Annotated in this window: 54 protein-coding genes and 1 pseudogene (1 of these 55 running past the window's edge); 34 read left to right on the plus strand and 21 right to left on the minus strand. The window is 67.6% G+C overall.

Going from position 1 to position 56,858, the window contains the following annotated elements:
* Positions 1–306: pseudogene (locus tag AB0L70_RS34470) on the minus strand (fasciclin domain-containing protein); the annotation flags it as partial.
* Positions 307–433: 127 nt separating this feature from the next.
* On the opposite strand from AB0L70_RS34470, the gene pcaH reads away from it, so the two are divergent.
* From pcaH to AB0L70_RS34500, 6 genes are read left to right on the plus strand one after another with little or no spacing between them, the layout of a single operon-like run.
* Positions 434–1,192 (plus strand): protocatechuate 3,4-dioxygenase subunit beta, encoded by a 759-nt coding sequence (gene pcaH / locus AB0L70_RS34475; RefSeq protein ID WP_363690995.1) that lies wholly within the window; start codon positions 434–436, stop codon positions 1,190–1,192.
* On the plus strand, positions 1,185–1,724 hold the full coding sequence (gene pcaG, locus AB0L70_RS34480; RefSeq protein WP_363690996.1) for a protocatechuate 3,4-dioxygenase subunit alpha: 540 nt from the start codon (positions 1,185–1,187) through the stop codon (positions 1,722–1,724). Before pcaH ends, pcaG begins: the two co-directional genes overlap by 8 nt.
* Positions 1,724–2,827: a lyase family protein gene (locus AB0L70_RS34485; RefSeq protein ID WP_363690997.1), complete on the plus strand. Its 1,104-nt coding sequence runs from the start codon at positions 1,724–1,726 to the stop codon at positions 2,825–2,827. The genes pcaG and AB0L70_RS34485 overlap by 1 nt, the downstream gene beginning before the upstream one ends.
* Entirely contained in the window at positions 2,824–3,180 is a 357-nt protein-coding gene (gene pcaC, locus AB0L70_RS34490; protein ID WP_363690998.1) for a 4-carboxymuconolactone decarboxylase, read from the plus strand. The genes AB0L70_RS34485 and pcaC overlap by 4 nt, the downstream gene beginning before the upstream one ends.
* Positions 3,177–4,358 carry a 4-hydroxybenzoate 3-monooxygenase gene (locus tag AB0L70_RS34495; protein WP_363690999.1) on the plus strand — a complete coding sequence of 394 codons (1,182 nt, stop codon included), beginning with the start codon at positions 3,177–3,179 and terminating at the stop codon, positions 4,356–4,358. Before pcaC ends, AB0L70_RS34495 begins: the two co-directional genes overlap by 4 nt.
* Before the next feature lie 60 nt (positions 4,359–4,418).
* The gene (locus tag AB0L70_RS34500) at positions 4,419–5,126 is read left to right on the plus strand and encodes a CDP-alcohol phosphatidyltransferase family protein (RefSeq protein WP_363691000.1); all 708 of its coding nucleotides are present in this window, start codon (positions 4,419–4,421) and stop codon (positions 5,124–5,126) included.
* Here the strand turns inward: AB0L70_RS34500 and AB0L70_RS34505 are convergent.
* Together AB0L70_RS34505 and AB0L70_RS34510 are read right to left on the minus strand one after the other, a co-directional pair.
* Positions 5,110–7,020 (minus strand): putative Ig domain-containing protein, encoded by a 1,911-nt coding sequence (locus AB0L70_RS34505; RefSeq protein WP_363691001.1) that lies wholly within the window; start codon positions 7,018–7,020, stop codon positions 5,110–5,112. The two genes, AB0L70_RS34500 and AB0L70_RS34505, sit on opposite strands and share 17 nt — an antisense overlap.
* 177 nt (positions 7,021–7,197) lie before the next feature.
* Positions 7,198–8,325: a hypothetical protein gene (locus AB0L70_RS34510; RefSeq protein WP_363691002.1), complete on the minus strand. Its 1,128-nt coding sequence runs from the start codon at positions 8,323–8,325 to the stop codon at positions 7,198–7,200.
* Between the two features lie 108 nt (positions 8,326–8,433).
* Between AB0L70_RS34510 and AB0L70_RS34515 the strand changes: the two genes are divergently transcribed.
* Positions 8,434–9,405 (plus strand): LuxR C-terminal-related transcriptional regulator, encoded by a 972-nt coding sequence (locus tag AB0L70_RS34515; protein WP_363691003.1) that lies wholly within the window; start codon positions 8,434–8,436, stop codon positions 9,403–9,405.
* Here the strand turns inward: AB0L70_RS34515 and AB0L70_RS34520 are convergent.
* Positions 9,400–10,614, minus strand: coding sequence for an MFS transporter (locus tag AB0L70_RS34520; protein ID WP_363691004.1), 1,215 nt, complete (start codon positions 10,612–10,614; stop codon positions 9,400–9,402). The genes AB0L70_RS34515 and AB0L70_RS34520 overlap by 6 nt on opposite strands.
* A 105-nt stretch (positions 10,615–10,719) precedes the next feature.
* Entirely contained in the window at positions 10,720–12,522 is a 1,803-nt protein-coding gene (locus AB0L70_RS34525) for a GAF domain-containing protein (RefSeq protein ID WP_363691005.1), read from the minus strand.
* A 157-nt stretch (positions 12,523–12,679) separates the two neighbouring features.
* On the opposite strand from AB0L70_RS34525, the gene AB0L70_RS34530 reads away from it, so the two are divergent.
* The 9 genes from AB0L70_RS34530 to groL all read left to right on the plus strand — a co-directional run bounded on the left by AB0L70_RS34530 (position 12,680) and on the right by groL (position 21,935).
* Positions 12,680–12,952 (plus strand): hypothetical protein, encoded by a 273-nt coding sequence (locus AB0L70_RS34530; protein ID WP_363691006.1) that lies wholly within the window; start codon positions 12,680–12,682, stop codon positions 12,950–12,952.
* 99 nt (positions 12,953–13,051) lie between these two features.
* Positions 13,052–14,704, plus strand: a complete 1,653-nt coding sequence (locus tag AB0L70_RS34535; RefSeq protein ID WP_363691007.1) for a hypothetical protein — start codon at positions 13,052–13,054, stop codon at positions 14,702–14,704.
* Positions 14,705–14,711: 7 nt separating this feature from the next.
* A complete protein-coding gene (locus tag AB0L70_RS34540; protein ID WP_363691008.1) occupies positions 14,712–15,773 on the plus strand; it encodes a 2Fe-2S iron-sulfur cluster binding domain-containing protein in 1,062 nt (353 codons plus the stop codon).
* Positions 15,770–16,966 (plus strand): hypothetical protein, encoded by a 1,197-nt coding sequence (locus tag AB0L70_RS34545; RefSeq protein WP_363691009.1) that lies wholly within the window; start codon positions 15,770–15,772, stop codon positions 16,964–16,966. Before AB0L70_RS34540 ends, AB0L70_RS34545 begins: the two co-directional genes overlap by 4 nt.
* Positions 16,963–17,337 carry a propane 2-monooxygenase effector subunit MimD gene (mimD, locus tag AB0L70_RS34550; RefSeq protein WP_363691011.1) on the plus strand — a complete coding sequence of 125 codons (375 nt, stop codon included), beginning with the start codon at positions 16,963–16,965 and terminating at the stop codon, positions 17,335–17,337. The genes AB0L70_RS34545 and mimD overlap by 4 nt, the downstream gene beginning before the upstream one ends.
* Before the next feature lie 16 nt (positions 17,338–17,353).
* Positions 17,354–18,397 carry an amidohydrolase family protein gene (locus AB0L70_RS34555; RefSeq protein ID WP_363691012.1) on the plus strand — a complete coding sequence of 348 codons (1,044 nt, stop codon included), beginning with the start codon at positions 17,354–17,356 and terminating at the stop codon, positions 18,395–18,397.
* Entirely contained in the window at positions 18,397–19,143 is a 747-nt protein-coding gene (locus AB0L70_RS34560) for an iron-sulfur cluster assembly protein (protein ID WP_363691013.1), read from the plus strand. Before AB0L70_RS34555 ends, AB0L70_RS34560 begins: the two co-directional genes overlap by 1 nt.
* The gene (locus AB0L70_RS34565) at positions 19,140–20,165 is read left to right on the plus strand and encodes an NAD(P)-dependent alcohol dehydrogenase (RefSeq protein ID WP_363691014.1); all 1,026 of its coding nucleotides are present in this window, start codon (positions 19,140–19,142) and stop codon (positions 20,163–20,165) included. The genes AB0L70_RS34560 and AB0L70_RS34565 overlap by 4 nt, the downstream gene beginning before the upstream one ends.
* Positions 20,166–20,240: 75 nt before the next feature.
* A complete protein-coding gene (groL, locus tag AB0L70_RS34570; protein ID WP_363691081.1) occupies positions 20,241–21,935 on the plus strand; it encodes a chaperonin GroEL in 1,695 nt (564 codons plus the stop codon).
* A 25-nt stretch (positions 21,936–21,960) separates the two neighbouring features.
* On the opposite strand, the gene AB0L70_RS34575 is transcribed toward groL, so the two are convergent.
* Both AB0L70_RS34575 and AB0L70_RS34580 read right to left on the minus strand, forming a co-directional pair.
* Entirely contained in the window at positions 21,961–22,458 is a 498-nt protein-coding gene (locus AB0L70_RS34575) for a DUF6328 family protein (RefSeq protein ID WP_363691015.1), read from the minus strand.
* Positions 22,459–22,472: 14 nt separating this feature from the next.
* On the minus strand, positions 22,473–23,456 hold the full coding sequence (locus AB0L70_RS34580; protein WP_363691016.1) for a YafY family protein: 984 nt from the start codon (positions 23,454–23,456) through the stop codon (positions 22,473–22,475).
* Between the two features lie 62 nt (positions 23,457–23,518).
* Here AB0L70_RS34580 and AB0L70_RS34585 point away from each other — a divergent pair, with 62 nt between their 5' ends.
* From AB0L70_RS34585 to aroQ, 3 genes are all read left to right on the plus strand, one after another.
* On the plus strand, positions 23,519–24,685 hold the full coding sequence (locus AB0L70_RS34585) for an epoxide hydrolase family protein (protein ID WP_363691017.1): 1,167 nt from the start codon (positions 23,519–23,521) through the stop codon (positions 24,683–24,685).
* A complete protein-coding gene (locus AB0L70_RS34590) occupies positions 24,682–25,764 on the plus strand; it encodes a winged helix DNA-binding domain-containing protein (RefSeq protein ID WP_363691018.1) in 1,083 nt (360 codons plus the stop codon). Before AB0L70_RS34585 ends, AB0L70_RS34590 begins: the two co-directional genes overlap by 4 nt.
* A gap of 61 nt (positions 25,765–25,825) precedes the next feature.
* Entirely contained in the window at positions 25,826–26,422 is a 597-nt protein-coding gene (aroQ, locus tag AB0L70_RS34595; RefSeq protein WP_363691019.1) for a gamma subclass chorismate mutase AroQ, read from the plus strand.
* Position 26,423: 1 nt separating this feature from the next.
* On the opposite strand, the gene AB0L70_RS34600 is transcribed toward aroQ, so the two are convergent.
* From AB0L70_RS34600 to AB0L70_RS34610, 3 genes are read right to left on the minus strand one after another with little or no spacing between them, the layout of a single operon-like run.
* Positions 26,424–27,722 (minus strand): glycoside hydrolase family 32 protein, encoded by a 1,299-nt coding sequence (locus AB0L70_RS34600; protein ID WP_363691020.1) that lies wholly within the window; start codon positions 27,720–27,722, stop codon positions 26,424–26,426.
* Positions 27,723–27,730: 8 nt separating this feature from the next.
* Positions 27,731–28,831, minus strand: coding sequence for a glycoside hydrolase family 172 protein (locus AB0L70_RS34605; protein WP_363691021.1), 1,101 nt, complete (start codon positions 28,829–28,831; stop codon positions 27,731–27,733).
* 43 nt (positions 28,832–28,874) lie between these two features.
* Complete coding sequence (locus tag AB0L70_RS34610) at positions 28,875–29,126, minus strand: hypothetical protein (protein WP_363691022.1); 252 nt, start codon at positions 29,124–29,126, stop codon at positions 28,875–28,877.
* A gap of 170 nt (positions 29,127–29,296) precedes the next feature.
* Between AB0L70_RS34610 and AB0L70_RS34615 the strand changes: the two genes are divergently transcribed.
* A complete protein-coding gene (locus AB0L70_RS34615; RefSeq protein ID WP_363691023.1) occupies positions 29,297–30,448 on the plus strand; it encodes a histidine kinase in 1,152 nt (383 codons plus the stop codon).
* A gap of 12 nt (positions 30,449–30,460) precedes the next feature.
* Entirely contained in the window at positions 30,461–31,099 is a 639-nt protein-coding gene (locus AB0L70_RS34620) for a response regulator transcription factor (RefSeq protein ID WP_363691024.1), read from the plus strand.
* A gap of 1 nt (position 31,100) precedes the next feature.
* On the opposite strand, the gene AB0L70_RS34625 is transcribed toward AB0L70_RS34620, so the two are convergent.
* A complete protein-coding gene (locus tag AB0L70_RS34625; RefSeq protein ID WP_363691025.1) occupies positions 31,101–32,018 on the minus strand; it encodes a hypothetical protein in 918 nt (305 codons plus the stop codon).
* Positions 32,015–32,638 carry a sigma-70 family RNA polymerase sigma factor gene (locus tag AB0L70_RS34630; RefSeq protein ID WP_363691026.1) on the minus strand — a complete coding sequence of 208 codons (624 nt, stop codon included), beginning with the start codon at positions 32,636–32,638 and terminating at the stop codon, positions 32,015–32,017. Before AB0L70_RS34630 ends, AB0L70_RS34625 begins: the two co-directional genes overlap by 4 nt.
* A gap of 270 nt (positions 32,639–32,908) precedes the next feature.
* Here AB0L70_RS34630 and rox point away from each other — a divergent pair, with 270 nt between their 5' ends.
* From rox to AB0L70_RS34645, 3 genes are all read left to right on the plus strand, one after another.
* A complete protein-coding gene (gene rox, locus AB0L70_RS34635; RefSeq protein WP_363691027.1) occupies positions 32,909–34,339 on the plus strand; it encodes a rifampin monooxygenase in 1,431 nt (476 codons plus the stop codon).
* Positions 34,340–34,469: 130 nt separating this feature from the next.
* Entirely contained in the window at positions 34,470–37,019 is a 2,550-nt protein-coding gene (locus AB0L70_RS34640; protein ID WP_363691028.1) for a X2-like carbohydrate binding domain-containing protein, read from the plus strand.
* A gap of 117 nt (positions 37,020–37,136) precedes the next feature.
* Positions 37,137–37,859, plus strand: a complete 723-nt coding sequence (locus tag AB0L70_RS34645; protein ID WP_363691029.1) for an SDR family oxidoreductase — start codon at positions 37,137–37,139, stop codon at positions 37,857–37,859.
* Between the two features lie 12 nt (positions 37,860–37,871).
* Here the strand turns inward: AB0L70_RS34645 and AB0L70_RS34650 are convergent, their stop codons facing one another.
* The 3 genes from AB0L70_RS34650 to AB0L70_RS34660 all read right to left on the minus strand — a co-directional run bounded on the left by AB0L70_RS34650 (position 37,872) and on the right by AB0L70_RS34660 (position 40,465).
* Positions 37,872–38,816, minus strand: coding sequence for a hypothetical protein (locus AB0L70_RS34650; RefSeq protein WP_363691030.1), 945 nt, complete (start codon positions 38,814–38,816; stop codon positions 37,872–37,874).
* 105 nt (positions 38,817–38,921) lie between these two features.
* A complete protein-coding gene (locus AB0L70_RS34655) occupies positions 38,922–40,145 on the minus strand; it encodes an RNA polymerase sigma factor (RefSeq protein ID WP_363691031.1) in 1,224 nt (407 codons plus the stop codon).
* Positions 40,142–40,465, minus strand: a complete 324-nt coding sequence (locus tag AB0L70_RS34660; protein ID WP_363691033.1) for a YciI family protein — start codon at positions 40,463–40,465, stop codon at positions 40,142–40,144. The genes AB0L70_RS34655 and AB0L70_RS34660 overlap by 4 nt, the downstream gene beginning before the upstream one ends.
* A gap of 148 nt (positions 40,466–40,613) precedes the next feature.
* Here AB0L70_RS34660 and AB0L70_RS34665 point away from each other — a divergent pair, with 148 nt between their 5' ends.
* The 3 genes from AB0L70_RS34665 to AB0L70_RS34675 are packed head-to-tail and all read left to right on the plus strand — an operon-like array spanning position 40,614 to position 46,069.
* Entirely contained in the window at positions 40,614–41,522 is a 909-nt protein-coding gene (locus AB0L70_RS34665) for an alpha/beta hydrolase (protein WP_363691034.1), read from the plus strand.
* Positions 41,523–41,539: 17 nt separating this feature from the next.
* Positions 41,540–44,443 (plus strand): tetratricopeptide repeat protein, encoded by a 2,904-nt coding sequence (locus AB0L70_RS34670; protein WP_363691035.1) that lies wholly within the window; start codon positions 41,540–41,542, stop codon positions 44,441–44,443.
* Between the two features lie 57 nt (positions 44,444–44,500).
* Positions 44,501–46,069: an alpha/beta fold hydrolase gene (locus AB0L70_RS34675; RefSeq protein WP_363691036.1), complete on the plus strand. Its 1,569-nt coding sequence runs from the start codon at positions 44,501–44,503 to the stop codon at positions 46,067–46,069.
* Here AB0L70_RS34675 and AB0L70_RS34680 read toward each other — a convergent pair.
* A complete protein-coding gene (locus tag AB0L70_RS34680; protein ID WP_363691037.1) occupies positions 46,000–46,344 on the minus strand; it encodes a cupin domain-containing protein in 345 nt (114 codons plus the stop codon). The genes AB0L70_RS34675 and AB0L70_RS34680 overlap by 70 nt on opposite strands.
* A gap of 111 nt (positions 46,345–46,455) precedes the next feature.
* On the opposite strand from AB0L70_RS34680, the gene AB0L70_RS34685 reads away from it, so the two are divergent.
* Genes AB0L70_RS34685 through AB0L70_RS34695 form a run of 3 tightly spaced genes read left to right on the plus strand, consistent with a single transcriptional unit; the run spans position 46,456 to position 48,963 of the window.
* Positions 46,456–46,920 carry a MarR family transcriptional regulator gene (locus AB0L70_RS34685; RefSeq protein ID WP_363691038.1) on the plus strand — a complete coding sequence of 155 codons (465 nt, stop codon included), beginning with the start codon at positions 46,456–46,458 and terminating at the stop codon, positions 46,918–46,920.
* A 30-nt stretch (positions 46,921–46,950) separates the two neighbouring features.
* Positions 46,951–47,757, plus strand: a complete 807-nt coding sequence (locus AB0L70_RS34690) for an aldo/keto reductase (protein ID WP_363691039.1) — start codon at positions 46,951–46,953, stop codon at positions 47,755–47,757.
* Between the two features lie 57 nt (positions 47,758–47,814).
* Positions 47,815–48,963 carry a Gfo/Idh/MocA family oxidoreductase gene (locus AB0L70_RS34695; protein WP_363691040.1) on the plus strand — a complete coding sequence of 383 codons (1,149 nt, stop codon included), beginning with the start codon at positions 47,815–47,817 and terminating at the stop codon, positions 48,961–48,963.
* Here AB0L70_RS34695 and AB0L70_RS34700 read toward each other — a convergent pair.
* Positions 48,952–49,806 (minus strand): hypothetical protein, encoded by an 855-nt coding sequence (locus tag AB0L70_RS34700; protein ID WP_363691041.1) that lies wholly within the window; start codon positions 49,804–49,806, stop codon positions 48,952–48,954. The genes AB0L70_RS34695 and AB0L70_RS34700 overlap by 12 nt on opposite strands.
* 132 nt (positions 49,807–49,938) lie before the next feature.
* Here AB0L70_RS34700 and AB0L70_RS34705 point away from each other — a divergent pair, with 132 nt between their 5' ends.
* From AB0L70_RS34705 to AB0L70_RS34715, 3 genes are all read left to right on the plus strand, one after another.
* Complete coding sequence (locus AB0L70_RS34705; protein ID WP_363691042.1) at positions 49,939–50,238, plus strand: antibiotic biosynthesis monooxygenase family protein; 300 nt, start codon at positions 49,939–49,941, stop codon at positions 50,236–50,238.
* An 81-nt stretch (positions 50,239–50,319) separates the two neighbouring features.
* The gene (locus tag AB0L70_RS34710; protein WP_363691043.1) at positions 50,320–52,086 is read left to right on the plus strand and encodes a cytochrome c biogenesis protein CcdA; all 1,767 of its coding nucleotides are present in this window, start codon (positions 50,320–50,322) and stop codon (positions 52,084–52,086) included.
* Positions 52,086–52,934: a GTP-binding protein LepA gene (locus AB0L70_RS34715; protein ID WP_363691044.1), complete on the plus strand. Its 849-nt coding sequence runs from the start codon at positions 52,086–52,088 to the stop codon at positions 52,932–52,934. The genes AB0L70_RS34710 and AB0L70_RS34715 overlap by 1 nt, the downstream gene beginning before the upstream one ends.
* Before the next feature lie 41 nt (positions 52,935–52,975).
* Here the strand turns inward: AB0L70_RS34715 and AB0L70_RS34720 are convergent, their stop codons facing one another.
* Genes AB0L70_RS34720 through AB0L70_RS34730 form a run of 3 tightly spaced genes read right to left on the minus strand, consistent with a single transcriptional unit; the run spans position 52,976 to position 55,043 of the window.
* Positions 52,976–53,368, minus strand: coding sequence for a hypothetical protein (locus AB0L70_RS34720; RefSeq protein WP_363691045.1), 393 nt, complete (start codon positions 53,366–53,368; stop codon positions 52,976–52,978).
* The gene (locus AB0L70_RS34725) at positions 53,365–54,744 is read right to left on the minus strand and encodes a DUF4331 domain-containing protein (protein WP_363691046.1); all 1,380 of its coding nucleotides are present in this window, start codon (positions 54,742–54,744) and stop codon (positions 53,365–53,367) included. Before AB0L70_RS34725 ends, AB0L70_RS34720 begins: the two co-directional genes overlap by 4 nt.
* A 17-nt stretch (positions 54,745–54,761) precedes the next feature.
* Entirely contained in the window at positions 54,762–55,043 is a 282-nt protein-coding gene (locus AB0L70_RS34730; protein ID WP_363691047.1) for a twin-arginine translocation signal domain-containing protein, read from the minus strand.
* Between the two features lie 254 nt (positions 55,044–55,297).
* On the opposite strand from AB0L70_RS34730, the gene AB0L70_RS34735 reads away from it, so the two are divergent.
* Entirely contained in the window at positions 55,298–55,444 is a 147-nt protein-coding gene (locus AB0L70_RS34735; protein ID WP_363691048.1) for a hypothetical protein, read from the plus strand.
* 171 nt (positions 55,445–55,615) lie between these two features.
* Here the strand turns inward: AB0L70_RS34735 and AB0L70_RS34740 are convergent, their stop codons facing one another.
* A protein-coding gene (locus AB0L70_RS34740) for an alpha-galactosidase (protein WP_363691049.1) crosses the window boundary here: on the minus strand, positions 55,616–56,858 show its 3' portion. 776 nt of this gene lie beyond the right edge of the window; only the last 1,243 of its 2,019 coding nucleotides appear in the window; the start codon falls outside the window, past its right edge; the stop codon is at positions 55,616–55,618.

A 56,858-nucleotide genomic window follows, 5' to 3' on the forward strand; every position in this document is an offset into this window, starting at 1 on the left:
CGCCACGAGGGTCTTGAGCAGGGGGTTGCCGGAGGCGGCGGTGGCCAGGGGCGCGGCGGCCATGCCGTCGATCGAACCGGCACCGGACGGGTTGGCCTTGGCGTAGTCAGCGCACCCAGCGCCGACCAGGCCTGAGGCGTTGTCCATCGAGGCCGACGCACTCGGCGTCTCGGCGGGGGCCGACGAGGACGTGCTGGTGGACGGAGAGCCGCTGGACGTGTCGTCGCTGCCGCCGCACGCCGACGCCGCGAGGACGAGAGCCAGGGACGATACAGCGAGACCGGCACGAGCAAGATTGTTGGACATGACGAGGTCGCTTCCTTGGAGAGTGTCGCTGACGGGAGTACTTCGGAGCCCTGGCGGTTCCGGATGGGCTTCCGATCAGCGGAATTCGGCGGTCTGCGGGAGGCGGTCCCGCTCCTAGCCTGAGCGGGTGACGGCCTCAGGGGAGCTGACCAGCCAGCGGACCATCAGCGAGGAGATCGAGAAGATCCAGGCGGACAGCCGGTCCGGCGACACCCAGCCGCGGCTCGACTATCCGCCGTACCGGAGCACTCTGCTGCGGCATCCGACCAAGGAGCTGCGGCACGCGGACCCGGAGGGGGCAGAGCTGGTGGCCCCGGTGTTCGGGGAGTCGGACGTGGGTGCGCTGGAGTCCGATCTGACCGTTCAGCGCGATGGCGTGCCGATCGGCGAGCGGATCCTGGTCCGGGGCCGGCTGGTCGACGGCGAGGGTCGCGCCGTACGCCGTCAGTTGGTGGAGATCTGGCAGGCCAACGCCGCCGGGCGGTATATCCACAAGGGTGATCAGCATCCGGCGCCGGTGGATCCGAACTTCACGGGGGTCGGACGGTGCCTGACCGATGACGACGGCTGGTATTCGTTCACCACGATCAAGCCCGGGCCGTATCCGTGGCGGAATCACCGCAATGCCTGGCGGCCGGCCCATATCCACTTCTCGCTGTTCGGCACGGACTTCACCCAGCGCCTGATCACGCAGATGTACTTCCCCGGCGATCCGCTCTTCGCGCTCGACCCGATCTACCAGTCGATCACCGACCCACGGACGCGCGAGCGGCTGGTGGCGACGTACGACCACAGCTTGTCTGAGCCGGAGCGGCTGCTCGGGTACCGCTGGGACATCGTTCTGACCGGCGGCCACGCGACCTTAATGGAGCATGAGGATGACTGACCTCGCGCCGACACCCGGCCAGACGGTCGGCCCGTTCTTCCACTATGCGTTGCCGTATCCGGGCGATCGCGAGCTTGTACGCCGGGGGACGCCGGGGTCGGTGTGGTTACACGGCTATGTGTACGACGGCGACGGGAACGGGATGCCGGATGCGTTGCTGGAGATCCGGCAGGCGGATCCGCGGGGAGTGGTGCCGGAGCTCGAGGGCTCTCTCCGGCGGGATGGCGCGCGGTTTACCGGATGGGGACGGAGCAATACGGACCCGACCGGACATTACTGGTTCAGCACGGTCGAGCCTGGGGCCACCGGTGAGGGAGCTGCGCCATTCTTCGCGGTGACGTTCTTTGCCCGGGGGTTGCTGAATCGGTTGTTCACGCGGATCTACCTGCCTGGTTCCACGGACCCGCTACTGGCTGGGTTGAGTGCGGACGAGCGGTCGACGTTGGTCGCCGTACGCGAGGACGACGGGAGTTTGCGGTTCGACGTGCATCTGCAGGGGCCGCGCGAGACGGTGTTTCTGAGGTACTCCTGATGGGGTCGCTGCTTGAGCCTGGATCGCAGCGGGCCGCGGGTCTGGTCTCGGACGATGCGCTCGTGGAGGCGATGGTGCGGGTCGAGGCGGCTTGGCTGCGGGTGCTGGGTCTTCCTGGTGAGGTGAAGGCGGGTGCTTTGGCGCCTGCTGACGTTGAAGCTGCGGGGAATCCGGTGTTGCCGTTGGTGAAATCGCTGGAGATCGAGGGGGCGCATCGCGGGCTCACGAGTCAGGATGTGCTCGATACGGCGCTGATGTTGGTGGCTCGGGATGCGGTCGGGCGGATGGTCGTGGAGCTTGGTCGGGTTGCGGATTCGCTTGCTGGGTTGGCTTCTGAGCATCGCGGGTCGGTGATGGTGGGGCGGACCTTGACGCAGTACGCGGTGCCGGTGACGTTCGGGCTCAAGGCGGCGCAGTGGCTGACCGGGGTTCTGGATGCAGGTGATGCGCTGCGGGCGCTCACCTTCCCCGTCCAGTGCGGTGGAGCTGCTGGAACGCTCGCACTCGTGGGCCAACTCCGCCCGGATCCCATTGCGGCGGCGCAGGCTTTGGCTGGTGAATTGGGGCTTGCTGCAACTGATCTGAGCTGGCATACCCGTCGTACGCCGGTCACCCGGCTGGGTGATGCGCTGGTGGAGACGTGTGATGCGCTGGGGCATCTGGCCGGGGACGTGTTGTTGCTCGGGCGGCCTGAGGTTGGTGAGGTGACGGACACCTCGGCGGGTGGGTCGTCGACGATGCCGCACAAGCGGAATCCGGTCCTGAGTGTGCTGGTGCGGAGTGCTGCGTTGCAGGCGCCGCAGTTGGGGGCGCAGCTGCATTTGTGTGCGGCCTCGGCTGAGGATGAGCGGTCCGCGGGTGCCTGGCATGCGGAGTGGCCGGCTCTGCGCCGCTTGCTGGAGCTCACGCTGACTGCGTCGAGCCAGGCCGCCGATCTGGTCGCGGGCCTCGCGGTGCACGCCGACGTGATGCGTCGACGCGCGGAATCGGTCGCGGACGACCTCCTGAGCGAGCGCGGCACCTCGGGTGATCCGGCGTCGTACCTGGGTGCTGCTGGTGAGCTTGTCGACCTGGTCCTCGCACGGTGGGAGAAGACGTCATGAGCTTCGACGAAGGGATGGCGGTACGGCGGGAAGTGTTGGGGGATACGCACGTCGACCGGGCCGGAAGTGAACTGAGTAAAGACTTCCAGGAGTTCATCACGCGGTATGCGTGGGGCGAGATCTGGACGCGGCCGGGACTCGATCGGCGCGCGCGGAGCATGATCACCCTGACTGCGCTCATTGCCCACGGGCATTGGTCGGAGCTCGAACTCCACCTCCGCGCGGCGCTCCGCAACGGGCTGACCCGCGAGGAGATCGCCGAGGTGATCCTGCAGACCGCGGTCTACTGCGGCGTTCCGGCCGCCAACCAGGCTTTCGCTGTGGCGGACGCCGTACTGAAAGACGAGCCGTGATCAGCCGGACGCAGGTCGGGATCGTGGGTGGTGGGCCGGCCGGACTGATGTTGTCGCATCTGCTGCATCTCGCCGGAATCGAGTCGGTGGTGATCGAGATCCGCAGCCGGGACGAGATCGAGCGGACGCATCGCGCCGGCATCCTCGAGCGCGACAGTGTCCGGATGCTGGTGGACTCCGGTGTCTCGGATCGGGTGTTGCGGGACGGGCATGAGCACGAGGGGATCGACCTGCGCTTCGGCGGGGTCAGCCACCGGATCGACTTCCAGGGACTCGTCGGCGCGTCGACCTGGCTGTACCCGCAGACCGACGTCTTCATCGACCTCGCGAACGCCCGCGACCGGGACGGCGGCGACGTCCGGTACGGCGTTGTCGACACGCAGATTGTCGACAACACGACGATACGGCCCGGGATGCTCTTCACCGACGCGGAGGGAGTCGAGCACGAGATCCGGTGTGACGTGCTGGTCGGGGCCGACGGGTCGCGGAGTATGACCCGCGCCGCGGTCGCCGGGCGGCGCGAGTACTTCGGGCAGTATCCGTTCGCGTGGTTCGGCATCCTCTGCGAGGCGCCGCCGAGTGCCGACGTACTGATCTACACCCGTTCGGATCGTGGCTTTGCGCTGATCAGTCAGCGGACCGAGTCCGTGCAGCGGATGTACTTCCAGTGCTCGCCGGAGGAGTCCGTCGACGACTGGTCCGAGGACCGGATCTGGTCGGAGCTGCAGGCCCGACTCGCAGGTGCGGACGGCTTCCAGCTCAAGGAGGGGCGCATCTTCAGCAAGACGGTCCTCCCGTTCCGCTCGTACGTCTGCGAACCGATCCGGCACGGCAACCTCTTCCTGGCCGGCGATGCCGCACACACCGTGCCGCCAACCGGAGCGAAGGGGCTCAACCTGGCTCTCGCCGACGTCCGTGTCCTCGCGGAGGTGTTGGAGCGCGCGCTGCTCAAGAACGACAAGGCGGCCCTGGACGACTACACCCCGCGGGCGCTGTCCCGCGTCTGGAAGGCGCAGTACTTCTCCACCTGGCTGACCACGCTGCTCCACACCCTCCCGGACGCCCCGGACTTCGACGTACGACGGCAGCTCGCGGAGCTGTCCGCGGTCGTGGACTCCGACCACGGCGCGGCCTTCCTGGCCGAGTCGTACACCGGCTGGCCGGCGCCAGTGCGATGAACCACACACCGAGATCACACGTACCAAGGGGTGAGCGTCCCCTAGCGTGAGGTGTTGATGGTGACGACCGCTGTACTCAAGCCGGTCGGGCTCGGCGCTGCCGCGACCCTGCTCGGCTGCCTGCTGGCCGCCGCGCCGGCCCCCGCCGGCGCGGCGTTCGCGGCTTACCTCGCCGCGGCTCCGCTGGTCGTACTCTTCTGGTTCCGCCACCACCCGAACCGGCGCCGGTTCGGTCTGGCGAACTCGGTGACGCTGGCTCGCCTGGTCGCTAGCGTGTGGATCCTGGCCCTGGTCCTGCAAGCGGTCTGGGAGGAGCCGACCCGGTTGATCGCGATCTGCATCACGGTCCTCGGCTCGGTCTGCCTGATCCTTGACGGTGTCGACGGCCGGATCGCGCGCCGGCGTGGTGAGACCAGCCGGTTCGGCGGGTGGTTCGACAACGAGACCGATGCGGGTACGACGCTGCTGCTGTCCATCGCTCTCGTAGTCGTCCACGTGGGCGGCTGGGTGGTCGTCCTGATAGGTCTCCTCCGCTATTTGTACTTGCTGGCCGCGATCCCGTTCCCGGCGCTACGCAGTCCGCTTCCGTTCAGTCAGGCCCGCCGGGTGATCGGGCTCAGCCAGGCGATCGTGATGCTCCTGGCCATCCTGCTGGCGGGGCTCGTCCCCAGCGAGTGGCTGATCATCCTTCCCGGCATCGCCCTCCTGGCGTTGATCTGGTCGTTCGGCCGCGACGCGTGGCATCAGGTGGTCAGCGCGCGATCGTGATGTCGTCCAGGAGGAACGTCGACGGGGTCCCGTCGTTCTCGGTGCTGGTCCAGGCGAGCGTGACCGTCCGGCCGCGGTACGGCGTGAGGTCGACAATCTGATCGACGTACGACGACTTGGCCTGAGCGCCGGTGAACGATCGGACCGGGTGGCCGTCGACGCTTACCTGGAGTACGTCGGCCTTGTCACCACCCGCGATCCGCAGGGCGAAGCGCAGGGCGGGTCGGCCGAAGGACGGGACCGTCACGCGCTGACTCAGGGAGTCGGTGTGCGCCGTACCGGTGCCGCCGAGCCAGGCGTAGCCCAGACCGCCGTGGCTGTACTGACCGTCCGCGCGGATCACGTCCGGCGTCTGCGCCCAACCGCCCGTACCGGCTTCGAAGTCACCGTTGACCACACCGCGTGCACCTTGGCGGGTGCTGACGACCCAGCTGATCACCGTGTTGCCGCGAGCCTTGGTCGAGTCGGACGCGGTCACCGTCACCGAGTACGTGCCGGGCTGCGTCGGGCGGCCGTAGATGAGGCCGGTCGACGCGTCGAGGCGGAGGCCTGCTGGTAGGCCCGTCGCGCTGAACCGCACCGGGCGATGCCCGGAGTCCGTCGCGCGAGCCCGGAGCAGGACGACGTCACCGACGGCGCTGGCCTGCTGCGCGGGCGCGCTGACTGTGATCCGGTTGCCTGAGGTCGGCGAGGTTAGCGCGCGGGTGCCGTTCGGTGTGCCGAGGCCGGTCGGTCCGTCCCAACCGGCTTGCGCCGTACACAGTGCTGCCGGGGTGCACTCGCCGTTGTTGCCTTGGACAACATCGTTGAGGTTGCCGGTGGCCCCGTAGGGGTAGCCGGCCGGACGGGAGCCCGGATCGGGGTCACCGGCAAGTGCGTAGATCGCGGCAACGATCGGGGCCGCGGCGCTGGTCCCGCCGTACACGGCCCAGCCGTCGCCGCCCGTGGTCTGGTAGACAGCCACGCCGGTCGCGGGGTCGGCTACCGCGGAGACGTCGGCCACCGCGCGCTTCGGGCAGACCGAGGCGGGGATGATCGACTGCCAGCTCGGCTTGGCCAGGACGGCGGAGCAGCCCGAACCGGTGCCGTCGCCCGGGAAGCTGTTCCAGACCGTCTCGGTCCAGCCGCGACCGGAGTCGTCCTTCGTCAGCGTCGTGCCGCCGATGGCGGTGGTCGCGGTCGAGCTGGCCGGGTACGACGTACCGGCCTCGTAGTCGCTGTCGCCGGTCGAGGCTGCGTAGACGACTCCGCGGGGGTTGAAGTACAACTTGTCGAGGTCGGCAATGCCGCCCGACTCCGGGCCACCCCAGCTCAGCGAGACGAACTTGGCGCCGAGCCGATCGGTGGTGCGGACCGCTTTGAGTAGGTCGTCGCTAGGGGAGTTGGCCTCGATCAGCGTGATGCCGCAGTGGGGGCAGGCGGCCGACACCATGTCGAGGTCGAGGGAGATCTCGCCGGCCCAGGAACGTGAGGGAGCGGGGAGGGGGCTGGGCAGGCCGTCCTGGTTGAGCTTCTGGAAGCAGCCGTTGTCGGTGGTGCACGCCGGGAGGCCGAACTGCTTGCGGTAGACGGCGAGGTCGGCTTCGGCCGTCGGGTCGTCGTAGGCGTCGACGATGTAGACCCGTTGCCCTTGGCCCGCGGTTGCTGACGGCAACTTGTACGCCGATTTGAGGTCAGTTGGGCCGTAGCCGGCGGGAGTGGCGCCGGTGGCCTTGGAGCGGAAGCCGAGGTCGGCGCGGCGTTGGGCGAAGCAGGTGAATTCGCCGGGGGCGACCTTCTGGTCGCAGCTGGCGACCACCTTCGGGGACTCCTGGACGTCCGCGGTCGCGACGGTGGTCGTCGCACCGACGAGGACCAGGGCCAGCGGAACCGCCAACCGGCGCAAAGGGATCACAGCTGCACTCCGAACAAGGGAAGGAAACAAAGGAAAGAAGAACTGGGGCAGGGGACAAACGGGAGGGAGGGGCTGGGGGAGGGACACGGGAGGGGAGGTGTGGAGGGCAAGGGGAGCGGGTGGGTGAGGGGATGGGGAGTGTGGAGGGGGCAGGGGAAGGGGCTTGAGGAGGGTGGGTTAGGCGGGGGGCAGGGTGGTTTGGTGCCAGGTTTGGCCGGCGTCTTGGGTTTGCCAGAGGTGGGTGTTGGGGGTGTAGGCGGCGTCGCTTTCGACTAGCCAGGCGGTGGTGGGGGACTGGAAGACCAGGTCGTGGATTCGTTCGCCGTTCTCCAGCCACGGGTCGGCGATGCGCCACGTCTTCGAGAGGGTCGGGCGGTTGTAGACCAGGCTGGCGGTGATCGTGGTGAGCATGACCGCGCCGTCGGGGGCGACGGCAAGTTCACCGGCCAGGCCGAGTCCGCCGGGGATGGCGTCGTACCGGAAGGTCTTGCCGCCATCGCCGGAGACGAGGAGGGTCTTGTCGGCGTGACCGCGGCCGTAGTTCGCCATGCAGAGCACGAAGAGCCGGTTCGGGCTGTTCACTGCGAAGTCGCTGACCGCGGCGTCATCCGGGTCAGCGCAGGTGACCGTGCTGGTCGACCGGACCACGCCACTGCGCAGGGTGGAGATCCGCGCACGCCCGCCGAAGGGCGCCGCGAGGAGGTAGGCGGTCGACCCCTGACCATCCAGCATGACGTTGTCGCCGGCCGCCACCGGGACATCAACCAGCTTCCAGCCGGTCGACTTACCGGCCGGAGCGCGCCAGACCTTCAGCGGGCGATCGTCACAGATCCCGGTGCCGATCGCACAGCCCGAGGTGACGACGTACGTGCCGTCCGGCGTGGCCAGCAGGTGAAGGATCTTGGCGTCGCCGCCGGGCACCGGGACCTGGGTCCAGGTCCGGCCGCCGTCCTTGGTGACCTCGAGGTACGGGTCGAACGCCCAGCCGAACTTCTTGTCCGCGAACTGCAGGCTGGTCAGACCCGGCTCGCCGCTCTTGGCCAGCCCGTTGTGGGTCCGGCCGGCGGTGGCCCAGGTCTTGCCGCCGTCGTGGGTCGCAACCACCCCGGCCGGGCAGGTCGCCGTACCGCAGGCGACGGCGCCGAGCACGTAGCCGTCGGTCGGCGTCGGCCAGACGATCGACTGCGGCGAGAACGCCGGTTGGGTGGGCTCGGCGGTCGCCGTGCTCGCTCCGGCGCCGACCAGGAGGGCGGTGAGGACGGCGCCGATCACGGCGATCGATGCACGGCCAGCATGTAGACGCAAGGTTCACTCCTCGGACACGGACGCTTCTGCAGACACGCTAAGCCCTGATCTGTCCGGTACGGCGCCGGATCCGGCCAAACGCCGATTCCGGCCAGCTACGCTCGCTGGGTGACTGACTGGGAAGCGGTGGGGCTGTCCGGGGTGGACGCGCGGGTGTATCGGCAGTTGCTGCGGGATCCCGGCGTACCGGTGCGGCAGCACAGTGAGGCGCTGGAGGAGCCGGAGGCAACGATCGAGGCGGCGGTCGGCCGGCTCGTCGCGGCCGGGCTGGTGCGGGTCGGCTCGGAGGCGGCGCCCGCGCCGGTGGACCCGCGATCCGGGCTCGGCATGCTGGTGCGGGAGCGGCGGGCCGCGCTGGAAGGCGTCGCTGCGATGACCGATCAGCTGGCCCGCGAGTTCAGCGCCGGGCAGTTGCAGGCCGAGCCGAACCGGTTGATCGAGATCGCGGTCGGGCGGGACGCGATCGAGGCACGGATCGACGACATGTTGCGTGGGGCAACGCAACAGGCGGTCGGCACCGACACCCCGCCGTACGTCGCCGACGGGAGCCTGCAGGTGTCGAGCGCCGAGCTGGCGCTGCTGGATCGCGGGGTGCGGTTCCGGGCGATCTACGCGGCCGAGGTTCTCGATCACCCCGGTTGGGTCGCTCGGTTGGGCGCGATGGCCGAGCGCGGTGAACAGTCGCGCGTACTGCCGCAGGTCCCGGTGAAGCTGTTGATCGTCGACGGCACCACGGCGATCCTGCCGCTCGGCGGCGACGGTTCGTCGCGGCCGGGCAAGGCACGTGCGGTGGTGGTGACGGACTCGGCGCTGACGAGTGCGCTGCAGGTTCTGTTCGATCAGCTATGGGGTCAGGCGACGCCGCTCCAGCTGACCCAGTCGGCCACTGCTGATCCCGTCAAGACGCTGATCAACCTGCTGGCCAGCGGCATGAAGGACGAGGCGATCGCGCGGCAGTTGGGCGTGAGTGGCCGGACCCTGCGCCGCCGGATCTCGCAGGTCCAGGAAGAGCTCGGCGCCACCAGTCGCTTCCAGGCCGGATTGCAGGCGGCCCGCCGCGGCTGGGGGCGCGAGCTATAGCGCCGGCTGTGCTTGCGGGGCCTTGGTCCGCGCCACGATCAGGTGCAGGGTCAGCGTGATCGCCAGGACGATCGAGGAGACACCGAGCAGGTGGTGCGCCGACAGGCCGGCGGCCAGGCCGGCGCCACCGAGCCCACTGCCCAATGCGGAGCCGAGCGAGATCGCGCTGCCGTTCAGCGCCATCGTGATCGCGGCCGAATCCGGCGCGAGGGCACCGAGGCGGGCCTGCTGCGGCACAGCCGCGCCGCCGTTGCCGACGCCGGCCATGAAGAACCAGAACAGCCCGAGGATCGCGACCACGGTGGCCGACCCGGCCATCAGGCCGAAGAGGCCGATGAGCGAGTTCAGCACCAGTCCGGTCAGGACCAGGGTGAGCACGCGGATCGCGCTGAAGCGGTCGGTCAACCGGCCGGTGACGGCGTTGCCGAGCATGCTGAAGGCGCCGTACCCGAACATCACCAGCACGAGGATCCAGTCGTGGGTCAGCGACGGGCCGAGGATGAGGACGGCGTACGTGAAGCAGGTGTAGCTGCTGCAGAGGATGCCGGTGGTGACGAGCAGACCGAAGAGCAGGCGAGGCTGTCGGAGCGGTCGCAGGCGATCGGCGAGCGTACCGGCCGGGAGATGCAGATGGGGGAGCTTGAGCATGATGCCGACCAGCGCGATGCTGCCGACGACCGCGACCAGGATCATCGGGAACCGCCAGTTCGACTGCCCGATCACCAGACCGACCGGTACGCCGAGCGCGGTCGCGGTCATCCAGCCGCCGAGCACGAACGACAACGCCTTGCCGTGATGCTCGACCGGCGTCAGCGCGATCACGTATCCCATCACCGCCGCGTTGAGCAGCGATCCACCCAGGGCAGCCACGATCCGGCCACTGAGAGCGATCGGGTACGTCGGAGCCGCCGCAACGATCACGTTGCCGAGCACAAAGACCGCGAGCGCGAGGGCAATCGTCGTACGCCGTTCCCAGCGGCTCGTCAGCGTGCCGAGCACAGGGCCCGCGAGCGCCGCGGTCAGGGCGAACACCGACATCAACTGACCGGCGGCCGCCGGGCTGACCTCCAGGTCACTGGCGATGGCGGGCAGCAGACCCGCCAGCACGTACCCGTCGATCCCCATCGAGAACGTCGCGACCGCGAGCCAGATCAGCGTCCCGTACGACACCCCTGACTTCTGCGCCGCACCGGCCTGAGTTGCCTCCACCCAGACATCGAACCCCGTCCCACCCACCTACGGCAAGACAAAACTGCACATTAATGTCGCCACCAGCCATAATTCACGCAACTCCAGGCGGGAAGCCGACGGGGGTTACGGGGGCTGGATGCCGTAGTCGTGGATCTTGCGGTAGATGGTGGCCCGGGACATGCCGAGGGACTTCGCGGCCCGGCCCTTGTGGCCGTCGTTGGCCACCAGGCTGCGGATGATGGCGTCGCGTTCGAGCGCCTCGAGTTGGCTGAGGCTGCGGCGGCTGATGGCCTGGACCCGCGTCGGGAGGTCCCCAGGCGTGATCACGCCGGTACGGCGACGCCGTAGGACGACCTGCTTCAGCACCTGGCACAGCTCCGCGGTGTTGCCCGGCCACGCCGATCGCATCAGCTGCTGCATCGTGTCCGGGGCGCAGCTCAGGTCGCCGTGACTCAGTTGGTTCAGGAAGTACGGCACCAGTTCGCGGACGTCCTCGATGTGATGCCGCAGCGGCGGCACCTCGACGGTGAGCGGGAACAACGTCAGCAGGTCCCCGAGACCTGCTGTGTCGGAGTCGTCTCCGGTGAGCGTGAGCGCGATCCACGGCGGATCGGACGGCCGGCGCTCCTGGACGCCGTACAAGGCCTCGATGGTCGCGTCCACGCCGCTCGCGTCGAGTCGCTCGACGTGCCGGATCACCAGCGCCTGCAAGGAATCGTCGGTCAGCTCGGCCTCGAGTTCGGCGGCGAACTTCGCGCCGGCCGCGCCGACGTCGACGACGTGGAACAGGCCGCCCGGGTTGTTCTGATGGTGTGCGGCCCGCGCGAGCGCAACCTTGCCCACACCACGTTCGCCGGTCAGCACGACCCACTGGCCGACGCGGCAGGCGTTGTCGACCTCACGACTGCTGCCGAGCCACGGCGCACTACGACCGACCAGCCCGGGCAGAACCGGCCGCGACGGCGGGCGGTGCAGGGTGGCCGGCGCCGGGCCGTCGACACCGGCACTGAGCGCGCTGACCTGGATGATCCCGGATCCGTCGTGACTGCCGATGCCGATCGGCCGGCAGCTGATCCGGACCCAGCCGCCCGTGGGCAGCTCGACCACGACAGCCTCCGTGCCGCCGCGCGCCAGCATCTCGGCCGCATGCCCGAGCACCGCGCGCTGGTCGGCCGCGTCGAGACACCGCCGCGCGTTCGCGTTCATCAGCAGTACGTCGTCATCGACCGCGAGCACCATGTCTCCCAGCCGCCGTGCACTCTGCTTGTACGCACGCAACAGCTCGAGCTCCCGCGTCGAACTGTCGGTCAGCATGGCCGCACGGATGTTGTCGGCCGTGGTCTTGGCAAGCGCGATCAGCAACGAGCCCGCATCCCGGCGCCAGCAGGTGAGGTCGATGGCCCCGACCGTCTTCCCTGATACGGGATGCCGGATCGGTACGCCGGCACACGCGAGGTCCTCGAGGTCCTCCGCGTAGTGCTCGTGACCGAAGACGTGCATCGGACCGCCGCCTTCGAGCGCGGTCCCGATCCCGTTCGTCCCGGCGAACTTCTCGGCATAGCTGAAGCCCGGCGCGAGGTGGACCTTGTCGAGGTGGCGGCTCAGGTGGTCGTCGGCTGTCAGCCGCTCGAGCACCAGGCCGGTCCGATCGGTGAGGATGATGCTGATCGGCTGGCCGTCGAGGTTCTGGTGCAATTGCTGCAGGACCGGTCGCGCGCTGCGGGTCAAAGGCAGGTCGAGGTCGGGATCGGCGATATAGGGCAGGGCGATCCGATCGGCGGGCAGGTTCCAGCGCCGGGATCGCACCCAGGACGCGAGAATCGACGTCCGCACGTCCTGCGGTCGCACCGGATCGAGGGTGAGGAAGTTCAGCCGGGCCGTGGCGGCGCGACGGCTGTCCTCCACCAGGGGTTCGAGTTCGTCCACGGAGCCTCCTGACGCCGGAGGGTACGGCGGATTCGCGCGGCCCACCCGGTCATCGCACTTCGAGCGTAGTGCACCCGGACACAAGTGGCGTCTCAGAATGAGACAACCATCTGCTGCTGCCGGGCATGTGATGCGAGCAGCCGATGAGGAGGTTCCGATGGACAACGATGTCTCACGCTCAGAACCCGGTCCGGAGTCGTCTTCGCAGGAGACGTACAACCCGTGGACCGTCGTACACCTCGTCTTCGAACATCTTGCCGATGCGGGGTTGCATCCGGTGCTCGGGGCGACCGGACACCCGGGTGAGCCGGCCGCGGAGCTGTTGCGCTGCCTGGGCATTCAGCCTGATCTACAAGGCGATCAGCGGATCGTGCAGCAGAAGAGCGAACGCTTGGCAGAACTGCGGCAGGCCATGTTCGGAGAGGCGTGAATACCAGCTGTGTGACCCGCATCTCAATTTGAGACCTCACCGGCCGCACAGCGGCGATGTACTGCAACCACAGTCGGCCACATGACCGGGAGGAGTGCCATGAGTCGCCAGAGTGTGGCGAAGGCCCACCAGAAGATCCAGGAGCTGTCCTGGGAACCGGCGTACCACGAGCCGGTCTCTCAGTACGGCACCGACTACACGTTCCAGAAGGCGCAGAAGAAAGACCCGCTGAAGCAGGTTCTGCGCTCGTACTTCCCGATGCAGGAGGAGAAGGACCACCGGGTGTACGGCGCCTCGGACGGCGCGATCCGCGGCAACATGTTCCGCCAGGTGCAGGAGCGCTGGCTGGAATGGCAGAAGTTGTTCCTGAGCATCATCCCGCTGCCGGAGATCTCGGCCGCACGGGCGATGCCACTGCTGTTCCGGACCGTGCCGAACCCTGAACTGCACAACGGGCAGGCGATCCAGATGATCGACGAGGTACGGCACTCGACGATCCAGCAGAACCTCAAGCGCCTGTACATGAACAACTACATCGACCCGGCGGGCTTCAACTCCAGCCTGCGCAACTTCCAGAGCGACTACTGCGGCACCATCGGCCGTCAGTTCGCCGAGGGGTTCATCACCGGTGACGCCATCACGGCGGCCAGTATCTATCTGACCATCGTGGCCGAGACGGCATTCACCAACACGCTGTTCGTCGCCATGCCGGCCGAAGCGGCCGCCAACGGTGACTACCTGCTGCCGACGGTCTTCCACTCGGTGCAGTCCGACGAGTCCAGGCACATCAGCAACGGGTACGCGACGCTGTTGATGGCACTGGCCGACGAGGGCAACCACCAGCTGCTGGCCCGCGACCTTCGGTACGCGTGGTGGAACAACCACCGTGTCGTCGACGCTGCCATCGGCACCTTCATCGAGTACGGCACGAAGGACCGCCGCAAGGACCGTGAGAGCTACGCGGAGATGTGGCGTCGCTGGATCTACGACGACTACTACCGCAGCTACCTGGTCCCGCTGGAGAAGTACGGCCTGGAGATTCCGCACGACCTGATCGAGGAGTCCTGGAACCAGATCTGGAACAAGGGCTACGTGCACGAGGTCGCCCAGTTCTTCGCCACCGGCTGGCTCGCCAACTACTGGCGGATCGACCCGATGACGGACAAGGACTTCGAGTGGTTCGAGTTCAAGTATCCGGGCTGGTACGACAAGTACGGCGCCTGGTGGGAGAACTACAACCGGCTCTCGATGCCGAACGGGCACAAGCCGATCGTCTTCGAGGACGTCGACTACGAGTACCCGCACCGTTGCTGGACCTGTATGGTCCCGTGCCTGGTCCGCGAGGACATGGTGATGGCCAAGGTCGACGGCCAGTGGCGGACGTATTGCCACGAGATGTGCAAGTGGACCGACGAGACGGCGTTCCGGCCGACGTACCAGGGCCGGGAGACGCCGAACATGGGCAAGCTGATCGGTCACCGCGAGTGGGAGACGCTGTACCACGGCTGGAACTGGGCCGACGTCGTCTCCGACATGGGCTTCGTCCGCGACGACGGCAAGACGATGGTCGCGCAGCCGCACCTTGATCTGAACCCGGACAAGATGTGGACGCTGGACCACCTGCGTAAGTGCCCGCCACTGGCGAGCCCGAACGTGTTGCTGAACGAGATGTCGGACAGCGAGCGGACCGCGTTCGCCGCCCGCTACGTCAAGGGAGGCCCGGCCGGCCGGCCAGGCCGCGACGACGCCTGATCTCGTCATGGCTGAGAAGCACGTCGTGAGGTTCGAGCCCGTCGGCATCGAGATCGAGGTGGCGGAGGAACAGACGATCCTGCGCGCCGCGGCCGAGCAGGGCGTCATGCTCATGCACGGGTGCAAGGAAGGTCAGTGCGCGTCCTGCAAGTCGTTCGTCCTCGACGGGGACGACATCGAGCTGGACCGCTACTCGACCTTCGCGCTCCCGGACTACGAGCTGGACGAGGGTTACACCCTGCTCTGCCGGGCCCATGCGTACGAGGACCTCACGATCGAGCTGCTCAACTACGACGAGGAGATGATCCGCTCCGGTCTGCCGATCCAGGAGCGCACCGCCGAGGTCGCCGCGATCACACCGGTGACACACGATCTGCGGCACGTGGTCCTTCGGCTCACCGAGCCTGGTGAGCTGAAGTTCTTCCCCGGGCAGTACGTCGACATCTCGGTACCGGGTGTGGACGCGAGTCGTTCGTTCTCGATGGCGAACACCTCCAGCCGGGAGTCCGGGCAACTGGAGTTCGTGATCAGGGTGTACCCCGGCGGTGTGTTCTCGGAGTTCCTCGACCAGCGCCTGAAGGTCGGGGACCGGTTGGACCTGACCGGGCCGTTCGGGGTTTTCACCTTGCGTGACAACCCCGGCGCCCGGCTGGTCTTCCTAGGTGGCGGGGCCGGGATGGCGCCGATCCTGGCGCTGTTGCGATCGATGGCCGACCGCGGCATCGACCGGCCGACGACGTTCTACTACGGCGCCCGCACCCAGCGGGACCTGTGTTTCACCGACGAGCTCCGGGCGCTCGAGGAAGCGCTGCCGAACTTCCGGTTCGTGCCGGCCCTGTCGGAGGACGAGTGGGACGGCGAGACCGGACTGATCACCGATGTCGTCCGCCGGCTCGAACCGGATCTGAAGGGTGCCGACGCCTACGTCTGTGGCCCGCCACCGATGGTCGAGGCCGCGATCCCGCTGCTCGAACGGATCGGCGTCGTACCGAAGCACATCTACTACGACAAGTTCACCACGACCGGCGACGCCGGCGACCCCAAGGTGCTGGAGGCAGAGAGCCGATGACCACCACACAAGACGCCACGACCGAACCCAGAGTCGAGCGCAGCGTGCCGAAACCGGTCTTCACCGACGCAGAGGCGGGCTCCCGGGAGTTCCCGGACTCGACCTCTCGGCGCTACAACTACTACGAACCGCAGAAGCGCAAGCAGAGCCACTACGAGGACGTCACCGTCGAGGTGCAGCCCGATCCACGCCATTACCTGAGCCAGGGCTGGCTCTACGGGTTCGCGGACGGACGCGGTGGCTATCCGATGGACTGGACCGTGCTGAAGGCGTGGGGCGAGGACAAGCCCTCACCCAAGCGTGGCCCGGGTAGTGGTGGCATGTTCGTGAAGGAGTGGCCGGCCACCGGCTGGCACGAGTTCCGTGACCCGAACGAGGAGTGGGAGCTCACGCTCTACCGCTACAACTCCAACGTCGTCCGCCAGGTCACCCAGAACGTCGAGGCCGCCAAGCAGTCCAAGGCCTTCGAGCAGTGGAACACCAACTGGGTCAAGTTCGTCGAGCAGCACATCGGCGCCTGGATGCACGTCGACCACGGTCTCGGTCTCTACCTGTACGCGAACGCGAACCGGCGGGCACCCACCAACATGCACAACAACGCGATCTCGGTGAACAGCATGCACCGGATCCGGGCCGCCCAGGACCTGGCGCTGTACAACCTGACCTTGTCCGAGGAGATCGAGGGCTTCGACGGCAGTGCGCATCTGGAGACCTGGAACTCCGACCCGGCCTGGCAGGGTGTGCGCGACGTCGCCGAGCAGCTGACCGCGATCGACGACTGGTGCGAGGCGATCTTCGCCGCGAACGTGGTCTTCGAGCCGCTCGTCGGTGAACTGTTCCGCAGCCAGCTGGTGCAGCAGGCCGCACCGCGTAACGGTGACTTCGTCACGCCGACCGTCGTCGGTGCCGCCGAGTACGACTTCGCCGAGCGCGACCTGCGCTACACCACGGCGATGTTCGAGCTGCTCAGCAACGACCGCGAGTTCGCCGACCACAACAAGTCGATCCTGCAGGACTGGTCGGCGAAGTGGACTTCGCAGGCGCTGACCGCGGCCCGCACGATGCAGCCGCTGTGGTCGCAGCCGGACGCGAAACCACCTCGGTTCGAGGACGGCCTCGACCGGGTCAAGAGCCGGTTCAGCGGCATCGTCACCTCGCTGGGCCTCGAGGAGCCGAAGGAGCTGTCACTGTGAGCACCACGTTCACCACTTCAGAGAGTCCGTTCAAGCAGGACAACACCGCGTCCAACAAGGCCGGCGTCACCCTGATGAACAACCAGGTCGGCGCGGTCGTCGCCGAGGTGATGACTGGTCTCGACAACGTCACCGTGACCCACCTGCCCTCGATGATCCGGGTCGACGCGGTCGGCCGGATGGACTTCGTGTACGACGACATCTCCGAGGCACTCGGCGAGGAGCCCGGGTACTTCGACCAGGCCGAGTTCGAGGAGAACATGTCGACCCACTACGGGCGGATGGTCCACCTGGACGACCGGACGATCATGTTCGCCAACCCCGAGGACGCCGCCGAGTACATCGGCTTCGACCTGACCGCATCCAGCTGAGACAGGGGGTCTTTTCGTGTACGAGAAGAACGGTGAGAAGTATTTCGTGGTCGACAGCCACATGCATATGTGGAAGGCCGGCCCGGACAACTGGGTGAAGGGCGCGGAGCAGTACGCGAAGGGCTGGATCGAGTGCTTCCACGCGTACCAGAGCCTCGGCCCGAAGGAGACCCACTGGACCATCGAGAAGTTCATGAGCTACACCCAGGACGACCTGATGAAGGACGTCTTCGAGGACGGCTACGTGGACGTCGCGGTGTTCCAGCCGACGTACCTGAAGGAGTGGTACGCCGAGGGTTTCAACACCACCGAGCAGAACGCCAACCTGGGCGAGAAGCACCCGGGGATGTTCGTGCTGAACACACGGTTCGACCCGCGCGACGGTGACGCCGGGCTGGAAGAGCTGGCGGCCAACGTCGACCGGTACGGCTCGAAGGGCGTCAAGCTCTACACGGCCGAGTGGAACGCCGGCTCGCGTGGCTACAAGCTCACCGATCCGGCCGCGTACACGTACCTGGCCAGGGCGCAGGAGCTGGGGATCAAGAACATCCACGTCCACAAGGGCCCCACGATCTGGCCGCTGGACAAGGACGCGTTCGACGTCTCCGACGTGGACCATGCCGCGACGGACTTCCCGGAGCTCAACTTCATCGTCGAGCACGTCGGGCTGCCGCGGATCGAGGACTTCTGCTTCATGGCCACCCAGGAGCCCAACGTGTACGCCGGTCTGTCCGTCGTCATCGGTGGTCTGATGCACGCCCGGCCGCAGTTCTTCGCCAAGGTGATGGGCGAGCTGCTGTTCTGGGTCGGCGAGGACAAGATGACGTTCGGCAGCGACTACGGCATCTGGGAGCCGAAGTGGCAGATCGAGGGCTTCGTGGACTGGGAGTTCCCGGACCAGCCGGAGTTCTCGGACTACCCGCGGCTCGGGGTCGAGGGCAAGAAGAAGATCCTCGGGCTGAACGCGGCCAAGCTGTACGACATCAAGGTGCCCGACGAGCTGCAGCTCAAGGAGGCGGCACCGGCCGCGCAGGACGACGCGAAGCTGGTCACCCAGTAATGACGGCGACCGGGGCGGTGGGGTGGGGAAGGAATCAAACCACCGCTACGGAGAGGTCCAGGGTCCTTGCGGCCCTGGACCACGTCCGCGATCCCGAGCTGGACGAGCCGATCACCACGCTCGGTTTCGTGGCGTCGTGCCATGTGTCGGCGGCCGGTGATGTGGCCGTCCGGCTCCGGTTGCCGACGTACTTCTGTGCGGCCAACTTCGCCTTCCTGATGGTGGCCGACGCGTACGACGTGATCGCCGCGCTGCCCGAGGTCCGCAGCGTGGACGTCGTCCTGCTCGACCACTTCGCCGGCGCGCAGATCAACGCCGGGGTCGCGGCCCGGGCGGGATTCGTCGCGTCGTTCGACGGCGAGGCGGCCGACGAACTGGACGAGCTGCGGAAGACCTTCGTCACCAAGGCGATGCTGGCCGGCACCGATCAGGTGTGCCGGCCATTGATTGCTTCCGGCATCAAACCGGCGGAGCTGGCCGGCCTGACGCTGGCCGACGTACCGCCGTCGTCCGAACTCGACCGGCTGCTGCGGCGCCGGGCCGAGCTCGGTCTGCGCACCGACGCGGCCGCGCCACTGCTCGTCGACCCCGGCAACGGGACGGCGATCACCGGCGCGGGAGCACCGAAGTACCTGGGTATGGCTCGCCTCACCCGGACCGGGATCGAGGCCAACACCGGCATCTGCAGAGGAATGCTGAAGCACCGGTACGCCGAGACCGGTGCCGGCGAGGAGGGATCGGGATGAAGGCCGTTCGACTGCACGGATACCACCAGCAGCCAGTGGTCGAGGACGTACCGGAACCGGTCGTCAAAGGCCCACTGGACGTCGTCGTCAAGATCGGTGGCGCCGGCGTGTGCCGCACCGACCTGCACATCATCGAGGGCCAGTGGGATGCGGCCATGCATCCGAACCTGCCGTACACGATCGGCCACGAGAACGCCGGCTGGGTGCACGAGGTCGGCTCCGCGGTCACCAACGTCAAGGTCGGGGACACGGTCATCCTGCACCCGACACCCACCTGCGGTCTGTGCCATGCCTGTCGCGCGGGCGACGACATGCATTGCGAGAACAGCTCGTTCCCGGGGCTGGACAGCGACGGGGGAATGGCGGAGTACCTTCTCACGTCCGCCCGCGCCTGCGTGAAGCTCGACCCGAGCACGCGGCCGGAGGATGTCGCCGCACTCGCCGACGCCGGCATCACGGCGTACCACGCGGTCCGGAAGGCCCTGCCACTGTTGCCTCCCGGTACCACCGCCGTGGTGATCGGCGCCGGTGGTCTCGGGCACATCGGGGTGCAGTGCCTGGCCGCACTGACCGCTGCCCGGATCATCGTCGTCGACCGTAACCCCGAGGCGCTCAAGCTGGCCGAGCAACTCGGTGCGGACCAGACGGTGGTTGCCGATGGCAAGCAGGTCGAGAAGGTCCTCGAGCTCACCGACGGTCGCGGGGCGCACGTCGTACTGGACTTCGTCGCCGAGCAGGGCGCCGAGCAGGACGGCTTCGCGATGACGGCGGCCGGCGGTTCGTACTTCGTGATCGGGTACGGCGGCCAGGTGCAGATCCCGACGCTCGACATCATCTCGACCGAGCGGAACATCGTCGGCAACATCGTCGGCACGTTCAACGAACTGACCGAGCTGATGGCGCTGGCGCAGGCCGGCAAGGTCACGCTGCACACCAGGACCTACCCCCTCGACGCAGCCGTCGACGCAGTAGCCGACCTAGACGCCGGCCGAGTCCGAGGCCGCGCAATCCTCGTCCCCTAAACCTCACCCACCCCTCCTTCTTCTCCTTTCTTTCCTTCCCTTTCTTCTACTGACGACCAAAGACCAGGAGGGTTTCTGATGGCCAAGGAACTTCGATTCGGTGAGCAAGCCCGCGATCTGCTGCTGTCCGGCGTGGACCAGCTGGCCGACGCGGTGAAGTCGACCCTGGGCCCGAAGGGCCGCAACGTGATCCTGGAGAAGATCACCGGTTCACCCGTCGTCACCAACGACGGCGTGACGATCGCCCGGGAGATCCACCTGCGCAACCAGTTCGAGAATATGGGTGCCCAGCTGGTCAAGGAAGCCGCGATCAAGACCAACGACATCGTCGGTGACGGCACCACCACCGCGACCGTGATCGCGCAGGCGGTCATCCGCGAGGGCATGGACGCGATCGCCAAGGGCGGTAACCCCGTACTGGTGAAACGGGGGATCGACCTGGCCGTCGGCAAGCTGGTCGAGCGGCTGCGCGCGGTCGCGCACCCGGTCGAGACCGAGCACGACTACGCGCGGGTCGCGGCCATCTCGGCCAACGACGACGACGTTGTCGGGGCGGTGATCGCCAATGCGCTGTACACGATCGGCGACGGTGGGATCGTGACCGTCGAGGAGTCGGCCACGCACGGGATGGGCGTGGACTTCCTGGAGGGATTCGAGTTCGACAACGGGTATCTGTCGCCGTACATGGTGACCGATCCGGGCAGCCTGCAGGCGATCATGGACGACCCGTACATCCTGTTGTGCAGCGAGAAGATCACCAAGGTCCAGGAGATCATGCCGCTGCTGGACAAGATCATGCGTGAGCCCAGGCCGCTGGTGATCATCGCGGAGTCGCTCGAGGGCACCGCGTTGAGCATGCTGGTGCACAACCACGTGAACGGCCTGTTCCAGTGCGTCGGGGTCAAGGCACCGGGCTTCGGCGACCGCCGGCTGCACAAGCTCGAGGACATCGCGGCGATCACCGGTGGTGCGGTCTACAGCCGCCACTCCGGCTTCACCCCGGAGACGATGACGCTGGCCCAGCTCGGCCGCGCGGAGCAGGTGCGGGTGACGGCCGACCGGACGGCGATCGTCGCCAGCCCGGGCCACGAGAAGGATGTCACGTTCCGGATCTCGCAGCTGCGGGCCGAGCTGGAGCGGGCCACCTTCGGCGTCGACGAGGACGTGCTGACCGAGCGGATCGGTGCGCTGTCCGGCAAGGTCGCGGTGATCCGGGTCGGCGCGCCGACACCGGCCGAGCTGAAGGAACTGCAGCACCGGGTCGAGGACGCGTTGTCGGCGACCCGGGCCGCGATGGCCGAGGGCATCGTCGCCGGTGGCGGGATGGCCTTGCTCCACGCCGCCTCGGCCCTCGACGAGCTCGACGTGAAGGGCGACTACGCCATGGGTGTCGAGATCGTCCGGCGGGCGCTCCGCGAACCGGCGTACCTGATCGCGACGAACGCCGGCTACTCGGGGGCCGAGGTGCTCGAGCGGACCTCGGCGATGGGCGTCGACGACGGGTTCGACGCGCTCGAAGGCAAGTACGGCAACATGCTCGACATGGGCATCATCGACCCGCTCCGGGTCGCGCGCTCTGCCCTCCAGAACGGTGCGTCCGTCGCAGGTCTGCTCCTCACCACGAACACTCTGATCGCCGAGGAGCAGACACCATGGGGTGGTAGCGCAGCCCTGATGACCGAGTTCGGGCCGCTGGACGAAGGGCTGCACCAACCCTCGCCTGACTCCAGCACCCCGCAATCCCTCGGTCTCGGCCCCTCCGTGGGCTGACCCCCCCAAACCGCCCCACCGGATCTCATTCGGTGGGGCGGTCGTCTGCCTCCTCCGGTGATCGAGCCAGGACGTACGCCGGGACGACGAGCCAGAAGGTGACGAACCAGGCGAGTACGACGGCCACGACGATGATCGCGGCCGGCCGCGATATCACCACGTCGAGTGCGATCAGTACGCCGCCGCCGATCGCGGCCACCAGGAACACCAGTCCCGCCCGGGCCAGCCGGTCGGAGACGACGACCAGCTGGTCACGGACCTTGCGCCGGTAGGTGATGCGGTGCAGTGAGACCGGGGCGAGGAAGAGTGCGACGGCGAACGCCGACGCGACCAGAGTCCCGGCGTACACGTCGTGGGTGAACTGGTCGGCGCTGTGGAACTGGTTCTGGAAGGCGATCCCGAGCAGGAACGCGAACAGGATCTGCGTCCCGGTCTGCGCGAGCCGCAACTCCTGCAGCAGTTCGTTCCAGTGCCGGTCCAGTTGCTCGCCGGAGTCTTCTTCCTCCCGCCGATAGCCGCCCACCACCGCCTCCTCACCTAGGGCGTGTTTCCTAACCCAGTACCCACCTGTGATCCTGCTGCGCGCCGGAGGCGGTCTGCAAGCGCGATGAGGGCCGCGGACAGCTCCGGGGCGTCGATGACGTCGAAGTCGACGCCCAGGAGACCGAGGTACAGCGTGAGCATCTCTGGGGTGTCGGAGCCGAGTGTGATCTGGCAGCGGTCCGGAGCGAGCTCCTCGATCTCCACGGGGACGGAGAGCCTGGCTCGAACGTACTCAGTCGGGGCGTGTACGACGACCCGGGCGTAGTAGCGCCAGGTGGCGGTGCCCACGCCGCGCTGGAGGTAGGCGGCGACATCGGCGTCCGGCAGGTCCCGCGGGGTGAAGCGCGGACCGCCGGGGATCTTCGGCGTGATCCGGTCGGCGCGGAACGTGCGCCAGTCGTCGCGGTCCGGATCCCAGGCGATGAGGTACCAGCGGCGACCCCAGTTGACCAGCCGGTGCGGCTCGACGTCACGTCGGCTGGACCGCCCGTCGTGACACGCGTACTCGAACCGCAGCCGTTGCTCGGACCGGATCGCCGACGCGATCGCGATCATCACGTCGGCGTCGACACTCGGGCCAACACCCGGTACGGCGACAGTCGCGGCCTCCATCGTGCTCACGCGCTGTCGCAGACGTGGTGGCAAGACCTGCCCGAGCTTGGCCAGCGCACGGATCGAGGTCTCGCCGATGCCTCCTACTCCGCCGTTGGCGGCCGTTCGTAGACCGATGGCGACCGCAACCGCCTCGTCATCGTCCAGCAACAGCGGTGGTAACGCGGCGCCGGCGCCCAGCCGGTAGCCGCCGGTGAGACCGGGTGCGGCTTCGACGGGATAGCCGAGCTGCCGCAGCCGATCGATATCGGTGCGGATCGTCCGGGTGCTCACGCCGAGCCGCTCGGCCAGGTCAGGACCGGCCCACAACGCGCGGGCCTGGAGTAGTGAGAGAAGCCGAAGCAGGCGTGCGGACGTGTTCAGCATTTCTCCAGAATGCCTGATCACTGCGGAAGAAAGTCTTCCGCAGTGACTTCTAGTGTCGAACTATGACCGATGCACAGGAGATCCGTCCCTTCCAGATCGAGGTCGCCGACGCGGACCTCGCCGATCTACACGACCGTCTCGACCGGACCCGCTGGCCGCACCCGGTGCCGGGCGACGCCGACGACTGGAGTCGCGGGATTCCGGCCGGCTACCTGCGTGACCTGGCCGAGTACTGGCGTACGTCGTACGACTGGCGGAAGGCGGAGAGCGAGCTGAACGGCTATCCGCAGTACACGACCGAGATCGACGGGCAGCAGATCCACTTCTTCCATGTCCGCTCACCCGAGCCGGACGCGATGCCGCTGATCCTCACCCACGGCTATCCCGGGTCGGCGGTCGAGTTCCTCCGGCTGCTCGGGCCGCTGTCCGATCCGGTGTCCCACGGTGGCCAGGCCGCGGACGCATTCCACGTGGTGGTGCCTTCGTTGCCCGGGTTCGGGTTCTCCACTCCGTTGTCCGGTGCGGGCTGGGAGCTTGGCCGGACCACCGCCGCGTTCGCTGAGCTGATGACGAGGCTCGGGTACGAGCGTTTCGCGGCCCAGGGTGGAGACATCGGCGCCGGTGTCTCCGGGTACCTGGGCGCCAACTATCCGGACCGGGTGATCGGCACGCACGTGAACAGCGACCGCGGGACGCTGGGGATGGCCGGCGAGTTCATGCCGCTGCCGGACGACCTCGACGCCGATGATCTCGCCGTGGTCGAGGCAGCCAAGACGACCTGGAAGGCCGGTCGTGGGTACCTCGATCTGCAGAGCAATACGCCGGACACGATCGCGCCGGGCCTGACCGACTCGCCGGTGGCGCAGCTGGCCTGGATCGCGGAGAAGTTCCAGGTCTGGACCGATCCCGCGAAGTCGCCCGAGGACTCCGTGGACCGCGACCAGTTGCTGACCTTGGTGAGCATCTACTGGTTCAACCAGGCGGGCGCGTCCGCGGCTCGATTCCTCTACGAGGCCGCGCATTCGCACCTCGGCTGGGGTGCTCCGTCGACCGTGCCGGCCGGCTGGGCGGTCTTCAACAGCAGTCCCGTCGTACGCCGGGTCAGTGATCCGGAGCGCCGGATCGCACACTGGACCGACTTCGCCGAGGGCGGTCACTTCCCCGCGATGGAGTGCGGTGAGCTGCTGACCGACGACGTACGCGCGTTCTTCCGTACGCTACGTCCGTGACTACCTCGAGCCTCGGCCGCAAGGCCCTGAACCGTGCGCTGCTGGCCCGCCAGCAGCTGCTCCAGCGCGAGAGCGGATCCGCCTTCGACCTGATCGAGCGGCTGGTCGGCCTCCAGGCGCAGGCGCCGTTGGCGTCGTACGTCGCCCTGTGGTCGAGGCTCGAGGGTTTCGACCCGGCCGAGTTGTCCGCGTTGATGACGTCGCGGCAGGTCGTCCGTACGTCGTTGATGCGGGCAACGATTCATCTCGTCAGTGCGGCGGACTGCCTGGGGTTGTGGCGGCTGATCCATCCGGTCGCGGAGCGTGGTCTGCGCGGCGCGTTCGGCAAGCAGCTGGTCGAGGTCGACGTGGACGCGGTGGTTGCCTATGGCACCGAACTGATGACCCACGAACCGCACAGCCGGAGTCAGCTGCGGACGAAGCTCGGCGAGCGCTGGCCGGAGTGGGACGCGAACAGCATGGCGTACGCCGTGAGCTACCTGACCGGGACGGTCCAGGTCACCCCGCGCGGGGTCTGGGGCGAGACCGGCCCGGCCGCGCTGCAGACGATCGAGAGCTGGCTCGGCGAGTCACCCGGGCCGGCTCCGACTCCGGATGCGCTCATCCTGCGGTACCTGGCGGCGTTCGGTCCCGCGAGTGTGGCCGACGTACAGATGTGGTCGGGGCTGACCAGACTGCGGGAGGTCGTCGACCGCCTCCGGCCCGAGTTGCGTGTGTACGCCGATGAGGACGGCAAGGAACTGTTCGACGTACCGGACGGGCCGCTGCCCGATCCCGAGACGCCTGCACCCGTGCGTTTCCTCCCGGAGTTCGACAATCTCCTGCTCTCCCACGCAGATCGGCGCCGAGTCAACCCGTCCGGCCGCGCGGTCCCGCTTCCCCCGGGCAACGGCGCCGCGATGGGCACCCTCCTGATCGACGGCGACTACCAGGCCGACTGGCGCCACCACCGCGGCAAAACCCTCCGAATCACCCCCCACCGCCCACTGACCCCCGCCGAGCAAGACGCCATCTCGACCGAAGGCGTCGAGCTCCTCACCTTGATCGGCTCCCCGGACACCCCGGTCGTCTTCGCCTGAGCCTGGACCCCTGTGGGCGTAGGGTCTCGGTGGCCAATTTCTCTGGGGAAGGAAGTGTGGCGTGTTTCGGGTAATCACCCATTCCATGCTGGTGGCGGCAGTGATCGTGGTGCCTCAGGTCGGTTCGACGGCGCAGGCGGTGGAGCCGGTTCGGGCGCAGGCTGTTGCGGCGACCAGTGTGCCGAGCTTCAACGGACTGACCGATCTCGCTGTTCAGCGGATTCTGATCGGTGACGATGTTGCCGCGTCGAAGTACTTCAGTGGCAAGCCGGTCGATGATCCGGTGCGGGAGCAGCAGATCCTGGAATCGGTTCGGGCGTCGGCGGTGCAGCTTGGCATCGACCCGGAGTCCACTGCGGAGTTCTTCCAGGCGCAGATCGACGCGAGCAAGGTGGTGCAGCGTGGGCTGCTGGCCTACTGGGCCGCGCATCCCACGTCGGCTCCAACCAGCGGTCCCGATCTCAACGTGATCCGGGAGCAGTTGGACAAGCTGACCACCCAACTGCTGGCCGAGTTGGTCACGGTGGATCATCTCCGGCACAGCGGTCTGCGCTGCGACGTTTCGTTGCTCGTAGCAACAACTTCCGAAGAGATCCGCCACCACCTCGACCGGCTCCACCGGCAGGCTCTGCATACCGCCGTACGGACGGTTTGCTGAGCTACCAGATGGATGCCAGTTGGTGGAGGGTGAGTGACTTCAGGGGCAGGGGGACCGTGGTGGTGAGTTCGATGCTGTCATCAGCGGTGAAATCGATGTTGTAGCAGGCGTAGTAGGCGCCGTCGGCGGCGAAGACCGCGAGTTGGCCGCGGTCGACGAGGAGACGGATCGTCAGAGATCCGTCGGCCGCCGGCGGCACCGGTACGCCGTCGAGCAGACCGGCGCCGATGTCGTAGGTGACTTCACGGGTGGACCGCAGCCGGAACGTGAAGCTTCCCGTGCTCGCCTCACTGAGGTCGAAGGTTGCCTCGAGCTCGTACGTCGTACCTGCCAGCGGCTCGAGTTGAGTCTCGAGGAGTTCCGGCCCTCGCGTCGTGGTCGACTGGCGTAGCGATGCGAGCTCGTCGACCGGTTCGCTGAAGACGCGCGGACCGTCCGGCGTCGCGACCAGGCGCTGCTGGACCGGGAAGCTGGCGTTCCCGGTCCAGACCTTGCCGTGGTTGAGGCCCTGCCAGGCCATTGTCACCACTCGGCCGTCCGGCATGTTGTCGAAGGACTGCGCGGCGTAGTAGTGACCGGCCGCGCCGCCGGGGTTGGCCGTGATTGTGCGTGGCTCGGTCCAGTCCGTGCGGAACTCGCGTCCGTCGAAGTCGCCGACGACGTATGATCCGCGCGCATCACGCAGCACCCAGACCACCTCGCCGTCGAGCGGCATCGGGGTGAAGTCGGGGCACTCGAAGAACCAGTCGGTGACGTAGCGACTGGTCCGCTCCCAGGTACGCAGATCGGGCGAGACGAAGAAGTCCGCGCCGTTCCCGTTGTCGTTCGACCAGACGACCATCGCCCAGGTCTGACTGGGTTCGTGCCAGACCACCTTCGGATCCCGGCTCTCCTGACCGCTCGGCTGCGCGATGATCCGGCCTTCGTCGTACGCCGAGAACGTCATGCCGCCGTCGAGGCTGTAGAACATCCGGACGCCCTGCGTGCCGGAGAAGACCAGGATCGGATCGTGGTCCCCGTCCTTCAGCCCGGACGTGTTGCGTCCGTCGACCACGCCGCCACCCGACCACAGATCGCCGGGGTGGGTCGCGGGCTCGAGCGCGTTCGCCTGTTGTTGCCAGTGCACCAGATCCGGGCTGGTCGCATGACCCCAGTGCATCGTGTCCCAGACCAGGCTGTCCGGTGCGTGCTGGAAATAGAAGTGGTACGTACCGCGGTAGTGCAGCAGCCCGTTGGGGTCGTTCATCCACCCACTCCGAGGGCTGAAGTGGAACTGACCGCGGTTGTCTTCGTCGTACACGGATTCTCCTAGCGGGGACGGCGGAACTCGCGCGACGGCAGGGCGGGCAGATCATTCCCACCACCGGGCAGTTGATACCAGTACGCGACACTGGAGATGTCGTCGCTGCGTTCGAAGTGCCCGTGATCCCAGGCGCCGATCTGCTGCAGGGTGATCCGCAGTCGCTGCTGGAAGATGACCGGATCCGGTAGATGCCACCGGTACATACCGTGCGACTGCAGCGTGCTTGTGACGAACGGTGAGTGCCCGGTCCGATCCTCCGCCGAGTAGAACGGATAGCCGCAGTACGGCGCACTGAACGTCAGCGGCACCGGCGGTGGATTGGTCCGCAGCGCATCCTGGAACGCCCAGGCGCCGCCGGCGTAATCCTCGAGGCCGGTACTGCACTGGCTCGGGTAGGCGTCGTCATCGTCGAGGTAGAACTTCACCTCACCCTCGCCCCACCAGTACCGCTCCAACGCGGTCAATCCGATGTACGTCCCGACGTAGTTGCCGCTCCCAACGACTCCGTCGAGGATCACGTGGTCCTCGCCCGGCGCGGTGGAGGCGTTGCTGCGTCGCCAGTTCGCGTGGAACAGCGCGGTGTCGTCGTCCAGTTCGTCGTCGACCGTGTAGTCGATCTGGTAATAGATCCCGTCGACCGTGCCCGGATGCTCACTGGTCAGCTCGATCCGGGCGTTGCGCCGGAACGGCATCGGGAAGTAGCAGTTCATCCCGCCGGTCGGGGCGACCACGATCGGCTCCGACGTGATCAGCGCCCGCTGACCGAACCCGTTGCAGAAGAAGTCGCCCAGCGGTACGTCGACCGCCGGGCGCTCCTCGTCGTCCCACCACATTCGCAGCACAAGATCCCGCAGTACCCACGGTCCGGCCGCGGTCTTGTCCGGCACGGTCATCCAGATATGCGCGATCACCCCGGGTCCGCCGATCTCGGCCAGCGTCGCCGTCTCACCCGGCGCGAGCGAGATGGCCGGACGGCCCTTGCGAGACGGCCCGAGCGCGGACGCGGTCCGGGCCGCCTGCCCGGGAGCGCCGGTCGGGTTCTCCGCGTTGATGGACCGGCTCCGCCGCCGGCCGGGCGATCGGGTCAGTGCCTGCCAGTCGGTCACGAGCACCTCACTCGGTTCGGACAATGTCCGGACCATCCTGTCATCAGCGCTGGTTACGCCGGCGCAGGAGCTTCTTCAGGCCGGTGGTGGACTGGAACAGCAGGGCCAGGCCGCAGACGGCGATGATGACGAAAAGGATGGTCTGGTTGCGTTCCAGGCCGCCGCCGAGGAGCTCGATGCCGCTCCAGATCAGCAGCAGGGCCGCGGCGCCGAGGGTGAGGTAGCCGGTAGCAAGGTTACGGGGAGTGAACTGCCACCAGGGCTCGTCCGCGGGCCAGGTCGGTTTGTTGCTCATGAGAACGATCCTCTCGTTGCGGGCTGTCGGTTCGACGCTAGTGAGCGACGGCCCCGCCGGACCTCGACCGCGCGAGTGAATCCGGCGTACCGGCGTCGTACTTTCGGCCAGGGTGGGAACTGTTCTGGTGGCTGACGAGCAGCACGGCTCGGAGCAGGCATGCTGGGAGGGTGATCAGTACGTCGGACACGTGGCCGGGCGGCATCCGCCGGATTCCCTTCGTCGTTGAGTGCGCGGCACTCTGGCTGGCGATGTTCGTCGACGTGTGGACGTGGATGCACCTGCCGTACGAGACCCACCTGCTGGACCGGACGATCGACGCGGTGACGATGGCCGTGAGCCTGGCGTCGGCGGTGGTGGCACTGACCCGGCGCCGGTTCGACCGGCTGGCGTGGAGCACGGGGTTGGTTGCCTTGGGCTCGTTGCTGATCACCGTTACGGTGGTGCAGACCCGCGCGGCGGTCGAGCGGGAGCTTGGCTTCGCCACGGTGGGTGAGGTGGTCGCGCTGGCGCTGCTGATCGGCGCGACGTGCCGCCGATTGTCGCCGCGTCAGGTGATTCCGCTGGCCCTGTTCGGCGGTTGCGCGATGATCCTCGATCCGCTGTTGAGGTTCGGCGTCGGATCGAGCTGGGCACTGCTGGCGGTGCCCGTGGCGGTGGTCTGGGGCGGGAGCATCGGCGTCGGGCTGGTACTGCGGGACGCGGACAACGTTCGTACGGCGGCCTTGGTGGCGAGCCGGGAGGACGAGCGGTTGAGTCTCGCCCGAGAGCTGCACGACTTCGTTGCCCACCACATCACCGGCATCATCGTCCTGGCGCAGGGAGCCCAGGTGAATACCGCTCGCAGCCAGCCGGCACTCGGCGAGATCGAACAGGCCGGGACCGAGGCGCTCACCGCGATGCGACGGCTGGTCGGGATGCTCCGCACCGAGACGTTCGCGACCTTGCGGGAGGCGCTCGACGACGTACGCCGTGACGACGGCCGGGTAGAGGTCTCCTTGCCGGCGGACCTGGATGTCCGGCCTCAGGTGATCACGACGGCCCACCGCATCGCCTTGGAGGCGGTGACGAACGCCCGCCGGCACGGGCGTTCCGGCGGGACGATCAAGCTTGACGTGCGATACGACGAGGATCAGTTGGTGATCGAGGTGGGCAATGAAGTTGCCGGAGGCAAGGTGCGCGCGGGGTCGGGGTACGGTTTGACCGGAATGGCGGAGCGGGCGCGTGCCGTCGGCGGCACCGTGGAGGCCGGGCCGGAGTCGCCCGATCGCTGGCGGGTGACCGCGACGCTGCCGTTGGCGTACGTTCGGTCGTGGACGTAGGGAGGCCGGTCAGTGCAGATCAAGGTGCTCATCGCCGACGACCAGGCGATGGTGCGGACCGGGTTCCGGATGATCCTCGAGGCCGAGCCCGGTGTCGAGGTCGTCGCCGAGGCCGGCGACGGTGAGGAAGCGGTCGCGCTGGCCCGCGAGTTGCGGCCCGACGTGACGCTGATGGACATCACCATGCCGAAGATCGACGGGCTGCAGGCGACCAGGCTGTTGGCGGGCCCTACGGTTCCGGACCCGCTCCGGGTCGTCGTCGTCACGACGTACGACCTGGACGAGAACGTGTACGCCGCGCTGCGGGCGGGCGCCTGCGGATTCCTGGTGAAGGACGCCGGGCCGCGGCTGCTGGTCGAAGCCGTGCAGGCCGCGGCCCACGGCGAGTCGATGGTCTCGCCGTCGGTCACCACCCGGCTGCTCGGACGGTTCGCCCAGTCCGCGAAGCCGCCCGCCGAGAACCCGTTGACCGACCGCGAGACCGAGATCGTCCGGCAGGTCGCCCGCGGCCGCACGAACCACGAGATCACCGACGAACTGGTCGTCTCGCTCTCCACGGTCAAGTCCCATCTCAGCAGCGCTCAGCGCAAGCTGTCCCTGCGCAACCGCACCGAACTCGCCATCTGGGCCTGGGAGAACCACCTGGTCTGACTCAGGACGGCCACTCGTAGACCTTGCAGTCGGGAGGCGAGTTGGTCGGGTTCGGCGTGGGCGAGATCGTCTTCCCGTCCTTTTTCGTGTACGGGCCTCTGACCGCGCAGTTGAGCTCCACCGGTCCTGGAGTGGCCGTCGAGGAGACCTGCCGGCCGGACGCGTCGTACCCGCGGACGACGTAGGTCTTGGTGACTGGGTCGTCCGCGTCGAATGGCCCCCAGTTGATCCGGCCCTCGGTCGGCGCGAACCACATGCCGTCCCGCAGCACGGCCTCGATCTCGGGCTGCCCCTTCGGCTGCACCGTCACGCGGGTCACCGGGGCGACGAAGACACCGGCGTTGCGGGCAAACCCGGTCACCGGATCGAACAGGTTCACCTTCTTGCCGAACCTGATGCTCGACTCGCTGATCACACCTCCGGCGGTCCGGCTGCAGAGCCAGTAGATCGGCGAAATCCGTCCCGGGCCACCGGCCGGGTTCTCGTACACCTCCTCGCCGCTGCCGATGAACCAGGTCTTGACGACCTTCGGCGACTTCACGTCGACGAACTCGAACGCGTTGAGCGTCTTGAAGTCGTCGAACGGATGGGGATGGTCCGCGTTGGTGATCTTGTCGGCTTCGCGCTCACACTGCCCACGCAGCTTCCTGGTGTCCTTCGCCGACAGCTCCTTGACCCTCGGCTGAGCGTGGTCCTGACCGGACGGAACGATTCCGTCGTCACCCTGGAATGCGTGCACGCCGACTGCCAGGCCCGCGACGACCGCGAGCACAGCCGCGGCGGCGACGAGAGGTCCGAGCACGCGCCGCGGCGTACGGGCTGGTTCGGTCTCGATCGCGGTGAGCAGGTCGGCGCGGAGCTGCTGGTGCCGTCCGGGTGGTAGCGGTCGTTCGGGGCGGCGGGTGAGTAGATCCGTCATGATCGATTCTCCATGGACTCGGCCCGGGCGGCGTCGTCCGGGACAGCGATGCTGAGATCGCGAAGGTGTTTGCGGGCCCGTGCCAGCCGGGATTTCACGGTGCCGAGCGGTACGTCGAGCGCGACGGCCGCGGACTGCACGTCCAGCCCGGTCCAGAAGCAGAGTTCGACGATCTCCCGCTCGTGCCGTGGCAGCTTGCGCAACAAGGCCCGCAACTGCCTGGCCTCGCGCTCGTCGTCGATCCGGGCGGCGACGCGGTCGGCGTGATCCGGCTCGTCCGTGGCCGGGACCTGCCGGTTGATGGTCGCCAACCGGAACCTCTGCCGGCGTCGTTCGTTGCGGATCACGTAGTCGGCCGTACGCAGCAGCCACGGCAGCGCCGAGTCGTTGACCAGGACGACTTCGGTCCGTCGGCGCCAGGCGTGCAGGAAGACCAGCGAGGTGAGATCCTCGGCGTCGCTCCACGAGGCGACCCGGCGGAAGACGAAGTTGTACACCGCCTTGGCGTGCCGGTCGAACAGGCGGCCGAACGCCTCCGACTCGCCGTCGACCGCGCGTCGCCACAGCTCGGGATCACTCATGGTCGCCGGCAACCCGTCGGCTTTGTCTGACCCGGTCACAACAGCTGCCACATCCCACCTCCGGATCGTCCCCCAGCGGGGGCTCTCACCAGATATGTGTCTTGACCGGCGGAAGCGGGTTCCGCGGCGGGGAGCCGGGCGATCGTTGCCTGGGGCAAGCTGCGGGGGGCAAGACAAAAGGCAGGGAGTAGTGACTCCCTGCCTGCATTTATAGGTTATAGCGTACTGGGGGACTTGCCGCAAGGCCCCGGTTGTGCTGGAGAATCGCCGACCGAAAGGCAGAAAACGGTGTGCTGACTTGGGGGTTTGATGATTGACGTGATCATTGCCGGTGCTGGACCGACCGGCATGATGCTGGCGATCGAGCTGCGGTTGCGCGGCGTACAGGTGGTCGTGCTGGAGCGGGACCCGGCGCCCACCGGGCATGTCCGCGCGCTCGGCATCCACGTGCGCACGATCGAGATGATGGACCAGCGCGGTCTGCTGGAGCAGTTCCTTGCGAACGGCCAGCAATACCCGATGGACGGCCACTTCGCGGGCATCCCCGCGCCCCGGCCGGTCCAGCTGAACACGACGTATCAGTACACGCTCGGCATCCCGCAACCCGTCACCGAGCGGCTGCTGACCGAGCGTGCGGTCGAGCTCGGCACCGAGATCCGGCGCGGAACCTCGCTCACCGGGCTCAGCCAGGACGACGACGGGGTCACTGCCGACCTGGCCGATGGCACCCAGTTGCGATCGCGCTACCTGGTCGGCTGCGACGGCGGCCGCAGTACGACCCGCAAGCTGCTCGGGATCGGCTTCCCGGGCGAGCCTGCCAGCACCGAGTGGCTGACCGGCGAACTGGAGGTCGGCGTAACGGCCGAAGAGGTGGCCACCGTGGTCACCGAGATCCGCAAGAAGAACCTGCTCTTCGGCGTCGGGCCGTCCGGGACCGAAGGCCTGTTCCGCGCGGTCGTGCCCGCCGCGGAGGTGGCCGAGGACCGGGAGATTCCGCCGACGCTGGAGGAGCTGAAGCAGCAGCTGCAGGTGTACGCCGGGACCGATTTCGGCATCCATTCACCGCGCTGGCTGTCCCGGTTCGGCAACGCTTCCCGGTTGGCCGAGCAGTACCGCAGTGGCCGGGTGTTCCTGGCGGGAGACTCGGCGCACGTGCACCCGCCGATCGGGGGACAGGGGCTCAATCTCGGTGTCCAGGACGCGTTCAACCTCGGCTGGAAGCTGGCCACGACGATCGACGGCTCGGCGCCGGACGGGCTGCTGGACAGCTACCAGGCCGAACGGCACCCGGTGGCTACCGCCGTACTCGACATCGTCCGGGCGCAGACCGAGCTGATGACCACGGAGCCCGGTCCGCAGGCAGTGCGTCGGCTGATGACCGAACTGATGGGCTTCGAGGACGCGCACCAGTACCTGGTCGAGCGGATCACCGGGATCGGGATCCGGTACGACTTCGGTGACGAGCACGAGCTCGTCGGGCGGCGGATGCGGGACCTGGAGCTGGCGGACGGTCGTCTTTACGAGCGGATGCGCGACGGTCGGGGGCTCCTGCTCGACCCGGCCGGGAAGCTCTCGGTCGAGGGCCGGGCCGATCGGGTCGACCATGTCGTCGACGTCAGCGAGCAACTCGCCGTACCGGCCGCGCTCCTGCGTCCGGACGGCTACGTGGCCTGGGTCGGCGACGACCAGGCGGAGCTGGACGAGCAGTTGGCCAGGTGGTTCGGAGCCGCGGCTGCCTGACAGTTACTTCATGCACTGGCGGTTACTTCACGCGAGAAAGTTTTTCTGGCCGCACCATTGACATCCCCTCGGGCAGGCCTCAGGGTTCAGATATCCTATCCGATTTTGCCCCTGTAGAGGTCACCCGCTCATGACCAGACTCCTTCGAAACAAGGCGATCCGAGGGCCGCTCATCGGGCTGGCCCTCGCCGCTCTCATCCCGGCCGGCCTGACCGCCGCGTCCGCCGCCGGTGCGGCTCCGACGCAGACCGTCACCGCGACCAAGCCCGCTGTGGCCACGGCACCCGCCGTGGCCACAGCGCCGACCGTCGACTATCCGCCGGCCGGCGCGGTGGCTGCCAAGCCCTACATGGGCTGGAGCAGCTACAGCATGCAGGTGTACAACCCGAACGGCGGCAGCTGGATCACCGAGGCGCAGATCACCGCGCAGTCGGACGCGATGCACAAGAAGCTGCAGCCGTACGGGTACGACCGGATCAACATCGACGCGGGCTGGAACGGCGGCATCGACGGCTACGGCCGTCCGGTCCCGAGTGCGACGCTGTACCCGCATGGGTTCCAGGCGCTGATCAACCACGTCCACGCAAACGGCCAGAAGATCGGGATCTACGGCATCCCCGGGATCTCGCAGGCGCTGCTGGACGCCAACCTGCCGGTGTACGGCGCTCCCGGCTGCACGACCGGTGATCTCGCCGTCCGGCCGCTGCAGAAGGGCGACTACTGGGGCTTCGGCTACCGGATCGACTTCACCAAGCCGTGTGCACAGAAGTACATCGACTCGATCGCCGATCTGTACGCCTCCTGGGGCGTCAACTTCCTGAAGTTCGACAGCGTGACGCCCGGCTCGGGCGTGAACGACCTCTCGATGGACGCTCGCGACGAGGTCAAGGCCTGGTCGACGGCGCTCGCCCGGCACAAGATCTGGCTCGAGCTGTCCTGGGCCGTCGACATCGGCCAGGCGGACTACTGGAAGCAGTACGCGAACGGATGGCGGGTCGACTGGGACGTCGAGTGCTACTGCACTGGCGAGGCACTCACCGCCTGGCCGAACATCGCCCGCCTGTTCCCGCGCGTTGCCGACTGGTGGCGCCACGCCGGACCCGGTGGCTGGAACGACCTCGACTCGCTGGACGTCGGCAACGGCACCATGGACGGGCTGACCAAGGACGAACGTCGTACGGCGGCAACCCTGTGGGCAGTGTCCGCGGCTCCGTTCTACATCGGCAACGACATGACCAACCTCGACGCGTACGGCATCGAGCTGCTCACCAACCGCGAGGTGCTAGCGGTCAACCAGGCCGGACGGCCGGCCCAACCGGTGTCCACCAAGACCAACCGGCAGGTCTGGTACTCGCTCAACGCGGACGGCTCGTACACCGTCGCCGTGTTCAACCTCGGCACCACCGAGGCCAACATGACGATCAACTGGTCCGACCTCGGTCTGTCGGGTGCGGCGAAGGTGCGCGACCTGTGGGCGAAGAAGGACCTGGGCCAGTTCGGATCCAGCTACACGGCGGCCGTCGTACCGCCGCACGGGACCCGGCTGTTCACGATCACTCCGCAGAAGAACTCCAAGATCAGCGTGAACGACGACGACCTGCGGGTTTCGTACGACGGCAACTGGCAGCGCAACGCGAACTTCGAGGTCCCGGCGGTGTCGGAGCCGCTGACCGTCACGGTGACGGACTCCTCGACGCCGGCAGCCGGTAAGCAGTCCGGTCTGAAGCCGCAGCTGAAGCCCGAACTGAAGCAGCAGTCGCAGATCGAGAAGTCGACGCTGTCCGGCGGCGTACGCACGACGTCGGTGAACAACGACAACGCGCAGATCACGTACTCGGGTTCGTGGAGCCGGAGCACGGGGCGTGGACTCGGGGACTACCTGGACGACGTCCAGTACACCGAGGCCAACGGCGACGCGTTCAGCTACACGTTCGTCGGCACCGGCGTCGACTATGTGACGGAGAAGGATCCGTCGCAGGGTGAGGTCGAGATCTACGTCGACGGACAGTTGAAGGCGACCGTGGACACGCACGCCGATTCCCGGTCGGCCCAGCAGGTCGTCTACAGCATCTCGGACCTGCCGAACGGCACCCACACGATCCGCGGGGTGAAGAAGTCCGGGCAGTTCATGCTGATCGACAAGCTGGACATCAGGCAGGAGAGCCTGCTTGATCCCGGCACCGCGTCGTTCGACAAGAAGAACCAGGCCGACATCAGTACGACGCTCGGACGGGACCCCGGTGAACTGGCCGGGATCGCGAACGCAGGCAAGGACCTGGTCAAGGGGACCGACTACACCGTGGCCGGCAACGTCGTGACGATCAAGAAGGCGTACCTCGCGGCCCAGCCGGTCGGAAGCACTGTGCTCGACTTCCGGTTCCGTGGGGACTACCACGACGACGTGCACTATGCGACCGCCAACGGTGCGGGGATCACCTTCGCCTTCAGCGGTACGGGCGTCGACTGGATCACCGCACTCGGTCCGGACCAGGGCGAGGCCGATGTCTACCTCGACGGCAAACTGGTCCGCCGGGTGAGTCTCGCCAACGCCACCCGCATCACCGCACAGCCGGCCTTCAGCCAGACCGGTTTGAAGGACGGGAACCACACCCTCCGCATCGTCAAGGTCTCCGGCGATGCTCTACGCAACGACGTCATCCGCTACACAACGGGTAAGTAGCCGGACCGCCTCGCGGGCTGGGCCGGGATCTCTCAGCCCGCGAGGCTCTCGCTGGTGCTTTCCCGGTCCTGAGGCGGCATGGTGGGTGCTGGCACCGAGTCGTCAGGAGGGGAAAGCATGAGCGCATCGGAGTTGGCCGGGCAGACGGTCGTCGTGATCGGCGGCAGTCTGGGGATCGGCCTCGAAACCGCACGGCTCGCCCGGGCGGAAGGCGCGTCGGTGATCATCACCGCCCGGAACCGGGAGCGGCTGGAGCTGGTCGGCAAGGAACTGGGCGCCGATACCGCCGCCTTCGACGCGACGGATTTCGACCGGCTCGAGGAGTTCTTCAACGACCTGCCGACGCCGATCGACCACATCCTGGCCACCGGGCCTGGTCCTTATTACGCGCCGCTGGAGGACTTCGACTTCGACAAGGCGCGCGATGACATCGAGTCGCACGTCTTCCTGCCTCTGCAGATCGGCCGGTTCTCGATCGGCAAGGTCCGCGCGGGCGGGTCGCTGACGTTCATGGGCGGTACGGGCGGCCGGCGGGCGGGACGCGGCCTCACGCTGATCGGCGCGCTCACCGCGGCCGGCCCGGCGATCACCCGGAACCTCGCCGTCGAACTCGCGCCGATCCGGGTCAACCTCATCGCCGCCGGCTTCGTCGACACGCCTCTGTCGGCCACCCTGCTCGGCGACCAACTCGAGGCCCGTCGCGAACAACTCCGCAGCACCCTTCCCACCGGCCGCGTCGTGGGCCCCACCGACGTTGCCCAGCTGGCCCTCCAACTGATGACCAACCAAGCCCTGACCGGCGCCACCTTCGACATAGACGCCGGCCAACAACTCACCTGACCGGGGATGGAGTTACTCGCCGAAGAGGTCGTCCGAGCCTGGTTCGGTTTTGCGGCGGAAGTAGACGGGGTCGGGGAAGGATGTGGGGACCTTGCCCAGGCCCTGGATGACCGTGGCGGCGCCGTTGGCGTGGCCGACGGCGTACAGGTAGCCGGACTGGGTTTCCTTGTCGATGCCGAGGAGCAGCGTGCTCTGGGTGCCGCACTTCTGGGCGAGGAGCCAGTCGAAGGTCTGCCAGGTCGAGGTGCGGACCTGCTTGACGATCGGTTTCATCGGCGAGCTGGTCGGGATGCGGATCGTGTACAGCGCACCGCCGCGGGTGTTCGCGAGGAACGTGTCGTAGGTGAAGGTGCGACTGATCAACGCCATCGTCTCCACGGCCGAGAATCCGGGGTAGGACTCCTTGCCGGTCCACCAGCTGCCGCCCTTGGCCTTCCACCGGTAGAGGACGCCGTCGCCGCTCAGTCCGTACTGGTTGGCGCGGAAGTTCGGCCCGGTGCCGGACGGCGGGTTGTAGTACGACGTGTCGACCACCTTGAAGCCGCCCCAGCCGCCGCCGACCTTGGTCACCTGGAGATTGAGGACGTTGTCGTTGGCATCGATCTGGTAGTTGCTGCCGTACAGCGAGGAACCCATCACGACCCAGCCGCCGACGGAGCCGTAGGCACCGGAGTCGGCCAGGAGTTCGATCGACGTACTGATACTGACCTGACCGGCCGGATAGATGTCCGGGTACGTCGGCCCTGGGGTTACGGTCAGCGGCGAGCCGGTGGTGATCCGCATACCCCGGTTGTCCCCGCCGCTCGTCACGGAGCCTGGCTGCATCGCGCACACCGCCGCAGCGGCGCTCCTGTCCGCCTTGGCCGCTTCAGCTGTGACCGGCAGTACCCCCGCGGTCAGAACCGCCGCACCCACCACTGCCGACGCGCGCCGCGCGATCCTGCGCTTCCGGGCCATGCCGTCACCTCTCATCGACCTGACCGCATCCCAGAGCGAGCGCACCGACGCCCCTGCGGATCACTTCTGCTGATCACGATGCCGGCAACCTGCCGAAAGTTGCGGCTATTTCAGCTGGTCGCGGCGGCGGGTCAGGTTGGCTACCTCGGCGGTGTTGCCGGCCAGCTCGATCGCCTTGTCGTACGCCGCTCGTGACTCCTGGCTGCGGCAGAGCCGGCGGAGCATTTCGGCGCGGGTCACGTGGTACGCGTGGTATCCGGACAGGCTGTCCTCGAGCCGGTCGACGGCCGCCAGCGCCACCTCCGGACCGTCGAGTTCGGCGGTTGCGATGGCCCGGTTGAGCACGACGATCGGTGAGGGATCGATGCGAACGAGCTGGTCGTAGAGGGCAACGATCTGCGACCAGTCGGTCGTGCGGGCATCCCGCGCGGAGGTGTGTACGGCGTTGATCGCCGCGAGGATCTGGTACCGGCCCGGAGCGATCCCGGTGGCCAGGCGCTCGCGCACCAACTGATGGCCCTCGGCGATCAGTGCCACGTCCCAGGCGCTCCGGTCCTGCTCGTCGAGCGTGACCAGTTCGCCGCTGGCCGACACCCGCGCGGGCCGGCGGGCCTCGCTCATGAGCATCAGCGCCAGCAGCCCCGCGACCTCCCCGTCGGTGGGCAGGAGAGTCCGAATCAGCCGAGCGAGCCGGATCGCCTCCGCGGTCAGGTCGTGCCGGATCGGATCGCTGTCCGGCCCGGTCGCCAGATACCCCTCGTTGAAGACCAGGAAGATCACGGCGAGTACGCCGGACACCCGGGTCGGGAGATCCTCCTTCGCCGGCACGCGATAGGGGATCCGGGCAGCCTTGATCTTGGCCTTCGCCCGGGTGATCCGCTGCCCCATCGCGGTCTCCTGGACCAGGAAGGCGCTGGCGATCTCGGGCACGGTCAGGCCGCCGATCATCCGCAGTGTCAGTGCCACCCGGGTCTCCATCGCGAGAGCGGGGTGACAACAGGTGAAGATCAGCCGGAGCCGGTCGTCGTCGATCGCACCGAGAGGCTCGGGCGGGCCGTCGTACACCATCTGAGCCTCCTTCTGCTTGTCGTCGCGCTTGTTCTCGCGCCGGAGCCGGTCAATGGCCTTGTGGTTGGCGGTGGTGGTCAGCCAGGCGCCCGGGTTCGGGGGTACGCCGTCGGCCGGCCACCGCTCGACCGCGGTCGCGAACGCTTCCGCCGTCGAGTCCTCGGCGATGTCGAGATCGCCGAAACGTCTGGTCAGGGCGGCCACCACGCGCGCCCACTCCTCGTGGTGGACCCGGGTGATCGCCTCCTCGACGTCGCTCACTGGAACGGCCGCACCTCGATCTTGCGATCGCAGACCTTCGACGCCTCGGTGGCGAGCTTGAGCACGACATCCAGGTCGGAGGCTTCCCAGATCCAGACGCCGGCGAGGTACTCCTTCGACTCCACGAACGGCCCGTCGGTGACCACCGCCTTCTCGCCCCGGTTGTCGATCACAGTGGCCGCAGTGGTGTCTGCGAGCCCGCCCGCGAAGACCCAGTAGCCCTCGGCGATCAGCCGCTCGTTGAACTCGCTGATGGCGGGCAGCCTGTCCTCACTACCGGGATTGCTCTTGTCGTCGATCACGGAAACCAGGTACTGCATCTCATCTCCTGTGCTTCGGCGGCACCCCTCGTGGGCAGCCACTCACCTCAACTACGAACCCGTCTGCCCCGATCCGACACCGCCGCCCGGATTTGTTCAAGAACATTCTGACGCGGGATTGACGTGTCGCCGGGGTAGCGTGCGGGAGATGCGTACCGGGGACGTCGCCGTGCCGGATGGATTCAAGGGGTTCGAAGAGATCGAGGTGGAGACCGCGTCGACCACGATCCGTGGCCGGCGCGGTGGTGAGGGTCCGCCCTTGTTGCTGCTGCACGGGATTCCGCAGACCCACCTGATGTGGCACCGGGTAGCTCCTGCGCTCGCCGAGCGGTTCACGGTCGTCGCGACCGATCTGCGTGGGTTCGGTGCCAGTGGGAAGCCGGAGTCGGCACCGGACCATGCGCCGTACAGCATGCGGGCGTTGGCGCAGGATCAGGTCGAGGTGATGGCAGCCCTGGGGTACGAGCGCTTCTCGGTGGCCGGGCATGACCGGGGCGCTCGATGTGCGTATCGGATGGCTCTGGACCACCCGGACGCGGTGGGGAAGCTCGCCGTACTGGATGTGGTCCCGACGGCTGTCGCGTTCGACCTTGCGGACAAGCAGTTCGCGCTCGATTACTGGGTCTGGTCCTTCCTGGCCGCGCCTGAACCGGTTCCCGAGACGCTGATCGCCGGTGCGCCCGAGGCGTTCGTCGACTACATGCTCGACACCTGGTCGTCTGTGCCCGAAGCGTTTACGGCCGGTGTCAGAGCGGCGTACGTCGACCAGTTCCGCGATCGCGACACGGTTCATGCGATCTGCGAGGAGTATCGAGCGGCCGCGACCCTGGACCACGAGCACGATCTGGACGACATCAAGCACGGCCGGCGCATTGCCTGCCCGGTGCTCGCGCTGTGGGCGCGTGGCGGCGCGATCGACAGCTGGTACGACGCCGTCGACGTGTGGCGGCGCTGGGCCGTGGAGGTCTCCGGTGGATCCATCGCCACGGGCCACTTCATGGCCGAGGAGGCACCCGAAGAGACGGCCGCATCGCTCCTCGGCTTCCTGCGCTCCTGACGCAGTAGCGTGACGGTGTGTTGGAGATCGAGCTGCTGGGACCTATGCGGTTGGCCGTTGACGGCCACGCACGGGAGCTTCCCGGCGGCCGGCTGCGCACGTTGCTGGCTGTTCTGGCGACGGCCGCGGGTCAGAAGGTCTCGGTCGACCAGCTTGCGACGGCGATCTGGGACGGCCGGCAGCCCGCCGACAGCCGGAAGACGATCCAGCTCTACGTAGCGCGGCTGCGCGCGGAGCTCGGTTCCGATGTCATCGAGACCAACCGCGCCGCGTATGCGCTGCAGGCGCTGCCCGAACAGGTCGACGTATTGCGATTCGTGCGTCTGCTGGACGATTCCGCGTCGGAGCCGGCCGTGGCCGACGAGCGGAGGCTGCTCGTCGAGGCGCTGGCGCTCTGGCGTGGCATGCCGTTCGAGGATCTGCGTTCGCGCTGGCTGGAGACGGCCCGCGCACCACAGCTGCTGGAACGCTATCTGTCGGCGCTGGAGCGCCGGATCGAGATCGACATCGCTACCGGCCGGGCCCGAGACCTGGTTGTCGAACTCGCCGAGCTGACGGAGCGGTACCCGTTGCGGGAATCGCTCTGGGTGAGGCGTCTCGTCGTACTGGAACGGAGTGGGCGGCCGGCTGAGGCGCTCGCGCAGTACGAGGTCATCCGGCTGTTGCTGGCCGACGAACTGGGCACCGATCCGGGACCGGAGCTGCAGCGCGTGCACGCCGATCTGCTGGCGGCTCGACCGCCGGCCGAGGAGTGGCGTGAGACGCAGGCCGTCTCGAAGCCGCAGCAGCTTCCGCTGGATACGCCTGGATTCATCGGGCGTTGGCCGGAGTCGCACTGGCTCGAAGAGTGCCTGGCGGACGGCCGGGCACGTCGGTCGGTCGCGATCTGCTCGATCGTCGGTGCGGCCGGGATCGGGAAGTCGGCGCTCGCCCTCCAGATGGCGCATCGGCAGGCGCATCACTACGCGGACGGGCAGCTGTACGTCGATCTCCAGGGGTCGACTGCTGGTGCGAACCCGATCGCTCCGATCGAGGTCCTCAGCCGCTTTCTGCGCGCACTCGGGGCGGAGCCGAGTGCGATCCCACTGGATCTGGACGAGGCGACCGCGGGGTTCCGCTCGGTGTCTGCGGACAAGCAGCTCCTGGTGGTCCTCGACAACGCGGCCGACGCGGCGCAGGTCCGTCCGCTGCTGCCCAGCGGAGTCGCGTGCGCGGTCCTGATCACTAGCCGGTCGGTGCTGTCCCGCATCGATGGTGCCCGGCACCGGCGTCTCGGCGTACTCGAAGGTCCGGAGGCTGCCGATCTGCTCGCCCAGATGATCGGGAAGGACCGGGTCGAGGCCGAGCCGGAGGCCACCGCAGCGGTGATTCGGTACTGCGGAGCGCTACCGCTGGCGGTGCGGATCGTCGGGGCACGACTCGCGGCCCGTCCGGCTTGGCCCATGCAAGCGATGGCGGACCGACTGGCTGATGCTCAGCGCCGACTGGATGAGTTGGAGATCGCCGACGCGGGCGCGCGTGCGAGTTTCGCTGTGTCGGCCGAGCAGGCCCGGAACAGCCCTGATCCACTGGATCGTTCCGCCGCGGAAGCGTTCGAGTTGCTGGGTGCGGTGGACATCATGGATCTGAGCCCATCGGTAGTTGCGCCGCTGCTCGACTGCTCCGAGACCGTGGCGGATCGGTTGCTCGAGCGGTTGGTCGACATCCAGCTGATCGAGGCGCCGGTGCCCGGGCGGTATCGGCTGCATGACTTGTTGCGCTTGTACGCACGTGAGCTCGCGGAGCGCCAGGACGAGCAGACCCGGACCGCGGCGCTCACTCGCGTGCTCGGGTTCTACCTGGCGACTGTCCGCCGTACGCTGCAGCTGCTTCGGCCCGGGGATTACCGCCTGACCCGGGTCGCACCTGAGTGGCACGCAGGTGGTCTGGACTTCGCCGATGATCAAGCGGCCGTGACCTGGCTCGAGTCCGAGCGGGCGAACCTGGCCGCGATCGTTCGGCAAGGCGCTGCGGCCGCAGGTCGGCAGGCGGTGCAACTGACGCACGTGCTGTTCGGGTTCTTCGAGCTTCGTGGCCACTGGGCTGACTGGGCCGAGCTGAACCAGTTGGCGTTCGAGGTGGCTTGCCGTGATGGCGACCGGCTCGGGCAGGCCCAGATCCACAACGATCTCGGCGTCCGCGACTGGCGGTTGGGGGAGTACGAGCGGGCTCTCGACCACCTCCGCGAGAGTCTGGTCATCCGCCGCGAGCTCGGCGACCTGCCTGGTCAGGTCGCGAGCCTCGTGAATCAAGGTCTGGTCTACCAATGGCAGGGCCAGTACGACGAAGCCCGCGTCAGCCAGGAGGAGGCGGTCGCGATCTCCCGTGAGATCGGCGATCCGCGTGGCGTGGCCGGTGGGTTGGCCAACCTCGGCAACGTCTATCAGCGAATGGGCCGGCATGAGGAGGCCCTTGGCTGTTTCCGGGAGAGCCTGGCGATCAATCGCCGGCAGCAGGACCGCAAAGGCGAGGCGATCACCTTGAACAACCTTGGTGCGTTGTACGAGCGTCAGGGCCGGTTCGACGACGCTCTCTCCAGCCAGTCGGAGAGCCTGGCGATCTACCGGGAGATCGGCGATCGCGATGGTGAGGCGTTCTGCCTGAACGACATCGGCACCGTCCACCGTCGGGAGGGACGCAACGAGGAAGCCTTGCAGGTTCTCCACCGGAGTCTGCAGATCCGCCAGCAGATCGGTGACACCCACGGCCAGGCCGAGGTCCTGCGCGAGCTGGGTATGACCGCTCACCAGATCGGCCGGACCGGACAGGCGCGAGTACATCTGCTCGAGGCCCTCAGCATCTTCGACCGGCTGCGGACCGCCGATGCGAGTGAGGTCCGAGCTCTGCTGGCGAAGCTCGAAGCCGGATCGACAACGGATTGACGTACGCCGTCGCTAGCGTCGCCGGAAATGGCGCGCCAACGAAGGAGCGGTGTCCGGATGAGGAAGATCAGCATGCTGGGCCTGGTGACGGCTGCTGCGCTCGTCGCGATACCCCTCGGCCCGACGGCCGAGGCGGTACCGGGACTGCGAGCAGCATCGAGCATCAGCTGGACGACCTGTGCGGACGCCGGGCTTCGCGACGCCGGCGCCGAATGTGCGATGTTGCCGGTGCCACTCGACTACGCCAACCCGAACGGCGCGAAGATCAAGCTCGCGTTGTCGCGGGTCAAGCACACGGTCCCGGATGCCCAGGCCCAGGGCGTGATGCTCGTCAACGCCGGCGGACCGGGCGTGCCCGGTGTCGGCCTTTCGCCGTTGGGGCAGGCGGTCCCCGATGGTTCCGGCGGGTACTACGACTGGATCGGATTCGACCCGCGCGGCGTGGGTCAGTCCCAGCCGTCGTTGTCCTGCGACCCGAACTACTTCAGCTTCAACCGGCCGACGTACCTTCCGGTGCTGCCGTCGACACGCAAGCAATGGCTCGCCCGCTCGAAGGGGTACGCCGACGCCTGCAAGGCCAACGGCCCGATCCTCTCGCACATCACCACGGTCGACAGCGCCAAGGACATGGACGCGATCCGGACCGCGCTCGGAGTGGATCAGCTCAACTACTACGGCTTCTCGTACGGCACCTACCTCGGCCAGGTCTACAGCACCCTGTTCCCGCACCGCGTACGCCGAATGGTCCTCGACAGCAACGTGGATCCACGCAACGTCTGGTACCGCGCGAACCTGAACCAGGACGTCGCGTTCGACCGGAACATCAAGATCTGGTTCGGCTGGCTGGCCGACCACGACGACGTGTTCCGGTTGGGCCGGACCGAGGCCGCGGTGGAGAGACTCTTCTACCGCACCGAGGCCCAGCTGACCTTGCATCCGGCCGACGGGAAGATCGGCGGGGACGAGTGGGTGGACATCTTCCTGCTCGCCGCCTACTTCCAGTTCACCTGGGTCGATCTGGGGCAGGCCTTCGCCGGCTACATCCACGGCGGCGACGTGGCGAACCTGGAGGCGAAGTTCCTGGCCGCCGATGGACTCGGCAACGACAACTTCTACGCGGTGTACAACGCGGTCCAGTGCACCGATGTCCAATGGCCGCAGCAGTGGTCGACGTGGGAGCGCGACAACTGGGCCACGTTTGCGAAGGCGCCGTACGAGACCTGGGCGAACGCCTGGTACAACGCGCCCTGCATCAACTGGCCGGCGCCGGCGCACAAGCCCGTGCAGGTCGACGGTCGCAAGGTGCCCGGCGTACTGCTGATCGATCAGACCCTCGATGCGCCGACGCCGTTCGAGGGCAGCCTGGAGGTCCGCTCGCGCTACCCGAAGTCGAGTCTGATCGCGCTGCCTGGTGGCACCACGCATGCCAGCTCGCTCTCCGGTATCGCCTGTGTCGACAACCAGGTGGCGTCGTACCTTGCCCGCGGCACGCTGCCACCACGTAAGCCGGGCAACCGGGCCGACACCACCTGCGCCCCCGCGCCGTTGCCAGATCCTCAGCTGATCCAGTCGGGAGTGCCGCGGTCCGTGCTCTCACCAGGGACGGCGACGGTGGCGGTGCCGTAGCCCACGACCAACGCGGTGAAGGCCGCAGTAGCGGTGACCCGGCGGGTGACACCGGCAGGAAAGACGATCGTTTCGCCTTCCACGATCGCCTGCTCGGTGTCACCCAGCTGGATCGTGGCCTTGCCCGCGAGCACGGTCCAGATCTGCTCGGAGTCGAAGACATGCAGCGGTCCGGCCGCCTCGGCCTTCATCTCCACCCGCCACAGGCTCAGCCCGGCGCTGCCCTGGGTGGGTGAGGCGTAGGTGGTCATCACGGCGTTGGGTGTTTCGGTCACGCGGTACACGGCGGATCCCCCTTGAGGAAACTCTGCTGAATCGTCAACTTGGTTGTCGAAAATAGTACACCAGGTTGTCGAGTTGATCGACCGTCGGTCATGATGCGGAGGGTGGACCGCTATGGATTCGAGTTGCCGCTGCTGCTGGCCGGCGCCTTCCGGCAGATGATCGACGAGCTGCACCGGCGGCTCGCCGGGGAAGGGCACCCGGATCTGCGTCCGACGTACGGGTTCACCCTGCAGGCGATCGGGCTGGACGGCGCGACGGTGTCGGAGGTCGGGCGCCGGCTCGGCGTCTCGAAGCAGGCCGCGACGAAGACCGTCGCGAAGCTGGCCGACCTCGGCTATGTGACGCGGGACCAGGATCCGGCGGACGCGCGCGCCGTCCAGGTCGCCATGACGCCTCACGGCCGGGACATGCTCCAGCGGTCGGCCAGGATCTTCGACGATCTCCGGGCCGACTGGATCCGGACCCTCGGCCGGGACCGCGTCACCGCTCTCGAAGACGATCTCGCCAAGGTCCTGCAGAGCTCGGGACCCGTCCCGCTGCACGACCTCCCGGGCTGGTTGCGTTAGATGGTTCCCACACCATCGATGGGAGCTGCAGTGACGGAACTTGCCGGACGGGTCGCGCTCGGACTGGCCGGGCTCGCGCTGACGCCTCGGGACCGGGCCACCGACCTCGCGACGATCCGGGCCGGCCTCGCCGCGGGTACGACGATCCTCGACACCGCCCGTGCGTACGCCCAGGTCGAAGCACCGCTGTACGGCGAAGAGCTGGCCGCGGAAGCCGCCAAGGGTACGGGCGTGATCGTCGGGACGAAGGGTGGTCACTCCCGGATCGACGAGACGACCTGGGACGCGGACATCAGCGCTGCGCGGATCCGGTCCGACGTGGAGTCGAGCCTGCGCGTACTGGGTGGGGAGGCTCTCGAGCTGTTCTACCTGCACCGAGTTGACCTGGCTGAGCAGCCGGTGGAGGAGGGCGTCGCTGCGCTGGCGTCGTTGCGCGACGAGGGCAAGGTGGTACGGGTCGGTCTGTCGAACGTCACCGTGGCCGAGCTTGACCGCGCAGCGGAGGTTGCCAGGGTTGACGCCGTCCAGAATCGGCACACCGCCATTGGGCGTGAGTCGGCGGATGTGCTTGCGTGGTGCGAGGCCAACGGTGTCGCGTTCTTCGCTTACTCCCCGCTGCGTTCCTCGGTTGCGGCGCCGCGGCTCGAAGCGTTGGCCGCGACGCGCGGGGTTTCGCTGCAGCGGCTGCAGCTTCGCGCCTTGCTGGAATCGTCTCCCGCGTTGTCCGTCGTCTCGGGTGCAACCCGTCCCGAGACCGTGCTCGACTCGCTGGCCGCCGAGTCCGAGCCGTGGGACGAAGAGCTGCAGACCGCCTACGAGGTGGACCTGGCCGGATAACGTCGGAAGCCACCGGCGCCTGGACGCCGGTGATTCCGAGCCCCGAGGAGCCTCGTAGTGGATTCGATCAGCCGGGCCACTGTCCCTGCCGCCGTCACGTCGAAGCAGCCGGGAGGGATTCCGAAGACGACCCGCTACGCGATTGTCGGCAACGGCTGGCGTGCGTCGGTGTTCCTGCGGATGGCGTACCTGATGCCGGAGCGGTTCGAGGTGGTCGGCGTGGTGACGCGGCGGGCCGAGGCAGGGGCGGAGCTCGAGCGGGATTGGGGCGTATCGACGTACCGGACGCTCGATGACTTGCTGGTCGCTGAGCGACCGGACTTCGTCGTCCTGAGTGTGCCTTGGCCTGTGACGCCGGAGCTGACCCGGCAGTTGGTGTCGGCCGGCATTCCGACGCTGGCCGAGACGCCGCCGGCGCCGGATCTGGAAGGGCTGCGGTCGCTGTGGCAGGACGTCGGGGAGAGCGGGCTCGTGCAGGTGGCCGAGCAATACGCTCTGATGCCGTTGCATGCGGCCCGGCTTGAGGTCGTCCGCGCGGGACTGATCGGGCGGCCGAGCTCGGTCCACGTCAGTTCGACGCATCTGTACCACGTCGTGTCGATGATCAGGCTGTTCCTCGGCGTCACGTTCGAGCCCGCGACCGTGCTGTCGCAGACGTTCCAGAGCAAGCTGGTGGACCCGATCACCCCGACCGGGTGGACGCACGACACCGAGGCCAAACCGGCCGAGACGATCTTGTCGACCATCGACTTCGGCGAAGCAGGCATGGGGATTTACGACTTCACCGACAACCAGTGGTGGAATCCGCTGCGCCCCGATCACCTGACAGTGCGTGGATCCGAGGGCGAGATCCACGACGAGCAGGTCGTCCGGATGCTCGACCCCATCACGCCTGCGGTGTCACGCATCGAACGCGCGAGCACGGGCATCGGAATGAACTACGAGGGCCTCGATCTCACCCACCTGACGCTCGACGGCCGGGTTGTGTTCCGGAACCCGTATGAGGGTGCCCGTCTCGGCGACGACGACATCGCTGTCGCGACTTTGCTGGACCGGATGGGGACGTGGATCCAGGACGACGGACCACCGCCTTACCCGCTGGCCGATGCTTGCCAGGACCATCTCATCGGCATGGCCATCAAGGAGTCGTCGGAGACCGGTCAGCCGGTGACCACTAGCCAGGAGCCTTGGGCGTCAGACGTCTAGGGCGGTCAGTCGCTGGAGCTCGAGGTCTCGGCGCTTCTTCGTGGCTGCGGCATGGCGGGTGGCTCGGTTGAGGGCTTGTTGCAGACGCGGGGTCTGCTTCCGTGCAGTGCGCAGGGTCTGCCGGGTCTCTTCGACCTGCTCGTTGAGCCGGGCGAGATCGGCTTCAAGATCCTCGACACGGTGTTCGTGGGCGTCGAGCAGTTGCTCGGCCGTCGTTCGCTGGGCCTCGGCTTCGGTGTAGTCGTCCTCGGCCTGGCCGGCTCGCTTCTGCTGGGCGTTGTCCCTAGACGGTGTGACCTTGTGCCTCGGTTGAGTACGTCGTACGACGCGAGGCTGGACGGGCGCGAGTTTGGCCGGGTCACCGTTCTCATCCACTACGCCGAACCCGACGTGGCGAAGGGCGCTGGTCAGTTGACCGGTCCGCAGGAGCTGGATGGCGCCGGGGTCGACCAGGGCGGCGTCGAGCGTCTCGGCCAGCCGGTCCACGGTCTGCGCACTGACCCGACGGCCACTGGTGGCTTGGCTTCTCGCGATCATCACCAGGTTGTCGACCAGGTCGTGCCGTTGTCGCGTCAGCTCCCGCCGCCGCGCACTGTCGGCCGACAGGTACGACTCACGCAACTGCTCACCCAACTCCGTCAGCGTCTGAATCCCCTCGGGATCAGCCCGGACGAGCTGATTCGCCAACCAAGCCGCAACCGTAGGCTTCCGCAGCCCCAGGACCGCGGCCGCACTCCGCTCGTCGCCCTGACCGCGCAACACCTCCACGAGCCGATTCCGTGCAGCGATGAACCGCTCGGGCTCCAGCCCGTACAGCTCAACCACCGCGCGATCCAGCTCCATCTATCTACGATGCGCCGCCAACCACCCAACGGCAACGCGAGTCGTGTCAGGAGGTGTGGCGCGACAGATGAGACGAGGCCGGATCCGGCGCGCGGACGTTGCGATACTGGCTGCCGACCCAAGGAGCGAACGATGACCGAGCTGCAAGTGATCGCACGTCACACGATGACTGCTGGGAAGGAGGACGAGGTACTCGCGGCGCTGGCGAAGTTGATCGATGCTGCTCGGGATGAGCCTGGTTGTCTTGGGTTTGTGGCGTATCGGCAGTTTGATGAGCCGCGGTCTTATGTGCTGCTCGAGCGGTATGTGTCTCGGGAGGCGTTTGCTGAGCATCGGGAGACTGCGCATTTCAAGGAGTTGCTGCTGGGAGTGATCGTGCCGCGGCTGGACAGCCGGACCATCGACACGTTCGACGTTCCCGAGCAGGGCTAGGCCGTCGAGGCACCCATCTGGGCGGAGAGTGGCGACGAATGACAGCCGTTGTGTTGTTCCGTCCAGAGTCGGGGTGCCTTGATGCTCACGTTGGCCTTCATCGGATTGGTGGGTGGGCTGATCACCGGAGTGTCTCCGTGTGTTCTGCCGATGCTGCCGATCATCTTCTTCGCCGGCACCGCCGGTAAGACCACCGCACCTGCCGCCGCCGCGAAGGTTGCGGGGCGGTCGGAGGGCGACGTCCTGGTCGCCGAGGTCGAGCCCGCCAAACCGGCCCGGGACTTTCGTCCGCTGAAGATCATCGGCGGGATCGTCGTGAGCTTCAGCCTGTTCACGCTGACCGGCTCGGTCATCCTGTCCGCGCTCGGACTCCCGGACGACTTCCTGCGCTGGGGCGGTCTGACCGTCCTGACGCTGGTCGGCCTCGGGCTGATCTTCCCGGCGCTGGGTCACTGGATCGAGAAGCCGTTCTACCGGCTGCCGAAGATCAATCGGAACAACAACGGCGCCTTCGTCCTCGGTCTCGGGCTGGGCACGCTCTACGTGCCGTGCGCGGGTCCGGTGCTGGCGGCGATCACCGTTGCCGGTGCCACCGGCAACATCGGCTGGCGGACCGTCGTACTCACGGTGTCGTTCGCGATCGGGGCGGCGCTTCCGCTGCTCATCTTCGCCTCGGCCGGTTCGCGCATCTCGCAACGGGTGAAGGCCTATCGCGACCACGCCCGGGGCTTCCGGATCGGTGGCGGCGTCGTCATGATCCTGCTGGCGATCGCGCTCGCGTTCAACATCACCGACGTCATCCAGCGGTCGCTGCCCAGTTACACCAGCGGCCTGGAGAAGAAGGTCGCCGAGAACAAGACCGTCCAGGGCGCTCTCGCCCCGGCGATCGGTGGTGCGAGCACCGAGCTGGCCAACTGCACTCCGGGTGCCGCTGAGCTGGCGTCCTGTGGTGCGGCGCCGGAGTTCACCGGTACGCAGAAGTGGTTCAACACGCCTGGCGGGCAGCCGGCGAGTATCGCGGCCTCGAAGGGCAAGGTCGTCCTGGTCGACTTCTGGGCGTACTCCTGCATCAACTGCCAGCGCGCGACTCCGCACCTGCTCGCGTGGGACAAGGCCTACCGGTCCCTCGGGCTGGACATCGTCGGCATCCACTCGCCCGAATTCGCGTTCGAGAAGTCGGCCGCGAACCTTCAGTCCGCCGTACGGAACGAACGCATCGGCTACCCGGTCGGTCAGGACAACAACCTGGCGACGTGGACGGCCTACCGCAACCAGTACTGGCCGGCGAAGTACCTGATCGATGCCAAGGGCACCGTACGGGCGATCAACTTCGGCGAAGGCAACTACGCGCAGACCGAGGACCAGATCCGCCAGCTGCTCAAGGACGCGAACCCGTCGGTCCAACTACCCGCTGCCGTGGACGGATCCGTCAAGGCAGATGTCGGAGTCGCAGGTCGTACGCCGGAGACCTACCTGGCGTACTCGCGCTCCACGAACCTGAACGGGACCGGCAAGCTCACGCCGAACAAGAACGTTGCCTTCGGCCTCAACTCGTCCCAGCCCGACGACACCTACAGTCTCGGCGGCACGTGGAACGTCGGCACTCAGAACGTGACCTCGACCCAGGGATCCCAAGCACGGTTGAACTTCAACGCCTCGAAGGTCTACCACGTGCTGTCCGGCCAGGGCACCGTCACCGTCTCGATCCCCGGCGAGCCGGACAAGACCATCACGGTCAACGGTACGCCGAACGCCTATCAGCTGGTCGACAGATCCGCGGCCGAGCGCAAGACGATGACGCTCACGTACAGCCCGGGGATCTCCGCCTTCACGTTCAGCTTCGGGTGATGGCTGCTCCGGTGGGATCCCGGTTGTGGGATCACGTGGATCGGTTGGGTGCGGAGCACCCGCCGATCCCGTTGGACAGTGCCGACTACACGATGGTGCGGCCCGCAGTCCTGGCCGAGCGTTTCGGTCCGGTGCTGACGTACATGTCCCGGGTCGAGCTGGAGGTCGAGCGGAATGTGCTCGAGCTGAACCTCCTGCTCCCCGATCCGCCGCCCGTTGACCGGCACTTCTACGCGGATGTCTGGCTTCCGCAGGAGGTACATCACGGGCTGATCCTGGACAAGCTGCAGTCGTCGGCCGGGTTGCCGGCGGCAACTCCCAACCTGACCAGGATCGACTTCCGGCTGCGGCTGCTTGGGGCGCTCGGGCGATCCGGAGCGGTGCAGGACATCAGCCGGATGCTCTACTACCTCACCGGGGTGGCGACCGAGCAGTCCGCGATCCTGGCGTACAACAAGCTCTACCGCGGACTGATGGAGCTCGGTGAGCGGGCGGTCGCGTCGACCATCATCGCTCCGATCCGCCGGCAGGAACCCGGTCACTTCGCGTACTACAAGATCGCCGCGCAGGGGCTGTGGGACGAGCTGGCCGGGTGGCAGAAATGGCTGGCCAGGACGATTCGCCGGTTCTCGTTCGAGCCGGTCGGTGCGTACGACGAGACACAGCGCGGGGATTTCGGCGTGGTGATGGAGCGCCTGGGAATCATCGACGACGGGTTGGATCGGTACGCCGAGCAGATCGGTCGCGTCGAGGGTGAGCTGCTCTGGGCCCAGCGCGAGGGGCTGAAGGTTCCGGCGTACGTGGTCGATGCACTTCGTCACGCTGCCGACCTCGCCAGAACGCGCTGACGGCGTGCTGGAGCAGGTCGCTCCAGCACGCCGCTAGGGGTTCAGCAGGGCCAGGTTGCTTCGGTGACCTGGCCGCCGTGGACCTGGACGGTGAGCTGCACGGGTCCGTCGGGACGGACGTACAGCTCGTAGTTGCCTTGAGCCACTTCGTAGAAGAGCGCCGAGTGCAGGATCGTCCCGTCCGCAGCCGACCGCGGTACGACGGCAACGTGCGGCAACCCATGCCCGTGACCATGCCCGTGCCCATGCCCGTGATCATGATCATGCCCGTGGTCGACGACGGCTGGCGAGCCCGCCGGGCGGAGCTCGACCTCGTGGTCCTCGAGATCGGCCGGCATCTCGATCAGCAGGGCACCGATCTCGCCGCCGATGTCGAGGGGCACGGACGAACCCTTACCCGCATGCGGATTCTCGACCGCACTGTTGCCACTCATGATGCCGCCGGTGTCCCGGGCTGCGACTGGTAGCCGCCGGCCGGCGTACCGAGGTACGGGAACCAGTCGAGCAACGGCGAGTTCGTGTTCGACGTACCGTCCTTGATGGCCGAGGCCGCGCCATCGGGCGTGTACGACGGGTCGACCAACGGGATCGTGAGCCCCGCAACAGCCCGCAGTTCGACCGTGACGACGTCGTCGATGACCCGGCGCCCGTTCGGGAACCCGGCCGCATCCCCAGCCACCAGGCCGAGCGGATTCGGCGACTTCGCCGGCGGTACGGCGACGTTCAGCCGCAGCATGTCCGCCTGCACCGGCCCGGTGTAGTTCTGGAACCCAGGCACGACGCCCTTCGGGATGCCGGTCAGCAAGATCGCCGCCAGATCGGCCCGGGGCTTCTTGTACGCCGCCAGATTCGGGAACACCCCCGGATAGAGCACCGGAAGCAGCCCACCGAGCTCAGGCTTGGTCACGTACCCCGCGAACCGCTTGTCCTGCGACGGCGGCAGGCTGTTCCACTTGTCCTTCTCCGCCATCGGCACGATGACCTCGTTGAACAGCGGGTTCCCGAGCCGTGAGACCTGCTTGAACGGGCCGTGCCACACCGGGATGCCGAGTACGTCGTCGAGCATCCGGGACTGCTGCCGGCTCGCGGACGCGTAGACGCCGATCACGGACTTCGCGTCGAGCACGTTGGTGGGCCGGCGCCCGTCGCGCGTGAGGTCCGTGATCGGGACCTGGAGTGCGATCGTGTGCACGTTCGAACCCTGCAGGCCGTTGACTCCCATCGCCGCGGCGGAGGGGATCAGGTGCGCCATCTGGAACGGGCGCAGCGTGCCGAGATCGAAGATGCTGCCCAGGTCGGCGAAGAACGCGTCCGCCCGCTGACCGGCGAACACCTTCCGGTTGGTGCCGATGGAGTGGATCGCCTGCCGGGCCAGCTTGGTGTAGTTCGGCGTACTGCGGACTCCGACATTGACCGGGGGAGCCGCCAGGTTCCGGGCCAGGATGCGGGAGCGCCCGCGCTCGACCCGGGCCACCGAGTAGAACTGCGGCCGGTTCCAGTTCGGGTCCTTGATCGAGGCGATCGGGCCGGTGTTGTAGAGGAACGTCTTCTTGTTCCGGATCTCGGCGTGGAAGCGGAACTGGTAGCTGATGTCGGCCTGGCCGGTGCCGCCGTTGGAAATGTGGATCTGGTACAGCACGTCGTCGCCGAACTCGTAGAAGTTCGGGCCGCCGTACGGGTTCTGGAACGGGATGAAGTTGGCGATGATCGTGACCGTGTCCGGCTTGTCCGGGCTCACGAACGCGTATACGTCCGTGTTGTCGGCGACCGGGTCCTTGGAGATCTCGGGTGCTTCGCGGTGCGAGGACATCTGGGTCTTCCCCCTGCTCAGGCGGTCGTGGCGCCGGCGAGGCGCGCGGCGAGTTCGCGGTCGGTGACGAGGACTTCACGCTCGCCGACGAGAATCGCCAGCTGCCCCGTGCGCACGTCCTTGACGTGGACGACGAACGACTCCGCCCCGGCCAGGTCGGCCGCCTGGAGCTGCGTCGTACTGTCTGCGCTGCCGGCGTCCTGCTCGCCGAACAGCTTCGGCGCGGCCACCGCGCCGACCGCGGCCGCGGTACCCGCGCCCGCGAACACCAGGAAACCCCGGCGTGTTGCGTCACTCATGCTCTTCTCCTGACAACAGAAGTCGACCGGACCGGCCGGCTGACCGGTCCCAGCGGGCCGAACATGCGACCAAGTCGCACCTGTTGTGATCTCGATCACAACCCCCACCGCCAACCCTTCGGAGCCCCGCGCGGCCCGGATAGGCGGGCAGCGGGACCGGCCCGGTCAGGAGCCGGTCACGCCGAGTTCGACAAAGAGTTGGTGAAACGTTCTGGGCTTGTTGCCCGATACAACCATTGGGGAGGGAGTCCGGCATGTGTGAACGTTGTCAGCGGTTGCTGGCGTTGCTGCGGATGGTCGAGCGCCGGCCGGCGCCTTTCGGCGTGACCGGCGACGATGCCGCCTTGGACGCCTGGTTCGGCCGGCGGACCCCGTTGTTCAGGGTGCCGGACAAGCGGTGAGAGGTCCTAGTGCCCCGCGTCGGAGGTTGCGTTGCGCTACCGGCGCCCAGGCACGCACCTCGCGGCAGCGGAGGAACGGCCACGATGGAAAAGCATCGAGGCCGCCCCTCCGCCACCGCGATGCACGCACCTGGACACCGCTATCGCTAACGCAACCTCCGACGCGGGGCACTACGTCAGTCTGACGACCCGGGCGGACGGCTCGGGTACGTCGACAGTCACGGTCAGTGCGCCTTCAGCGCTCCGGGTGAAGGTCCAGCCGTCGAGAGCGTCCGGGTAGACGGGCTCGACGGTGGCCTGATCGAGGGGGAGGGTCAGTTCGGCCGGGCCCGCGGATCGGTGCCAGAGAGTGAGGTAGCTGCTGGTCGGGGTCGCCAGGCCGAGCGCGATCCAGTCGTCGGTCCAGCGCGGAAGCCCGATCGGCCAGAACGGTGTCGCTGTCGTCAGGTCGTCGAGGATGCCCCGGTGTGCCGACACCGCAGAGCGCACCAGCTCGACCTCGTCCGCGGTCATCTGGTTCAGGTGGCCGGACAGATACATGCGGCCGAGGATGCCGTTCACCAGGCTGAAGACGAACTCCTCGCGCGACGTACCCGTACGGGGGTAGGCCCAGTTCCCGGCCTGTTCGGGCAGGATCGACGCGGGCGCGGCGGCCGCGATGGGTGCGTACAGGAGGGGATCCTGCTGGTCCGACGTCGACTGCAGGTGCAGCCGGGACAACATCGCGTAGTCGCTGCGCATCGCACCGGAGCCGCAGTTCTCGAGCAGCAGGTCCGGATGACGATCCTGTACGGCGTCCAGCCAGGAGAGCAGTGCCCGGTTGTGCTCCAGGAGCCCCTGTCCGAGCGACGTACCACCCTTGTCCGTGCCAGGGCCGGTCATCGTGTTGTTGTCGAGTTTGAAGAAGCCGATACCGAAGTCGCCGATGAGCCGATCGACCGTTGCGTCGAGATGCTTCCGGGCGGCCTCGTTGCGGAGGTCGAGCAGGTACCGGCCCTGTCCGGTGACGCGGATTCCGCGTCTGGTCAGGAAGGCGTCGTCAGGCAGTTCCTGGGCGAGCGGAGACTCGACACCGACCACCTCCGGTTCCAGCCACAGGCCCGGGACCATGCCGAGCTCGTGAATCCGATCGGTCACGGTGCGGAGTCCGGTCGGGAATCGGGTGGTCGACGGCTGCCAGGCGCCGACGGTGTTCCACCAAGTGCCCTCGGCGTACCAGCCGGCGTCGATGCAGAAGTAGTCCACGCCGGCGGCCGCGGCCGCGTCGATCAGGGGGAGGAGCTTCTCCGTCGTCGGGTCGCCCATCAACGTGTTCATGTAGTCGTTGAAGATGACGGGCAGCCGGTTCTCGACGTCGCGCTGCGGGCGGAGCGAGCGACGCTGGCTCGTGAGGGCTGCGAAGACGTCGTCCCTG

This window comes from Kribbella sp. NPDC051952, from assembly GCF_040680855.1.
Taxonomy (GTDB): domain Bacteria; phylum Actinomycetota; class Actinomycetes; order Propionibacteriales; family Kribbellaceae; genus Kribbella.

What these genes read in the sequence shown, in the direction of transcription:
- pcaG (WP_363690996.1), top strand. Translation starts at nt 1,185, where the DNA reads ATGACTGACCTCGCGCCGACACCCGGCCAGACGGTCGGCCCGTTCTTC.
- AB0L70_RS34485 (WP_363690997.1), top strand. Translation starts at nt 1,724, where the DNA reads ATGGGGTCGCTGCTTGAGCCTGGATCGCAGCGGGCCGCGGGTCTGGTC.
- pcaC (WP_363690998.1), top strand. Translation starts at nt 2,824, where the DNA reads ATGAGCTTCGACGAAGGGATGGCGGTACGGCGGGAAGTGTTGGGGGAT.
- AB0L70_RS34530 (WP_363691006.1), top strand. Translation starts at nt 12,680, where the DNA reads ATGGACAACGATGTCTCACGCTCAGAACCCGGTCCGGAGTCGTCTTCG.
- AB0L70_RS34535 (WP_363691007.1), top strand. Translation starts at nt 13,052, where the DNA reads ATGAGTCGCCAGAGTGTGGCGAAGGCCCACCAGAAGATCCAGGAGCTG.
- AB0L70_RS34540 (WP_363691008.1), top strand. Translation starts at nt 14,712, where the DNA reads ATGGCTGAGAAGCACGTCGTGAGGTTCGAGCCCGTCGGCATCGAGATC.
- AB0L70_RS34545 (WP_363691009.1), top strand. Translation starts at nt 15,770, where the DNA reads ATGACCACCACACAAGACGCCACGACCGAACCCAGAGTCGAGCGCAGC.
- AB0L70_RS34560 (WP_363691013.1), top strand. Translation starts at nt 18,397, where the DNA reads ATGACGGCGACCGGGGCGGTGGGGTGGGGAAGGAATCAAACCACCGCT.
- AB0L70_RS34565 (WP_363691014.1), top strand. Translation starts at nt 19,140, where the DNA reads ATGAAGGCCGTTCGACTGCACGGATACCACCAGCAGCCAGTGGTCGAG.
- AB0L70_RS34580 (WP_363691016.1), bottom strand. Translation starts at nt 23,456, where the DNA reads ATGCTGAACACGTCCGCACGCCTGCTTCGGCTTCTCTCACTACTCCAG.
- AB0L70_RS34585 (WP_363691017.1), top strand. Translation starts at nt 23,519, where the DNA reads ATGACCGATGCACAGGAGATCCGTCCCTTCCAGATCGAGGTCGCCGAC.
- AB0L70_RS34610 (WP_363691022.1), bottom strand. Translation starts at nt 29,126, where the DNA reads ATGAGCAACAAACCGACCTGGCCCGCGGACGAGCCCTGGTGGCAGTTC.
- AB0L70_RS34625 (WP_363691025.1), bottom strand. Translation starts at nt 32,018, where the DNA reads ATGACGGATCTACTCACCCGCCGCCCCGAACGACCGCTACCACCCGGA.
- rox (WP_363691027.1), top strand. Translation starts at nt 32,909, where the DNA reads ATGATTGACGTGATCATTGCCGGTGCTGGACCGACCGGCATGATGCTG.
- AB0L70_RS34640 (WP_363691028.1), top strand. Translation starts at nt 34,470, where the DNA reads ATGACCAGACTCCTTCGAAACAAGGCGATCCGAGGGCCGCTCATCGGG.
- AB0L70_RS34645 (WP_363691029.1), top strand. Translation starts at nt 37,137, where the DNA reads ATGAGCGCATCGGAGTTGGCCGGGCAGACGGTCGTCGTGATCGGCGGC.
- AB0L70_RS34650 (WP_363691030.1), bottom strand. Translation starts at nt 38,816, where the DNA reads ATGGCCCGGAAGCGCAGGATCGCGCGGCGCGCGTCGGCAGTGGTGGGT.
- AB0L70_RS34660 (WP_363691033.1), bottom strand. Translation starts at nt 40,465, where the DNA reads ATGCAGTACCTGGTTTCCGTGATCGACGACAAGAGCAATCCCGGTAGT.
- AB0L70_RS34665 (WP_363691034.1), top strand. Translation starts at nt 40,614, where the DNA reads ATGCGTACCGGGGACGTCGCCGTGCCGGATGGATTCAAGGGGTTCGAA.
- AB0L70_RS34675 (WP_363691036.1), top strand. Translation starts at nt 44,501, where the DNA reads ATGAGGAAGATCAGCATGCTGGGCCTGGTGACGGCTGCTGCGCTCGTC.
- AB0L70_RS34700 (WP_363691041.1), bottom strand. Translation starts at nt 49,806, where the DNA reads ATGGAGCTGGATCGCGCGGTGGTTGAGCTGTACGGGCTGGAGCCCGAG.
- AB0L70_RS34705 (WP_363691042.1), top strand. Translation starts at nt 49,939, where the DNA reads ATGACCGAGCTGCAAGTGATCGCACGTCACACGATGACTGCTGGGAAG.
- AB0L70_RS34710 (WP_363691043.1), top strand. Translation starts at nt 50,320, where the DNA reads ATGCTCACGTTGGCCTTCATCGGATTGGTGGGTGGGCTGATCACCGGA.
- AB0L70_RS34715 (WP_363691044.1), top strand. Translation starts at nt 52,086, where the DNA reads ATGGCTGCTCCGGTGGGATCCCGGTTGTGGGATCACGTGGATCGGTTG.
- AB0L70_RS34720 (WP_363691045.1), bottom strand. Translation starts at nt 53,368, where the DNA reads ATGAGTGGCAACAGTGCGGTCGAGAATCCGCATGCGGGTAAGGGTTCG.
- AB0L70_RS34725 (WP_363691046.1), bottom strand. Translation starts at nt 54,744, where the DNA reads ATGTCCTCGCACCGCGAAGCACCCGAGATCTCCAAGGACCCGGTCGCC.
- AB0L70_RS34730 (WP_363691047.1), bottom strand. Translation starts at nt 55,043, where the DNA reads ATGAGTGACGCAACACGCCGGGGTTTCCTGGTGTTCGCGGGCGCGGGT.
- AB0L70_RS34735 (WP_363691048.1), top strand. Translation starts at nt 55,298, where the DNA reads ATGTGTGAACGTTGTCAGCGGTTGCTGGCGTTGCTGCGGATGGTCGAG.